This is a genomic window from Pseudomonas sp. CDFA 610 (genome assembly GCF_021147865.1).
GTDB classification, from domain to species: domain Bacteria; phylum Pseudomonadota; class Gammaproteobacteria; order Pseudomonadales; family Pseudomonadaceae; genus Aquipseudomonas; species Aquipseudomonas alliivorans.
Genome location: NZ_JAGTPM010000001.1, coordinates 398,685 through 453,769 on the forward strand (window position 1 = coordinate 398,685; position 55,085 = coordinate 453,769).

Sequence of the window (55,085 nt, forward strand, 5' to 3'; positions counted from 1 at the left end):
GCCAACACCCTTCTCAAAGGTCAATGAACCATGCCCAGATGCCGTCGTGTCCTGCGTCTGCTGATCGTGTCCGCGCTTGCCAGCCTGTTGCAGGCCTGCGATGTCGATCTCTACACCAACCTGGGCGAGCGGGAGGCCAATGCCATGCTCGCCGTGTTGCTGCGTGACGGCATTCCGGCTTCGCGCAAGGTTCAGGACAACGGCCAGCTCAAGGTCATGGTTGACGAGAAGCGCTTCGCACAGGCCATGGCGGTGCTGGATGACGCGGGTCTGCCGGGGCAAAGTTTTTCCAACATGGGCGAAGTGTTCAAAGGCAATGGCCTGGTGTCCTCGCCGGTGCAGGAGCGTGCGCAGATGGTCTATGCGCTGAGCGAGGAGCTGTCGCACACCGTGTCGCAGATCGACGGCATCCTGTCTGCGCGGGTGCATGTGGTGTTGCCCGACAATGATCTGCTCAAACGCGTGATATCGCCGTCATCGGCCTCGGTGCTGGTGCGTTTCGATCCGAAGACAGATATCAATGTGTTGATTCCGCAGATCAAGACCCTGGTCGCCAATGGTATTTCCGGACTGGGTTACGACGGCGTTTCGGTGACCGCGATCAAGGCTGTGTTGCCGGCCAACGCCGCTGCCGGGCCGCAACTCGGCAGCTTTCTCGGGTTATGGATGCTTGAAGACGACGTACCTCGGGCCCGGTGGTTGTTCGGCACGCTGTTGCTGATCGCCTTGGTGCCGGCTGCGATTCTGGGGCGTCAGCTCTGGAAGCGGCAAACGGCTGAAGGTGCCTACATCCTGAGTGACGCGCCATGAGTGCCGGGTTGACAGTGCAGTGGCAGGCGCTCACCGAACAGCCTATGGCCTTTGTCCGCGAACGCTGTATCAGCGAGTGCCTGGTGCACGATCTTGCGTCAGCCGAGCTTGCGCAGATGCGCGAATCACCACGCTTTGCTTCCCGTCTTGAGGGTCTGTTGAACCACCACTTTGGCCTGCAGCCCTTGGCGCAGTTGCCGTTGCCTGCCGAGCAGGACTTGCCGGTAATACTGCTGAGCGAGCGTGATTTTGCACACCTGCCGCGCCTGTGTGGCGCGGTCTGGCATGCGGCAACACTGACCCGGGAAATTCGCGGTCAGGTGGTCGCCGAATACCGCCAGCTGCTGGGCGAGGACACCTTTGCCTTTGCGCTGGTGCATCGGCATCTGGCCGGTGCGGCTGACCTGCTGCGGACGCCCGTCGACCTGGCACAGGCCATTGACCGAGACGGCGCGGCGTGCGTTGCCACCTGGCTGGCTGGCCAGCCTGCAAACCTGCGGGCCTGGCTGCAATTGCGCGTGGACTATCCAGAGCCGGATCAGCCCGGTGATCAACGACAGGTCAGTGTGGTGCAGACGGTGGCCGCTCATCTGCTGAAGCGTGCGCAAGGAAACGACCATGAATGAATTGCCGACCCGCCCTGGTACACGCATCGTGCGGGCTGCCGACGCGGACCGCTGGATCGACGGTTACGCATTTGTGGCCGCTGCGCATGAAGAAGCACACCGTGTACGCGAGGACAGCGCGCAATGGCTTGAGCAGGCCCGGGCGGAAGGCTTCGAATATGCCCGCCGACAGGGCGCGGAGGAGGCTGCTGCACTGCTGGCGCAGACCCATGCTCAGGTGGATCACTACCTTGCAGGTCTTGAGACCTCGCTGGCTGAACTGGCGCTGAATATCGCCCGTCAGGTGTTGGGCGAACTGGACGAGCGCGAGCGGCTCCTGCGCTGCACGGCTCAGGCCTTGTCTGCGTTTCGCCAGGATCAGGCCCTGACGCTGTACGTGCCCCATAATGAAGTCGAACGTCTGCGTCAGCACATTGCGCAAGGTTCGTTGTCGTTGCAGGCGCTGAATGTGGAAGGCGACGACCAGCTTGAAGCCGGTCAGGCGCGTCTGAGCAGTCCGGCGGGCTCGGTGGAACTCGGGCTCGACGCGCAACTGGACAACCTGCAACGTGCACTGTTGCCGCTGAGCGAGGGTGAGCGCCATGAGTGAAGCCCTGGCCGGATTGATCGGTGGCTTGAGCCAGCGCCTGCAGCGTGCGCAGCCTCGGCCGATGCAGGGCACCTTGCGCAGTATTCGCGGGGTGCTGCTGCGTGCCAGCGTGGCCGGCGTGAGAATCGGCGAGCTGTGCCTGTTGCATGATCCAGGCAACGGTCGAGAACTGTCCGCTGAAGTGATCGGCTTTGATGAGGACGACGCGATTCTTTCGCCCATCGGTTCGATGGAAGGCCTGTCGACCCGCACCCGGATCATCGCCACCGGACAGGCGGTGGGTGTGCAGGTGGGGGATGCCTTGCTCGGTCGGGTGATCAGCCCGATGGGCGAATTTCTCGACGGGCCGGCGCTGACTGCCACGCTTGGCCTGCAACGCTATCCGCTGCACGCCGAGCCACCGGCCCCGTTCAGCCGCCAGCGTATCGTCGAGCCGCTGTCGCTGGGTATACGAGCCATCGACAGCCTGCTGACCGTTGCCAGCGGGCAACGCATGGGCGTCTTTGGTGAGCCTGGTGTGGGCAAGTCATCGTTGCTGGCCAGCATCGTTCGTAACAGTGACGCCGATGTGATCGTCATCGGACTGATCGGCGAGCGTGGGCGTGAAGTGCGCGAACTGCTCGAGGGGCAACTGGACGAGGCGGCGCGTGCCCGAACCGTTGCCGTCGTCGCCACGTCGGACAGGCCTGCCGCTGAGCGTGTCAGGGCGGCCTACGTGGCGACCGCTCAGGCTGAATACCATCGCGATCAGGGACGTAACGTCCTGTTGCTGATGGACAGCCTGACCCGTTTTGCCCGTGCCCAGCGCGAAATCGGCCTGGCGGTGGGCGAGCCTCCGACACGGCGCGGCTATCCACCGTCGTTTTTCTCGGCGCTGCCACGGCTGCTGGAGCGCGCGGGTCCAGGCCCGACCGGCAGCATCACCGCCCTGTACACCGTGCTCACCGAAGGTGACGCGTCGATGGACCCGGTCGCCGAGGAAACCCGCTCGATTCTCGACGGCCACATCGTGCTCAGCGCTGAACTGGCCCAGCGTGATCACTTTCCGGCCATTGACGTGCTGCACAGTCGCAGCCGTCTGATGGAGCAGGTGGCTTCGGCAGCGCACAGGCAGTTGGCGTCGCGGATGCGCGAACTGATCGCTCGCCGTCAGGCGATAGAACTGCTGATTCAGGTCGGTGAATACGCCGCGGGCAGTGATCCGCTGGCGGATGAAGCCATTGCCCGACACGGCGCCATCGAAGCATTCCTGCGCCAGCCCGCCGCTGAACACGACACCCTCGCGCAAACCCTGGCGCACATGCGCAAGGTACTGGCATGAACGCACTCAACCCCTGGAGTCCGAACGGGCCGCGTCACGGAGAAATGCAATGAAGACGGCTGATCTGCATAACCTGCAAGCCCTGCGCCTGCTGCGTGAGCAGCGCGCCTCTGCTCATCTGGCCACTCAGCGCGAGCGTTGCCGTGAAACCCGCCATCACCTTGATCAGGCCAGAGAAACCTTGCGCCTGCACCGTGAGATGCGCGCACAGGAAGCAGAGCAGGCTTACGGTCTATTCAGCGAAGGTGTTTCAGTGAGTGCCTGGCAGGCAGCTCAAGCGCACCTCAAGCAACTGGATGAAGAGCGCGAGGCGCTGCAGGCCGACGTCAATGCCGCTGCGCTGAACGTTGAAACCGAGGAGCAGGCCCGTGAGCGACTGCGTGTTGAGCACAGGCAGCGCCAACAACAGAGCCGGGCATGGCAAAGCCTGCTTGAACAGCGCCTGAGCCTCGAGACGCGTCTGGGTGAGCAGCGCGACGAAGCCGAGCAGCTGGCGTCAACGAGTGATAACGCCCTGAGCGTCGACGCAGGCAGTGCAGCAGGCGCTGGAGGCGAGCGGTGACGGCTTACGAAACCTCGTTCACTGGCGATGCGCTGTCGGATCTGCCGTCGTTCGACCCCGATGTACTCAGTCTGCACAACCGCCTGCATCGCCGGATGGCCGACTGGCATGGCGTGCTGCGCGGTAAGCCGTTGCGTGTGCGTTGGGCCGGCGAGACGGGCGTCGATCAACCGTGCGTGTCGGTTGCCCTGATGATCGGCCAGGCGACGGTCGAGCTGAGTGTGCCGGAACCGTTATTCGAGCTGTCCGGGATCACCTGGCAACCCGGCTCGGCCATTGATCGCCAGAACGAGGCGCTGTTGCTGGAGCAGGCCTGGCTGGAATGGATCGAACCTCTGGAAGCCGTTCTGGGTGAGCCCTTGCAGGTGATTCCCTGGACCGCGGACTCGACGGCACGTTGCCTCGGTGTCTCGCTGGCGGTGCACATCGCGGACTTCCCGGCAGTGCGTATGGAACTGGGAATGAACAGCGCCGCGGCTGATCACGTCGCCGCTCTGCTGAAGCGCCATGCAGCGCCGGATCAGGATGCGCTGCATGGGCTGAGGCTGGTGATGAGTGCCGAGGCAGGGCGAGCGCCACTTCGCGTGGACGAGTTGCGCAGCCTCACGCCAGGCGATGTGGTGATACTCGATACCTTGCCTGACGAACAGATCCGGCTGTGTATCGGCCAGCACTTCCAGGCTTGTGCACGACGCTCGGGTCATTCGCTTGAGTGGTGCGGGCTATGGCGCGGCGCCGACGCTGACCCCGGCACCGTAATCACTTTCAACAGGAATGATGCAATGAATGAACCTACCGCAACGCCGGATCTGGATGTCTCGCTTGACGCGCTGCCGCTGACGCTTGTCTGCCAGGTGGGCAGTGTCGAACTGACGCTTGAGCAACTGCGCGAAATGGCGCCCGGAACGCTGCTGCCGCTTGCCTCGTCGACTCGGGACGAGGTGGACCTGATGGTCAACGGACGACGCGTAGGGCGTGGCGAGCTGGTGCGCATCGGTGATGGCCTGGGCGTGCGCCTGCTGGGTTTCAATTCGCCATGAACGGCTATCAGCCGAACCTCATCGAGATCATCCTGGTCGTTGCGACCATCGGCCTGATTCCGCTTGCCGTGGTGACACTGACCGGCTTCATGAAGATATCCGTGGTGCTGTTTCTGATTCGCAACGCTCTGGGCGTGCAGCAGACGCCGCCGAATCTGGTGCTGTACGGCATCGCCCTGATCCTTTCGGTCTATGTGACCACGCCCTTGATCGGCGACATGTACCGACAGGTTCAGGGACGCGATCTGAGCCTGCAGAACGTTCAACAACTCGAAGAGCTTGGCAGCGCACTGCGACCACCCTTGCAGGCGCATTTATCGAAATACGCCAACGAGAACGAACGCGGCTTTTTCGTTCAGGCAACCGAAACCATCTGGTCACCCGAAGCGCGCGCCGATCTGCGCGACGATGATCTGGTCGTGCTGATCCCCGCGTTCGTCAGCTCCGAGCTGACCCGTGCGTTCGAGATCGGTTTTCTGTTGTACATCCCGTTTCTGGTGGTCGACCTGCTGGTCTCCAATGTGCTGATGGCGATGGGCATGTCGATGGTCTCGCCGACGCTCATTTCGATACCCCTGAAGATCTTCCTGTTCGTGGCGCTCAGCGGCTGGTCGCGGCTGATGCACGGGTTGATCCTGAGTTACGGAGGCTGATGCCATGGGTCAGGATGTGTTTCTTTCGTTGATGAATCAGGCATTGATGACCGTGCTGCTGCTTTCGGCGCCTGCGCTGGCGGTTGCGATCGTCGTAGGTTTGAGTGTGGGACTGCTGCAGGCACTGACCCAGATCCAGGACCAGACCCTGCCTCAGGTGGTCAAGCTCGTCGGGGTGTTGCTGGTCATTGTGTTTGTCGGTCCCTTGCTGGCCGGGCAGGTGGCGGAACTGGGCAATCAGGTGCTGGACAACTTCGCGCTGTGGACGCGCTGACGCGCCATGGATGCCGAACTGACCAATGCGTTCATCGAGATCGCCTACCCGGTGATCAGCTCTGCATCGCTGGCGGCCTCACGGGCGATGGGGGTGGTGATCATCACACCGGCGTTCAACCGCCTGGGGCTGACCGGGATGATTCGTGGTTGCGTCGCGGTGGCGATATCCGTACCGATGATTTTGCCAGTATTCACTGCATTCACGTCGATGCCCGAACACAGCGGGTTCTTTCTGGCCGGGCTGATGGTTAAGGAATTGCTGATCGGGCTGCTGATCGGGCTGCTGTTCGGCATCCCGTTCTGGGCTGCGGAAGTGGCAGGTGAATTGATCGACCTGCAGCGCGGCTCGACCATGGAGCAACTGGTGGATCCGCTGGGGCAGGGCGAGGCCAGTGTCATGGCCACGCTGTTCACGGTGATGTTGATTGCGCTGTTCTTCATGTCAGGCGGTTTCATCCTGATGGTCGGTGGCTATTACCACAGCTACCAGTTGTGGCCGGTGACCGAATTCACCCCGCTGTTCAGCAGCGTCGCGCTCATGTCGATTCTGGCAATCCTGGATCAGGTGATGCGCATCGGCGTGCTGATGGTCGCACCGCTGCTGGTGGCGATGCTGATTACGGATCTGATGCTGGCGTACCTGTCGAGAATGGCGCCGAGCCTGCATATTTTCGACTTGTCCCTGCCGGTCAAGAACCTGTTTTTTGCGGTGTTGATGGTGGTGTACATCAGCTTCCTGATTCCGGTCATGATCGACCAGCTGGCGCAGTTTCGAGGCACGGTCGAGGTGCTCAAGGGGCTGGCGAGCGAGGCGCCCTGATGGCAGATACCAGCGAAGAGAAAAGCCAGCCAGCCACGGACAAGAAATTGCGTGACGCACGCAAGAAAGGTCAGGTCGCCAAGAGTCAGGATCTGGTGTCCGGCGTCGTCATTCTGCTGTGTACGCTGTGCATTGCCATGCTGTTACCCAAGGCACGTGCTCAGGTCGAGGCGTTGATCGACCTCACGGCGAACATCTATATCGAACCGTTTGCCGACGTCTGGCCACGGCTGCTGGATCATGCCGAGCAAATCGTTCTGGGCATCACCTTGCCGGTGGTCGCCGTTACCGTCGCGGCGGTCATTCTGACCAATATCGTGACCATGCGCGGCGTAGTGTTTTCGGTCGAACCGGTCAAGCCGGACATCAAACGCATCCATCCCGGCGAGGGCTTCAAACGGATTTTCGCCATGCGCAACCTGATCGAATTTCTCAAGGGACTGGTCAAGGTGGTGCTACTGGCGCTGGCGTTCTATATCGTCGGACGACAGGCGTTACAGGCATTGATGGAGTCTTCACGATGTGGTGCCGGCTGCATCGAATCGACCTTTTATCTGGTGCTCAAACCGCTGGTCTTCACCGTGCTGGCGGCCTTTCTGCTGGTCGGTGCGGTGGACGTCATGATGCAGCGCTGGTTGTTTGGACGAGACATGAAAATGAGCCGCAGTGAACAGAAGCGCGAACGCAAGGATGTCGACGGTGATCCGTTGATCAAGCGTGAGCGTCAACGCCAGCGGCGTGAGATGCAGGCGCTTGCAACGAAGCTGGGACTGGGGCGCGCGTCGCTGATGATCGGCATTGGCGGCCACTGGGTGGTCGGTGTGCGTTATGTGCGCGGCGAAACGCCGGTGCCTGTGGTCGTCTGCCGGGGGGCGCCTGACGAATCCGCGGTGTTGCTGACGCAGGCTGCACCGCTGGGCATCGCCGTCTGGGCGGATGCCGGGCTTGCCGAGCAGATCGCCAGGCGCAGCGTGGCCGGTGATCCGGTCCCGGAAAACACCTTTCAGGCGGTGGCCGACGCGCTGGTGGCGCACCGGTTGATCTGACCGGTGTGTCTCCTCAATGCATGGCAGGGCGATATCGGGTGGCGGGCGTGCCGTTGACGACCTTCAGTCGATTGAGGTCGGCATTGATGCGCCATGCCCAGAAATGCGTACCGTCCTGCCGCGATATTTCCAGCGCCTGGGCCAGCACCGTGCGGACGTCTTCCAGCGCATGGGCATGGGGTTGGTCGAGCATCAGTTGCGCCTTGATGCGCATCATCTCGGGGAGATACCAGCGATCATTGCGTTTCACGGCACTGGCCACCAGATCATCGAGCGTTTCCAGTGCCAGCGGTTGCAGCCCTAAAGCGGCGAGGCCCAGCACGTATTCGGTATTGAGCATCGAGTGCAGCGGCGTTTCCACATGGCGACTCAGTTGTTGAAGTGCTTCGCCCAACTGTGGCGTACCTGTTGTCGCATCGCCTTCGCGAATGGTCAGAATGCTTTCGTAGCAGCAGGTCAGCTGACGCCAGACGTGCAGCGGCTGCCGTTCGCTGCTCTGTCTGAGCTGCTCGAGAAACTGCCGTGTCTTGTGCAGGGTGCCAGCGATAAGGGTGGCCGGAATGGCGCTGAACGCCAGCGTGTACCAGATCGTGGCGGGGTGCCCCAGCGCCAGAGCCTGCCTGATGTTGGTGTCCAGCGCGACCATGGCCTGACCGATATTGCCCACCATCAACTGCACCTGCGCCCTGAGCGACTGGGCAGCGATTCGCTGGTCGAAATGCATGTCCACGGCGTAGGACGATGGTGAAAGGGGCGCCCCCAGGGCTTCGTGAGCAGCCTGGCCGGCGGTTTTCATATCGCCCATGTAGAACGCGCTGGTGGCCCGCATGCGTTTGCCCAGCACCTGGCAGTCGGTAATCCGGTGATCCTTGCCCAGCGCCAGAAACTGCAACGCGACCTGTCGGGCCTGTACGTGACGATTGCTGCAAGTGTGGTCGTTCCATTGTCCCCACAGGGCACGCAGCCGGTATTCCGTGTCGTTGAGTGCGTCGGCATCCTCGCTGACCTGTTGCCAGATCTCGCGCATTTTCTGTCCGGCGCCATAGGTGAGCATGAGGATGCTGCCCGATACCGTCAGCAGCCGCATGCGCTGTTGCCGGTCCATCTGCGCCATTTCCACATGGCGAGGCAGGCCATGGTTGACCCAGTCCTGGTATTCGCGCACCAGTGAGAGCCTCATCCACAACGGAGCGCTGCGTAGCGTGAGTTCGACGCCCGTCTGCCGGTCACCCTCCGGGGAGAAGGCCCAGGCGAGGGCGGCGCGTACGGTATCGATCTCAACGGCGTAACGTCGTGTCCAGGCGTCATGGGACAGTCGATCAAGGTCATGCCTGGCTTCGTCCAGCAGGCTCAGGGCCCAGTTGGCATGAGCGCGCGACAGGCGATCCAGGTCATCGAGCTGCACCAGTTTTTCATGCGCGTAGAGTCGGGTCGTCTCCAGCAGCCGAAAGCGTTTGCCCTGGCTGTGATCGAATCGTCCAAGCAGCGACTTGTCCAGCAGACTTTCCAGCATTGGCAGGGTCATGCGCACATCGGGCAAGCCGATATTGACTGTTGCCATAACCCCGTCCAGTGCGAACGAGCCATTGAAAATGGACAATTGTCGCAGCAGTGCCTGCTCATGCTCCGTGAGCATGCTGTAGGTCCAGTCCAATGCTGCGCTTAGAGAGCGCTGTCGGGGCAGGGCGGTGCGGCGTCCGGTCATCTGCAGGCGGAAGCTGCCATCGAGCAGGCCGACCAGTTCATGAATGCCAAACGTCCTGACGCGGGCGGCGGCCAGTTCGATTGCCAACGGATTGCCATCCAGCTTGCGACAGATCGCCGCTACGCTTTGCGTGTCGCGATCATGGAAGACGAAGCCCGGGTCCTGTTCCCTGACCCGGGTAATGAACAGCTCCACACCGGAATACGTGAGTGCCTCGGCTGCGGTCAATGCCTGATGTTCGCCAGGCACCTGCAGGGACGCCAGTTCGTGGACATATTCACCATGCGCCCGCAGCGGCTCGCGACTGGTAACCACTACGCAGCATCGCGTTGTGTTGGACAGCAAGGCTTCGACTGCTGTCGCGGTCTCCTCCAGCACATGCTCGCAGTTATCGAGCACCAGCAACTGCGGGCGCTCTGCCAGCGCCGCAGGGATGTTCTGAAGAAGATGTTCGGTATCTGCGTCAAGGCCCAGCGCGCTGGCGATCATGCCCTGCACCGACCGGGCACCACTGACGGGCGTCAGGTCAAGGACGGTGCGGCTCAGTGACGACTGTGTGGCGAGGTTGTCGGCCAGAGCCAGTGCGACAGTGGTTTTGCCGACCCCGCCGGGGCCGGTGAGCGTCAGCAGTCGCTGAGTCATGAGTTGATCGGCCAGACGACGAATCAGATCGTCTCGGCCACAGACATGGCGGCTGGAGTCTGTGATCGCTGCCACGGGTTCAGGAGGTGGCGCCAGGGTCTGCGGGGCGGTCTGAACGGTCACGTGAGCGGTGAACCGATAACCGCGACCTGGCACGGTTACGATGCAACTGAAGTCTTCATCGTTTTCCAGCGCTCTGCGCAAGGCAACGATCTGAGCGCGAAGGTTGCATTCTTCAACCACTGCCTTTGGCCAGGCCATCGCCAGCAGTTCGGCTTTCTCCAGCAGCTCGCCTGGACGTGAAGCAAGCGCCACCAGCAACGACATGGCGCGACTGCCCAACGGCACCGGTTGTGAGTGTTTGAACAGCAACTGTTGGCGTGGAAGCAGCAGGAAGGCTCCGAAGCGAATGGCTTCCTCGGGCCTGTAGCCATTTTCTGTTTCGATGTCGATCTGTGTAGCCGTACCGCTTGCTTCAAAATCCATGGTTAGACCTGTATCAGAAGTAACAGCAGCGCTTGCGCATCGTGACGGTGTCGATCTGTGCACCGGTCCTGAGAGCAGGTTATGTATTTCCTACCGTTGTGTCGTCATGAACGGCCGAGCTTATAGCATTTGAATCAATTACTTATTACACCAAGGGGTATGGAGCGGCCAAACAGGGGATCGATACGGACATGCGTGACGGGTTTCCTGTCAGGGAAACCATGCAAGAGTGGACAGGGCGCTGCTCGGTAAAATCCCACTCTGTGTTCTGAAAACTGTGCAGCAAGAAATGCGCCGACCTGCAGGCGACCTTCCGGCAATCATTTTTCGTACTGTCATTCGGCTGGGTGGGGCGGCACCTGTCAAAGAACACTCAGGTTGCGCAACAGGGTCTCGCCGTGAGCGTCGCAGGTGGATATAAAGCAAAACACCCTGCAAAAGCATCGCTCTTGCAGGGTGTCGAGGGTGACATATACAGCTCTGCCCGATCAGCTCTGGCAGAGCTTTGCTTCAGGCTTGAATGCCTTACAGCGCCATGTCACTGGCAGGGTTGCTTTCACGCTTCTCTGCAGGCGCGGCAGCAGGTGCAGCAGCTGTTGCCTTGTTCACAGGTGGCGGTGGAGTCAGTTGCAGGGTTTCGGCGGTGTAGGCCCATTCCTGTGCAACGCGATCCGGGTTCTCGTTCAGCTTGGTGCCGTAGCTTGGAACGATCTGGTGCAGTTTTTCCTGCCAGGCCGGTGTCGCTACCTTGTCCTTGAACACTTTCTCAAGCACGCCGAGCATGATCGGAGCAGCGGTCGAAGCGCCTGGCGAAGCACCCAGCAGACCGGCGATGGAGCCGTCCTTGGAAGCAACGATTTCGGTACCCAGTTTCAGGACGCCGCCTTTTTCTTCGTCACGCTTGATGATCTGAACGCGCTGACCGGCCTGCATCAGGCGCCAGTCTTCTTTCTTGGCGTTCGGGAAGTACTGCTGCAGAGCTGCAAAACGGTCGTCATCGGACATCATGACCTGACCCGCCAGGTATTCGATCAGTGGGTACTGAGCGATGCCGACGCGGGTCATTGGCCATACGTTATGCGTGGTGGTGCTGGTCAGCAGGTCCAGGTAGGAGCCGTTTTTCAGGAACTTCGTGGAGAAGGTCGCGAACGGGCCAAACAGGATGACGCGCTTGCCGTCCAGAACACGGGTGTCCAGGTGCGGAACCGACATGGGTGGCGCGCCAGTGGACGCGATACCGTAAGCCTTGCCCATGTGTTGCATGGCCAGGGTAGGGTTCTCGGTTACCAGCCACGAACCGCCGACCGGGAAGCCGCCGTATTCCTTGGCTTCAGGAATGCCCGACTCTTGCAGCAGGTGCAGTGCAGCACCGCCCGCGCCGATGAACAGGAACTTGGCATCGGTCTCGGTTTCGGTACCGTCTTTCAGGTTCTTGTACTTGACGCGCCAGCTGCCGTCGTCGTTGCGGGTGATGTCCTGGACTTCACTCGACAGCTTCAGATCGAAGTTGGGTTTGGTCTGCAGGTTGGCGACGAACTGGCGGGTGATCTCGCCGAAGTTCACGTCGGTGCCAATCGGGCTCCAGGTCACGGCCAGCTTCTGCGCCGGGTCACGACCTTCCATCATCAATGGAACCCACTTCTTGATCTGCTCGTGGTCTTCGGAGTACTGCATGCCGCTGAACAGCGGGCTCGATTGCAGTGCTGCGTAACGCTTGCGCAGGAACTTGATGTTGTCGTCGCCCCACACGAAGCTCATGTGCGGCGTGGAGTTGATGAACGAACGCGGGTTCTTCAGAACGCCGGTCTTGACCTGCCAGGACCAGAATTGACGCGAGATCTGAAACGCTTCGTTGATCTCGATGGCCTTGGAAATGTCGACGTTGCCGTTCTTGTCTTCCGGGGTGTAGTTCAGCTCGGCGAGGGCAGAGTGACCGGTACCGGCGTTGTTCCAGCCGTTGGAGCTTTCTTCGGCAACGCCATCGAGACGCTCGACCATTTCCATCGACCAGCTCGGCTCGAGCTCGTTGAGCCAGACTGCCAGGGTGGCGCTCATGATGCCGCCGCCGACCATCAATACATCTACTTTCTTGGCTTCGGCGGAGTGCGCGGGCATCATCCCGAGCGACATCGCCAGACCCAGAAGGGCCGTGTTCACTTTCTTCAACATGCTGTAATCCATTTGATAAATGCCATCCGCCGGCTGCTCCTGGGAGATCCGGATTCTGCGTATACCGCAACGCATGCGACAAACGCCCGCACCTTCAGGGGCTAGAGGTGGACATACAAGGCCAATACAATACTGCTCAAGACCTCACTTTATGTCCTACTGCGCTGGCTTCTTATCGTCATTGGATTCAGCGTCATGAAGCGACATGTGCTAACGGTGCCACGCAAGATCGGAAACAAATCCCGTCTTCCTGCGCAATGCGCACCTGATCAGCCTGTTCACGGAGTCTTGGACGCCGCATGGGGGTCATGGGGACACGCTCTGAGGCGTTTTTTTGTGCTCGTTCAAAACGGCACACCATGATGCCATATCGGCAAGACGCGGCATTTTCGCATATTGTGAGGTGTCTACGCGAGGTGTTATCTGCACACCGACATGCTTACGTCCGACCAAACGAAACAAGGCGTGTCGAGATTTTATCGTCACGCCTGCCGTTACCTTGAGACTTTGACGGCATTCTGGCCGAAATGCGGCATGGTCGGCCGACCTCGCTCCGCTCCCGACTCGCCACATTCAGGCTCAGCCAGAGTCTTCCAGGTCAACGACGGACGATTGATGAGCATTCCTCATGACTTCAATTAACGCGCGACGGCTAATGCTCCCTGAAACCGGGTGCTAACGTCACTGCGAGTTCGAACCGTGTTTTCCGATCAAGGGTTTCCGAACGTCGTTCGCCCGGAAAACTGCCCGTAAACATCCTGCAACAGCCCCGCTATCCGAGCTTCGATCAAAACGTTGAACTTTCAGTGTGTCAGCCAGTTAAAGACATATGCCAACCATAATGCCAAAACGCTTCTGGTACCTGTCCGACCCGATTGCGCGCTTTGAAGGGAACTGAACCAGCCCTTGCTGCACCACGATGCCCAACACGATAACGCCCGCCACTTCACAGCAGTGACGGCTATGACAAGGTGATTCTGATGAGTGAAACCAAGACGCACAAAGGAACTGTTGCCGACGCGGTGCAGCCTTCGCGACGCAATTTTCTGAAGTTCGGGGCTTCCGGGATCGCTGCCGCGACATTGTCGACCTGGATACCCGCCGACGGGATGCTGCAAGCCGCACCCGTGCCTGCGCCGGTCGTGGTGGAAGACACCGATGCGCCTGGCGTCGGCGAGCACCGCATTCAATTGAACGTGAACGGCCAGACGCACGCGCTCAACGTACCGGCCAATGCCGTCCTCCTTGATGTGTTGCGTGACCGTCTGCAATTGACCGGCACCAAAAAGGGCTGCGATCACGGCCAGTGCGGGGCGTGCACACTGTTGGTCAACGGGGTGGCGATCAATTCCTGCCTGTCGATTGCCATTCAGCACGACGGCGACAGCATCACCACCATCGAAGGCCTCGCCGAAAACGGCAAGCTGCACCCGGTTCAGGAAGCCTTCTGGGAACACGATGCTTATCAGTGCGGGTATTGCACTTCGGGCCAGATCATGAGCGCCGTGGCGATTCTCAACGACCCGAACATTCCCTCCGATGACGCCAGCGTCCGCGAAGCCATGAGCGGCAACATCTGCCGCTGCGGCGCCTACAAGAACATTTTGTCGGCGGTACAGTCGGCGCGCTCGAAGATGCCCAAGGCGGGGGGAACTGTCTGATGAGAACCTTCGATTACGCAAGGGCCACCACGCCTGCACAGGCGGTCAGTACCGTGTCAGGGGAGGGTGAGCGTTTCTATCTGGCCGGCGGCACAACGCTGCTGGACCTGGTCAAGCTGGACATCATGCAACCCGGGCAACTGGTGGATATCAATCACCTGGCGCTCAAGCAGATCGAATCGCTGCCGGACGGCCGTCTGCGCATCGGTGCGCTGGTCAGCAATACCGCGCTGGCCAGCCATCCTCTGGTCCGGGAGCGTTATCCGGTCTTGTCGCAGGCCCTGTTGGCCGGTGCTTCCACGCAACTGCGTAACAAGGCCACTACCGCCGGCAACCTGATGCAGCGCGTGCGTTGCCCGTATTTTCGCGATGGGATTTCGGCCTGCAACAAGCGTGAGCCGGGCTCAGGCTGCGCGGCCATCGGCGGGATGAACCGCAGCGTGCATGCCGTGCTGGGTACCAGCGATCATTGTATCGCCACCCATCCTTCGGACATGTGCGTGGGCATGGCGGCAGTGGGCGCACAAGTCACCGTGCATGGGCCGGGCGGCAGTCGGGACATTCCTTTCACCGACTTCCATTTGCTGCCGGGCAACACGCCTGAACGCGAGCACGCCATAGCACCTCATGAACTGGTCACCCACGTTACCCTGGATGCGCCGCTGTCCGGCAGCCGTTCCGGCTACCTGAAGCTGCGTGACCGCACCTCGTATCAGTTCGCCCTGGCGTCCAGCGCGATCATCGTGGTCACGGAGGGCAAGCGTATTGCCGATGTGCGCATCGCACTGGGCGGCGTTGGCACCAAGCCGTGGCGCGCCGTCGAGGCAGAACGAGCATTGATCGGCCAGCGTGCCGATATGGACACCTTCGCCAAAGTGGCCGCCCTGGCCATGAAAGGCTCCAAAGCCTATGAGCACAACGCCTTCAAGATCCCGCTGGGTGAGCAGGTCATCGTCCGCAATCTTCGTGACCTAACGGCGTAGGAATTTTCCATGAGCGAACAGATCATCGGCATCCCGCAGCGTCGTATCGACGGCGGCAAGAAAGTCAGTGGCGAGGCGCGTTATGCGGCCGACCACCCCATGAAAGACATGCTGTATGCGTATGGCGTCTACAGCACCATCGGCAGTGGCCGGATACTGGCGGTGAACGATCAGGACGCGCGCAACATGCCCGGCGTTGTCGAGATCTTCCATCACGGCCATTTCCCCGAGTTGCACCGCACGCCTGAAAGCGCATTCAGTTTTGCAACACTGTTATCGGCGAGCAAGGCCGATGAGCATCGTTTGCCGTTCGAGGATGACCGGGTCTATTACCCCGGCCAGTTCGTGGCGCTGGTGGTCGCTGAGAGTTTCGAGCAGGCCAGGGCTGCGGCACATCGGATAAAGGTCGATTATCAAGAGAACAAGCCGGTCAAGAACCTGGAGGAAGCGCTGCGCAAAAATGGCGCCCGCGACGGCGGAGCCGGGCATACACGCGGCAATCCGGACGGGGCGTTCCTCGCCGCGAGCAGAAAGGTCGATCAGACCTACACCACGCCGGTCGAAGTGCATAACCCGATGGAAATGCACGCAAGCACCGCATGGTGGCAGGACGGCAAGCTGTACGTTTACGAAAGCACGCAGGGTGTCGTCAACCATCGCAATCTGTTGGCCAACGTATTCGACTTGCCGCCGGACCGCGTCGAGGTGCGTGCGCCGTTCATTGGTTCCGGGTTCGGTGGCAAGCTTTGGCCGTGGCCGCACTCCGTAGCAGCGTGTGCGGCGTCAAAGGTGACGAAGCGTCCGGTCCAGCTGGTATTGCCTCGTGCGCAAATGTTCACCACGGTCGGCCATCGCCCGGAAACCCGGCAACGCCTGCGTCTGGCCAGCGATGCGAACGGCAAGCTGGTCTCGATCCGCCACGAATCCTTCAACAGCACATCGACGCTCGACGATTACACCGAAAGCTGTGGGGGTGTGACCAAGAGTCTGTATGGCTGCGACAACGTGCTGGTCAGCCACCGTATTGCTGCGGTGAACCGCGGCACGCCGACCTCGATGCGTGCACCCGGTGCGGCTCCGGGCCTGTTCGCGTTGGAGTCGGCCATCGATGAATTGGCGCTGGCCAACGGTATGGACCCGCTGGCCTTCCGCAAGCTCAATCTGTCGGACATGGACCAGAGTCAAGGCTTGCCGTGGTCCAGCAACCACTTGCCAGAAGCCATCGACCAGGCCGCTGAACGTTTTGGCTGGCAGGCGCGCAAGGCCGAGGTTGGCTCGATGCGTGACGGCGATGAGGTCATCGGTTACGGCATGGGTGCCTGCAACTGGGAGGCGTTTCAGGTGCCGACGGACGCCCGCGTGATTCTGCGCTCCGACGGCACTGCCCTCGCACAGTGTGGCCTGCAGGATATCGGCACCGGCACGTACACCATCATTGCCCAGACCGTCAGCCAGCTCACCGGCATCCCGATGGAGCGTGTTGAAGTGGAACTGGGCAGCTCATCGTTTCCGGCTGGCCCGGTTTCCGGCGGGTCCTGGGTTACCGCCAGTGTGATGCCGGCGATAGCCGGTGCCACGCGCGAGGCGTTGCAGAAACTCCGTCAGTATTCGGTGGGCAAGAACGCGGCCTTTGCAGGTCAGCAGGCTGATTCGATCAAGTTCGAGAACGGTCAGTTGGTGTCCGGTGAGCAGCGCGTGAGTTTTGTCGACGTCCTCAAAGGCCAGCGTCTGTCACGTGCCGAAGGCGTTTTCCACAGTGGCATGCAGTCGTCCGACAAGTTCTCGTTTCGTTCGTTTGGCGTGCATTTTGTTGAAGTGCGTTGGGATCCGGGCATCTCCAGTCTGCGTGTTTCGCGAGTGGTCAGCGCCATCGACGTCGGCAAGGTGGTCAATCCGCTGGCGGCGCGTAATCAGGTCGAGGGCGCAATCGTCATGGGCATCGGCATGGCCATGTTCGAAGCGGCCGAATACGATCCGCGCACCGGTCTGCCGGTCAACAACAACTACGCCGAGTACGTGGTTCCCGTGCACGCAGACCAGCCCGAAATCGATGTGATTCTGCTCGATTATCCGGATCACAACATCGGTGAGTTCGGCGCGCGTGGAATCGGCGAGATCGGTGTAACCGGCCTGGCTGCCGCCGTGGCTAATGCCGTGTACCACGCCACGGGCAAACGGGTGCGCAATTTGCCCATCACCAAAGAAAAGCTGATGGCAGGGCTGTAGAGATGAAGCAACTTGACTTGCAGGTCATCCAGCAGGCGCGTGACTGGCTGGCGGCAGGCAAACCTGTGTGGCTCTGCACCGTGCTCTCGACCTTCGGTTCCGCTCCGCGCGGGCCGGGGGCGATGCTGGTGGCGTTGAGCAGTGGCGAGCATCGCGGATCGCTGTCCGGCGGCTGTGTGGAGGAAGACTTCCTGGAGCGGTTGACGGCGGGGCAGTTCGAGCCGGTCAACCAGATCGTGCGCTATGGGGAGGGCGGTCTGGCACCGACCCTGGCGCTGCCATGTGGCGGCGTGCTGGATGTGCTGGTCGAATGCATGACGCCCAGCCCTGAAACCGACCGGCATCTGGCCGCAGTGGAGCAGGCCCTCGCCGGACGCACGCTGATCGGCCGCGAGGTCATGCTGGGCGGTGTAGAGCGCAATACAGGTTTGGCTTCACTGGGCGAATCGCGGGTGCAGGTCGAGGGCGAGCGCATCAGCATTCGCATGGGGGCGGTCTATCGCGTGCTCCTGGCTGGCTTGTCGCCGGTGGCCGAGTTCTGCGCCAGTTTCGCGGTCGCCATGGGCTATGAAGTCATCGTCTGTGATCCTCGTACCGACGTGACGGCCGGTTTCTCGATGCCCGGGGTCGAAGTTCGCGATGTGTTGCCTGCGGTGTTCATTGCCGAAGGCGGTTGCCACGCCTCGACGGCCGTGCTGGCCCTGACTCATGACCCGAAGCTGGATGACCTGACCATGCTTGAAGCCGTGCGGACCGAGGCGTTTTACATCGGCGCCATGGGCTCGATGCGCACCAGCAGCAGGCGCAAGGAGCGGCTGGCGCGGATTGGCGGACTGGATGACGAGGCACTGGCGCGGATTCATGCTCCGATCGGCCTCAATCTGGGCAGCAAGACACCGGCTGAAATCGCCATTGCAGTCATGGCAGATATCCTGCGGGTGGCCAACGGGATCAGCCGTCAGCAGCTTTGACGAACGTCTGACAGGCGAGCGCCAATGCCGCACGCGTGTCTGCATCGCGCAGGATGCCGGGATCTTCACAGACCAGTACGTCGCAGCGCTCGGGATGGCTTTTGATGATCGATTTTGCACCTTGATCGCCTTCAAGGTTCAGCAATAACGGCCAGAACTCGCGCCCGATGATCACCGGGTGGCCGCGTTGTCCATCGTGGCCGGGCAGGGCGATGCGTCGTGGATCGGCCATGCTGGCCAGGCTTTGCAGCGTGGCGGGCTGTATCCAGGGCATGTCTGCCAACAGCACGGCGACTGCGTCGGCGCTGGATGGCATGAGCGCCGCGATGCCACTGGCCAGGCTGTGGCCCATCCCCAAATCCGCCTGCGGGCTGCGTACCACGTTTACTTCCTGCGCAACGCCCAGCAGTTCAGTGTCATCTTCCTCTCTCAATACCACCCACACCTCATTGAATACGTGCAGGGCATTCTCAATGCTTGCGCGCAGCAAGGTACGGCCGCAGGGCAGAGTGGCGAGACGTTTGTCACCGTCGAAACGACGGCTGCGACCTGCGGCAAGGAGCAGGGCGAACACTTGGGGAATTGGGCTGTCTATGCTGGTCAATCCGAAGCCTTTTGAAAAAGGTGAAGGGAACAGGGCCGGTTCGTCATCCACTCAGACACACGATGACCTACGCGTGAGACACGCACAATGCCTGATTCCGCTGCCTTTTTGCAGTGACAAGATTTACATTTTCGAGGGTTTCACGTGGACAATCATATTCGCCCGGTCGAGATGGAAAAGGCCTACCGTCTGCTCAATCACGGTCCTACCGTGCTGGTCTCATCCGCTTACGAAGGCGTTCACAACGTCATGGCTGCAGCCTGGGCCTGTGCGCTGGATTTCTCGCCGCCGAAGGTGACGCTGGTCATCGACAAGATGACCAAAACGCGCAGTCTGGTGGAAAACAGCGGTTACTTTGCCTTGCAAGTGCCTAATCGCGACCAGTTGGACCTGACCTTCGAAGTGGGTACTCAGAGCCTCATCTTCACCCCGAACAAGCTGGAAAAGGCCGGTGCCGAACTGTTCCGCATCGAAGGGCACGACACGCCGTTGGTCGCCGGGTGCTCCGCCTGGCTGATCTGCAAAGTCATTCCGGAACCGCATAATGAGCAGACCTACGACCTGTTCATCGCCGAAGTCGTCGGTGCCTGGGCGGATACCCGCGTGTTCCGTGACGGGCACTGGGCATTCGAAACCGCCGACCCGAAATGGCGCAGCCTGCACTACGTGGCAGGTGGGCATTTCTACACCATTGGCGACGCTGCGGTGGTAGAGACAGAGGCGGAGTGAGCGTTGAGGCTGTAACGGGGACGCTCCGTGTCCGTTACAGGCACTGATGTAGCTACGAGCGTCACGATCAGTGACGATCGCGCCACACGGTCTGAGCATTGGTGAATTCACGCACGCCAAAGTGCGAGAGCTCACGTCCGTAGCCGCTTTTCTTCACGCCGCCAAAGGTCACGCGCGGGTCTGAGGCGCTGTAGCCGTTGATGAATACGCCGCCGGTGTCCAGTTCGTCCGCCAGTTGCTCAGCCAGTTCCAGATTGCGGGTGTAAACGGTGGCGGTCAGGCCGAAGTCGCTGTCGTTGGCCAGTTCCAGCGCATGCCGGGCGTCGCGAGCGGTGATGACCGAGGCGACCGGGCCGAACAGCTCTTGCTTGAACGAGGTCATCTGGTCGGTCACATCGCCCAGCACAGTAGGCGCATAGAAGTTGCCCTGACCTGCGATTCGTTCACCGCCCAACAGCAACGTTGCACCTTCGGCCAGCGTGGCCTGAACCTGCGCATCCAGTTCGTCACGCAGGTCGAAGCGTGCCATCGGGCCGATATAGGTTTCGCTCGACAACGGATCGCCTATTGCAAGCTTGCGCGTTTCCTCAACGAATCGGCGGGTGAATTCCTCCACAACACCGTCTTCGATAATCAGCCGTTTGGCCGCTGCACACACCTGCCCGGTATTCTGGAAACGACCGATGACCGCAGCCTTCACGGCCTGATCCAGATCCGCGTCTTTGAGCACGATGAATGGGTCGGAGCCGCCGAGTTCGAGCACACTCTTCTTGAGCGCAGCCCCTGCCTGCGCACCAATGGCCTGACCGGCGCGCACGCTGCCGGTCAGGGTGACTGCGGCAATGCGTGGATCGGCAATGGCCCTGGAGACGCCATCCTGAGTTGCGTTGATCACTTCGAACACACCCTCGGGAAAACCGGCGCGCTTGAATGCGTCGAGCATCAGGTAAGCGCAGCCCATCACGTTAGGTGCATGCTTGAGCACATAGGTGTTGCCGGCCAGCAAGGTCGGCACCGCGCCGCGCAGCACCTGCCAGATCGGGAAGTTCCACGGCATGACCGCAAGGATCGGGCCGAGCGGGCGATACTCGATGCGGGCCTTGTCGTTTTCGACAAGGGTCGGCTCGGCCGCCAGCATCGCGGGGCCTTGCGCTGCGTACCAGTCGCACAACTGGGCACATTTCTCGACTTCGCCCAGCGCCTGTTTGATGGGCTTGCCCATCTCCTGGCTGATCATCTGTGCGATGGCATTCGCGTCTTCACGCAACGTCTTGCCCAGCGCAATGATCAACCGCGCACGCTCGTCGATGGTTGTGCGCTTCCAGACCGAAAAGCTTGCCGCAGCGCGGGCAAGACTGTTTTCAAGCTCCGCATCGGAGGCAAACGGATAATGACCGATCTCTTCGCCGGTGGCGGGATTGGTCGAAATTGCATGGGTCTTGCTGGAAATAGCAGTCATGGCGCCATCCTGTTCAGGTGGGAATGGAACCAGAATAAGCCCGTGACATACTTTGTGAAACTGAATAATACTGAGCGTATCTTTCACATTTGGAGAATGATGTGGATCTGGTTCAATTGGAGATATTCAAGGCGGTTGCCGAGCACGGCAGCATCAGTGCGGCTGCGCAGCATATCCATCGGGTGCCTTCCAACCTGACCACGCGCATCAAGCAACTCGAGCAGGACCTGGGCGTCGAGCTGTTCATCCGGGAAAAGCTCCGGCTGCGGCTGTCGCCTGCCGGCTGGAATTTTCTCGATTATGCGCGGCGGATTCTGGACCTGGTCCAGGAGGCGCGGTTGTCTGTGTCCGGCGAAGAGCCGCAAGGCCCGTTTGCTCTCGGCTCGCTGGAAAGTACCGCGGCTGTGCGGATTCCAGCGTTGCTGGCGGCCTATAACCAGCAGTACGCCAAGGTCGAACTGGACCTGAGTACCGGCCCATCCGGCACCATGATCGATGGCGTACTGGCTGGCCGACTGGTCGCGGCATTCGTTGACGGTCCGGTGCTGCACCCGTCACTGGAAGGCATGCCAGTCTTCGAAGAGGAAATGGTGGTGATCGCGCCGCTGCAGCATGCGCCGGTGACCCGAGGACGGGACGTGAACGGGGAGAGCATCTACGCCTTTCGTGCGAACTGTTCTTACCGGCATCATTTCGAACGTTGGTTCACCGAGGACGCTGCCGTGCCGGGCAAGATTCACGAGATGGAGTCTTATCACGGCATGCTGGCCTGCGTCAGCGCCGGCGCGGGTCTGGCGCTGATGCCGCGCAGCATGCTGGAAAGCATGCCCGGTTGCAGCACGGTCAGCATCTGGCCGCTGTCCGAGGCCTTTCGTTACCTGCAGACCTGGTTGATCTGGCGCCGCGGCACGGAGTCGCGCAGCCTGACGCGCTTCATCGAGCTGGTTCAGACGCAGGGTGAGTCGCTCAAGACCGCTTGAGCGACTCACCGGTTTACGCCTTCGAAAGCCTGTCGGCGATGGCGTGCCCCACGTCCTGCGTCGAGCATTTGCCGCCCAGATCCGGGGTGATATTTCCGCTGGCGATCACCTGCTCGATGGCGCCGACAATCTCGTTGTGCGCTGCGGTGAATCGCTCGTCGCCCTGACCCAGAAACTCCAGCATCAGTGCGCCCGACCAGATCATGGCAATCGGGTTGGCGATGTTCTTGCCGAAGATGTCCGGGGCCGAACCGTGGACCGGCTCGAACAGCGACGGAAAATGGCGTTCCGGGTTGAGGTTGGCCGACGGTGCGATGCCGATGGTGCCGGCACAGGCCGGACCGAGATCGCTGAGGATATCGCCGAACAGGTTGGACGCGACAACCACGTCGAAGCGTTCCGGTTGCAGCACGAAGCGTGCGCACAGGATATCGATGTGCTGTCGGTCCCAGCTGATCGCCGGGTAGCGGCTGGCCATGGCTTCAGTGCGCTTGTCCCAGTACGGCATGCTGATCGCCATGCCGTTGGATTTGGTCGCCGACGTCACGTGCTTGCGTTCACGTTTGCCGGCCAGTTCGAAGGCGTATTTGAGAATCCGGTCGACACCACGGCGGGTGAATACCGATTCCTGCAGGACGAATTCGTTTTCGGTGTTCTCGAACATGATGCCGCCCAGAGAGGAATATTCGCCCTCGGTGTTTTCCCGCACCACAATGAAATCGATGTCGCCCGGCTGTCGGTTGGCCAGCGGGCAAGGCACGCCGGGGAACAGGCGCACCGGACGGATGTTGGCGTACTGGTCGAACTCGCGGCGAAATTTGAGCAGCGAGCCCCACAGTGAAACGTGGTCTGGCACTTTGTCCGGCCAGCCCACGGCGCCGAAGAAAATCGAATCGAAGCCTTTGAGTTGTTCGAACCAGTCGTCCGGCATCATCTTGCCGTGTTCAAGGTAGTAGTCGCAGCTGGCCCATTCGAAGTATTCGAACTCAAGCTCGATGCCATGGCGAGCGGCAGCGGCCTGGACGACCCGTACGCCTTCGGGTAGCACTTCCTGGCCAATGCCGTCTCCGGCGATGGCCGCGATGCGCAGTTTCTTGTTGTTCATGGCAAGGCTCTCTCTGTGGATGGGTTGCTCGTGTGGCTTATGCTATAAGCACACGAAATAAAGATAATTAGCTGCTTAATGCATTCAAGGAACACGGTTCGTGAATAATTACCCCAGTCTTGATGACCTGAATGTGTTTATCCATGTGGCACGACGTTCCAGCTTTGTCGGCGCGGCGAACGAGCTGAGCATGTCTGCGGCTTACGTGAGCAAACGCATTCGTTTGCTGGAACAGGGCATGGGCGTGGCGCTGTTGCATCGCTCGACGCGTCAGGTGTCGATCACCGAAGACGGCGAGCGGGTCTATGAGTGGGCCAAGGGTATTCTGGAGTCGGTGCAGCAGATGGGCGACGAAGTCGCTGCGTTGCACGACGAGCCCAGTGGCCTGCTGCGCGTGGTCAGCAGCCAGGGCTTTGGTCGGCGATTCGTGGCACCCGCGCTGTCGGAGCTGGCTGCGCGCTACCCGAAGCTGGATATCCGTCTGGACATTCAGGACCGGTTGATCGACCTGATCGAGGAGGGCGTCGATCTGGACATCCGGGTCGGCAACGAAATCGCTCCGCACCTGCGTGCCCGGCATCTGACGAGCAACTGGCGGGTGTTGTGTGCCAGCCCGGTCTATCTTGCACAACGCGGCGCGCCGATGAGTCTGGCGGAATTGACCAACCATGACTGTCTGGTGATCAAGGAGCGAGATCGCCCCTTCGGCATCTGGCACTTGAACGGACCGCAGGGGGCGGAAACGGTAAAGGTCACCGGCAGTCTGTCGACCAATCATGGCGAGATTGCCCGGCAGTGGTGCCTTGATGGAAGAGGCGTGTTACTGCGCTCGCTTTGGGACGTGCGCGATGATCTGGCCGAGGGGCGGCTGGTTCGGGTATTGGCAGATTATCGTCAGGACGCGGATATCTGGGCGGTGTACACCTCGCCGCTCATGCGCTCGGCCAAGGTGAGGGTCACGGTGGAGTTTCTGCGTGAGTTTCTGGCGCAGGGCCAAGTCGGGGTGGGTAAGCAGTAGTTGGCCGCGTCGCCCTGCCGGCGACGGCAGCAGCTCAGTCGCTGATGAGGCGTCCGGGAAGCCGATTCGACGGCAAGCCGCCTCCCATAAAAGCGTACGTTTTCAGTCAATAACACGTACCCGGAGAGGCAGGCCTGTCCGCAAACAGGTCAATGTGCCCCGGCCGCCTTGTTCAGGTCGCTGTCGGTCCATTCGGTGTAGATGCACGCGTCCGCCGCCGCCCAGCGCACTTTCACGGCATCACCTGCCTGCATCGGCATGCCGGTGGCAGACAGCGCCTTGACCGTCATGGCCGTGCCGCCAGCCGTCACCACCGAGCAGGTCTGGCTTTCACCCAGAAACAGCACTTCGGTCACCGTGGCGTTCACCTCGTTCCAGCCCGGCTCAAGCGCAGTGGCTGCCGACTGCTGCAGGCTCAGGGCCTGAGCCTTTTCAGGCCGGATCATGGCCAGCACGTCCTGATCGGTCTTCAGGCCATTGGTGATGCGAATCGCCAGCGGACGGCCTTCGAACGTTGCCACGGCGTTGCCCTGGGCCTTGAGCCTGAGGAAGTTGGAGTTGCCCAGAAACGAGGCGACGAACGCGTTCGGCGGGTTCTGGTACAAGTCATAGCCGCTGCCCAGACCGACAATCTTGCCGTGACTGAAAATCGCGATGCGCTGAGACAGGCGCATGGCTTCTTCCTGATCGTGGGTCACGTAGACGATGGTAATACCCAGACGCCGATGCAACTGACGCAATTCATCCTGCAGGTCTTCACGCAGTTTCTTGTCCAGTGCGCCCAGCGGTTCGTCCATCAGCAGGATGCGTGGTTCGTAGACCAGCGCTCTGGCGATCGCAACGCGCTGTTGTTGACCACCGGACAGCTGAGACGGGCGGCGATGGGCAAAGGCTTCGAGTTGCACCAGCTTGAGCATGGCGTCGACACGCTTTTCCCGTTCGGCCGCAGGCAGCTTGCGGATGGCCAGCGGGAAGGCGATGTTATCGCGCACGGTCAGGTGCGGAAACAGCGAATAGCGTTGGAACACCATGCCGATGTCACGCTTGTGTGGCGGCACGTTCACCAACGACTTGCCTTCCACCAGTATCTCGCCGGAACTGGGCGTTTCAAAGCCGGCCAGCATCGACAGCGTCGTGCTCTTGCCAGAGCCGCTGGAGCCCAGGAAGGTCAGAAATTCACCGTTCTGGATATCCAGAGAAATATTGTCGACGGCAGCGAAATCGCCGTAATGCTTGTTGAGGTTGCACAGACTGACCAGGGTCTTCTGATCGTGTTGCGCGGTGTCTTTGATCACGGCACTCATGAGGTACTCCTGGCTTCGTTGCGGCGACGCAGGGTCGCGGCGATGAACATGACCAACACCGACAGGGCAATCAGCAGTGTCGAGGCGACGGCGATGACCGGGGTCAGGTCCTGACGCAACGTGGTCCACATTTTGACGGGAAGGGTTTGCAAGGTCGGGCTGGCCATCATCACGCTGAGGACCACTTCGTCCCACGACACCAGAAACGCGAACAGCGCACCGGCGATCATGCCGGGACGAATGCCGGGAAAGGTCACCCTGAAGATCGCTTGCAGGCGCGACGCGCCACAGATCACGGCCGCGTCCTCAATCGACTGATCGAACAGCTTCAGCGAGTTGATGATGGAAATAATGGTGAACGGCAGCGCGACGATCACATGGCTGACCACGAACGAGAATAGCGTGCCGGTGTAGCCGAGCTTGAGAAACAGTGCGTAGACCGCCACCGCGATGATGACCAGCGGCACGATCATCGGCAGGGTGAAGATGCCGTACAGCAGGTCGCGACCGGGAAACTTTCCGCGTACCAGCGCAAATGCTGTCGGCAGGCCCAGCGCTACGGCACTGATTGTGGTCAGGATGGCGACCTTGAAGCTCGACATCGCGGCATCCATCCACTCCGGGTTGGAAAAGAACTGCTGATACCACTTGAGCGTCCAGCCTGGCGGCGGAAAAACCAGCCATTGGGACGAGCCGAATGACAGCAGCACGATGAACAGAATCGGTAGCAACAGGAACAGCGCAATCAGGCCGGTGGTCAGGTACAGCCCCGATCTCAGGCGAAGGCTCATGGCATTGGGTGTCAGGAGCATGGCGGCTTACCTCCCGTTGCTGGCGCCGACCGGAGATTCCGGCTGGAGCTTGAGATAGAAATAGAACAGCACCAGGGTAATCACGATCAACAACGCAGCGGCGGCGCTCGCCAGCCCCCAATTGAGGAATGATTGCACCTGCTGGACGATGAACTCAGGCAGCATCATGTTCTGCGCGCCGCCCAGCAAGGCTGGGGTCACGTAGTAACCCAGCGACATCACGAACACCATCAGGCCACCGGAAAACAGGCCCGGACGGCACAGTGGCAGAAACACCCGGAAGAAATTGGTCCAGGGACTGGCGCCGCAGATGGAGCCGGCCTGCAACACCATCGGGTCGATGGCCTGCATGGTTGCCTGCAGCGGCAGGACGATGAAGGGAATCATGATGTAGCTCATGCCGATCACCACGCCGGTCAGGTTGTGCACCATCTCCAGCGGCTGATCGATAATGCCCATGGCCATGAGGGCCTTGTTAATGACGCCCGAGGCCTGCAACAGCACCAGCCAGGAGTAAGTCCGGGCCAGCAGGCTGGTCCACATCGACAGCAGCACGATGTTCAGGATCCAGCGTCCCCAACCGCGTGGCACGAGGGTGATCACCCAGGCCAGCGGAAAACCCAGCAACAGGCTGAACAGTGTCACCAGGCCTGCAACGGAGAAGGTGTTGATCAACACCCGTGAGTAAGCGGAGTTGGCAAACAGTTGCTCGTAGTTGCCCAGCCCCGGAACAGGTTCGAGCACGCCACGCAGCAGTAGACCGATCAAGGGTGCGAAGAAGAACAGCCCCAGAAACAAGAGCGCGGGAATCAGGTTGCGACTGCCACGCCAGCGTCGTGCCAGAGAAGGGGTTGGCTGCATGTTCGTCGCCTTGCCTGAAACCGCACCGGCGGTGCGCGAGGCACCTCCGGTCGGCTGGGATTGACCGGACGCAACAGCCGTCATTTTTACTTGACCAGCCATTCGTTCCACCGTGTCGCAATGTCCGGACCGTTCTTGGCCCAGTATGCGAAGTCGAGAGTGATTTGGTCTGCGCCATAAGCCGTTGGCAGGTTCTTGGCCAGAGTCGAATCAAGACGCGGCACGCTGTCCAGGTTCACCGGCGCGTAGGCGCTCAGGTTGGAGAAGTCGGCCTGACCTCTGGCGCTGGTGGCTTCGGCAATGAACTTCATCGCTGCGTCTTTGTTCTTGGCACCTTTTGGTACGACCAGAAAGTCGGCCATGACCAGGTTCTGCTTCCAGCTCACACCGACCGGGGCGCCGTCCTGTTGCAGCGCATAAACGCGGCCGTTCCACATCTGGCCCATCGAGGCTTCACCGGACGCCAGCAACTGCTGGGATTGTGCGCCGCCGCCCCACCAGACGATGTCTTTCTTGATGGTGTCGAGTTTCTTGAAGGCGCGATCCAGGTCCAGAGGATAGAGTTTGTCGGCGGCTACACCGTCAGCCAGCAGGGCGAGTTCAAGCACGCCGGGGCTTGGCCATTTGTACAGCGCCCGTTTGCCGGGGTAGGTCTTGGTGTCGAACATGGCGGTCCAGTCGACGGGCTTTTTGCTGCCCAGCTTGTCCTCGTTATAGCCCAGCACAAACGAGAAGAAGAACGAGCCGACGCCATGGTCGGAAGCGAAGCGGGGATCGATGCGGTCACGCTTGATGGTGTTGAAGTCCAGAGGCTCCAGCAGGCCCTCGGCGGCCGCACGCAAAGCGAAGTCGGCTTCGACGTCGACGACGTCCCACTGCACGTTGCCGCTTTCGACCATCGCCTTGAGTTTGCCGTAGTCAGTCGGTCCGTCCTGCACGACGGTGACGCCGCTGGCCTTGGCGAAGGGAACTGCCCACGCCTGCTTCTGGGCGTCCTGCGTCGAGCCACCCCAGCTGACGAAGTTGACACTGTCGGCGGCCATGGCGGCAACACTCGAGAGAGCCAGCACGCCGGCCATCAGTGCCGCCGTTGCACGTTTGTTCAACACCATTTTCACGCCCTCATTTGTTGTGTTTTGAGCGGGCATTTCTTGCCCGCGTAATCGGGAGCAGTAGGTCCAATGGGCCTTTGAAACCAGTCACTGTCAGACGCTTTTTATTGATGCTGTCCCTCTGTCGGAGGTGCCTGACAAATCGTTGCGGCTGTGGAATGTCATATTATGGTATTCCAAACTTTGTGCAAGTATTTTGCCTCTGTACGGCCATCGACCTGCTGTTTTATCCGTTTGAAACCTGGCGTTTCCAGGCTGTTCCGGCACTGGCGATCAACAAGTGTCCTGTTGCCCGGTCAAGTGTTCAGCCTGGAAACGGAATGCTTTCAACCACTTCCAGATCGTAACCAGTAAGGCCTGCGTACTTCAGTGGCGGGCCGAGATGACGCAGTTTGCCGACGCCCAGGTCCTGTAATATCTGCGCGCCGGTGCCGACTTCCGAATAGATGCGCGATTGTGAGCGGGTGTACTGGCGTGGCGGCTGGGTGAGATGCGGAATTCGTTCCAGCAAGGCCTGCGACGACTCATGGTTGGCCAGCACTACGACGATCCCGCGACCTTCTTCGGCGACCTTCTGTAACGCGGCCCAGAGCGTCCAGTTGGCAGGCCCGGTGTATTCGGCGCCGACCAGATCGCGCAATGGATCGACCACATGCACCCGCACCAGCGTGGCTTCGTCGCGGCGCACGTCACCCATCACCATGGCCATGTGCACGCCGCCTTCGATGCGGTCTTCATAAGTGAACAGGCGGAAGTTGCCATGCACGGTGGGCAGTTCACGTTCGCCGATTCTGACGACGGTGTGTTCGGTACTCAGGCGGTAATGGATCAGGTCGGCGATGGTGCCGATGCGGATACCGTGCTTCTCGGCGAAGCGCTCCAGTTCCGGACGACGTGCCATGGTGCCGTCATCGTTCATGACTTCGACAATGACTGAGGCGGGCGTGAAACCGGCAAGCCGAGCCAGATCGCAACCGGCTTCTGTGTGACCGGCACGGGTTAGCACACCACCCTCACGGGCACGCAGCGGGAAGATGTGGCCCGGTTGCACGAGGTCTTCCTGCGACGCTTGCGGGTTGACCGCTGCCTGAACGGTGCGGGCACGATCTGCCGCGCTGATACCGGTCGTAACGCCCGTGGCCGCCTCGATGGAAACGGTGAACGCGGTGGCGAAGACACTGCCGTTGCTGGGCACCATCTGTTCCAGGCCCAGACGCTGACAATGTTCATCTGTCAGCGTCAGGCAGATCAGCCCTCGCGCCTCACGCGCCATGAAACTGATGGCTTCAGGCGAGCAGCGATCTGCAGCCAGCAGCAGATCACCTTCATTTTCGCGGTCTTCGTCATCGACAAACAGGACCATCTTTCCCTGACGATAGTCTTCAATGATGTCTTCGATACGATCGAATGCCATGGTCGGATCCCGGTGTTATGGATGAATTATTGTGGTATACCATAAGACAGAATATTTCACAGATTCCCTATCATTGAAACAGTGAGATCACGATGAAGGCTTATTGGATTGCACAGGTCGATGTGACCGACCCTCAGCAGTACAGCGAATATACCCAGCGCGCGCCAGCCGCCTTCGCATTATTTGGTGGCAAATTCATGGCTCGCGGTGGCCGGTCGGAAGCGCTGGAGGGACGAGCGACGCCGCAACGCACCGTGGTCATTGAATTCGAGTCGTATGAACAGGCGATTGCCTGCTATCGATCACCTGAGTATCAGGAAGCCATGAGCCATCGAAAGGGCGCATCGAAAGCCGATATCGTGATTGTTGAAGGCATGGCGTAAGTCAGCGGGCCGTCTGAAGCGTTGCCATTTCTTGTGAGGACATTGTTTTTGCAGTGACCCATCGCTGTCGCATAGCCAACACATAACGGTGGGAGGGGGCTTGCCAGCGATTCGGTCTCTGGGGCGACCTGTCAGCGACTGAGCGGACGCCATCGCCGGCAAGCCGCCTCCCACGGGATAGTGTTAGCCGGGAAACCCTTTGCAGCCTGCGATCAGTTGACGCCGATGTGTCAGACCAAACTGTTCGTGGCGGCTCACATCCCAGGCGTCACGCTCACCGAATGAAATGCACCTTCCCGATGTCGTCATTACCGATGTAGATGCCATACACCCCCGCCTGGCGCTCTTCGATATAACGCTCCAGGATCTGGCGGATGGCGGGGTAGTAGATGCTGTCCCACGGAATCTCTTCAGGGGCGAAGAATTTGTAATCCAGCGTTTCGGGGCCGAACTGGCCGGTGATTTCCAGCGCGATGGCGCGGAAGATGATGTAGACCTCACTGATCTGCGGCACGCTGAAGATCGAGTAGGGCGAGATGATTTCGCCGCGTACGCCGCTTTCCTCCCACACCTCTCGCAATGCCGCCTGTTCGGTGGTTTCGCCACTCTCCATGAAGCCAGCAGGCAAAGTCCAGGTGCCGGGACGTGGCGGGATTGCACGCTGGCACAACAGGTATTTGCCTTCCTGCTCGATGATGCAGCCAGCAATGATCTTCGGATTGACGTAATGGATGTACTGGCAATTGCCGCACATCAGCCGCGCATGGGTGTCGCCCGAAGGGATGCGCTGATCGAGATCAGCGCTGCCACATTGGGGACAGAAGCGCGGCAGCCCCATTTCATCGACCTATGCGAGGTTCTTTCAGGGCCACCGGCGCCACGATCTCACGGACCTTGGCGTCGTCGTCCTGTTTGGATTTGAGGTACTCGAGCGCGACACGGGCGGCATTGCGAACATGATCGACCGACGCCTGATGCGCGGCCAGCGGGTCGCCGCTCTTGATGGCTTCAACGATCAGTTCCATTTCCTTGTTGCTGGCGCCGCGACGGTTTTCCTGGGATACCGAGGTGGCACGCAGGTAACTGATACGGGCCTGCAACTGACGAAGCTGGGTGGCGGCTACATGATTGCCCGAACCTTCCAGCAACACGTCGTAGAAGCCTTGTACCGAATCGATGACCTGTTGCAGTTCGCCTTCCTTGAGCGATTGACGATTCACTTCCAGGGCTTTTTCCAGCGCCTTGATGTCCTTGGGCCTGGCACGCAGGGTGAACAGTTGAACGATCAGCCCCTCCAGCACACACCGCAGCTCGTAGATGTCGCAGGCATCCTCCAGTGTGATGATGGCGACTCGAGGTCCCTTGGCATCGGCAAATTCCACCAGACCCTCGGACTCCAGATGACGCAGCGCCTCGCGCACCGAAGTACGGCTCACACCCAGACGATCACACAAGTCACGTTCGACCAGACGGTCTCCCGGAAGCAGCTGGAAGTTCATGATCGCGCTGCGCAATTTGTCCAGCACGATCTCCCGCAGAGTCACGGGGTTGCGGTTGACCTTGAAGTTGTCGTCGAGTGGCAGGCGTTTCATCGGGTGTGCTCGGAGTGGGGCTGTCAGATAAAAAAACACGACCTTTGGACGCTGGCCGCGTTCATGTCGGCAGCCCGCGTTTCGTGCGGACTACTGCATGGCCCGGAGCTGTAGACCGGGTCGCGGCCGAGTTTATCACGCCGTTGCCTGCCTCCACCAAAACCGGCCGGAAGCGTCAGACCAGAGCGGGCAGGGCGCCCATCTTGCCGCGATGGTAGACCATCGGTGTAACAGGCGTTGCCGGCAGAATCAGGTTCTTGACTGCGCCGACGATGATCGCGTGGTCCCCGCCATCGTATTCACGCCACAGCTCGCACTCGATGATCGCAGTGGCGTTATTGAGCAGCGGGTTGCCCAGATCGCTCAGGTGCCACTCGATGCCCTTGGTCTTTTCCTTGCCTTTGCTGGCGAAGGCATAGGCCTCCGCCTGTTGGTCTGCCGAGAGCAGATGAATCGCGAATTTCTTGCCGTCGCGCAGCACCGGGTAAGTGTCCGACGCGTAGTTGGGACAGAACAGCACCAGTGCCGGGTCGATGGATAACGCACTGAATGCACTGGCAGTAATGCCGACCAGATTGCCTTCCGGGTCCAGCGCAGTGACGATGGTGACGCCTGAGGGGAACGACGCCATCACTTCTTTATAAATACCGGGTTCGATCATCGCAGCGGCCTCGTTAACGCATTACAAATGGATCAGGCATGGGCGCCTGCGAAAGGTTGATCCACACCGTTTTCAGTTCGGTGTAGGCCAGCACAGAGTCTATCCCGCTCTCGCGGCCATAGCCGCTGTTTTTGAAACCACCGATAGGGGCCATTGCCGAAACGGCACGGTATGTGTTGACCCAGATGATACCGGAGCGGATATCGCGCGCCAGACGGTGGGCGCGCCCCAGGTCGCGGGTCCAGATGCCCGCAGCCAGGCCAAACTGCGAGTCGTTGGCAATCACCAGCGCCTCGGCCTCGTCCTTGAAACGGATCACGGAAGCCACCGGACCGAACACTTCTTCCTGCATGATCTTCATCGAATTGCGGTCGCATTCGAACAGCGTGGGTTCATAAAACCAGCCGTCGCTGGCCAGTTCCGGCCGCTTGCCGCCCAGACGCAAGCGTGCGCCTTCGGCCAGTGCATCAGCGACCAGCCCTTCGACCACCGCCAATTGTTGAGCCGTGGCCATCGGTCCCATTTCGGTCGTTTCGTCCTGCGGATTACCGATGCGAATACGGCTGGCGCGTTCGACCAGCCGTTCGACGAATTCGTCGTATATCTCGTCCTGCACCAGCAGCCTTGAGCCGGACACGCAGCTCTGGCCCGACGCTGCGTAGATGCCCGCGACAGCACCGTTGATGGCACTGTCCAGATCGGCGTCGGCAAAAATGATGTTGGGTGACTTGCCGCCCAGTTCCAGCGACAGTTTGGCGAAGTTCTCGGCGCTGCTTCTGACCACATGGCGAGCCGTGGCAGCGCCGCCGGTAAAGGCAATCTTGCGCACCAGCGGATGCCGGGTGAGGGCAGCGCCCGCGGTCGGACCGTAGCCGGTGATGACGTTGACGACACCCGGCGGAATGCCTGCTTCAAGCGCCAGACGGGCCAGCTCCAATACCGTAGCGGAGGCGTGTTCGGAAGGCTTGAGCACGATGGTGTTGCCCGCCGCCAGCGCCGGAGCGAGCTTGATGGCGGTCAGGTACAGCGGGCTATTCCACGGAATGATGCCAGCCACTACGCCCATCGGTTCATGCACGGTGTAGGCGAACAGGTCTGGTTTGTCGAGGGGCAGGGTGCCGCCTTCGAGCTTGTCGGCCAGCCCGGCGGTGTAGTGAAAGAACTCGGGCAGGTAGCTGACCTGACCACGGGTTTCACGGATCAGCTTGCCGTTGTCGCGGCTTTCCAGCTGCGCCAGTTGCTCCTTGTTCTCGGCAATCAGATCGCCCAGCCTGCGCAGCAATTTGCCTCGCGCCGTGGCGGTCAGTCCGCGCCATGCCGGGCTTTCGAAGGCTTTCTGGGCGGACTGCACGGCACGCTCCACGTCCGCTTCGTCAGCGTCGGGCAATTGCGCCCATGGCTGGGCCAATGCCGGGTTGAGGCTGTCGAAGGTCTTGCCTGAAAGTGCGTCGACCCAGAGGCCGTCGATGCACATCTGAAAACGGGTGAGGCTCATGCAACGATCCCCTTTATCGAGTTGTGAACACGCGCCGACTTGTCGAGAAAATCCAGCAGTACCTGATTGACCAGGCGCGGCGACTCCACCGGCATCATGTGGCGCTGATCAGGCAGTATCGCCACCTCCGCACCCTTGATGCGCATGGCCAGTTCCCGGGCCATTTCAGGCGTGGAGCCTGGGTCCAGTTCGCCGGTGGCGATCAGTGTCGGTGCGCGAATATCGCCCAGATCGTCGGCGCGGTACATATCCTGTGTGGCAAACAGCTTGTACGTGGTGAGGTAACCCTGCGGATCGTTACTTGCCAGATTCTGGCGGATGGCGGCGATCTGTGCCGGATTGGCTGCCTGATACTCACGACTGAACCAGCGTGAAAGTGCTTCGGCCGCGTTGGCGTCCGGGCCGTGCTCGGCGGCCTGACTTGTGCGAGCGATGACGCCTGCACGCTGTTGCGGACTGCGATTGAACACGCTGTTGAGGATCACCATGGCCGACAGATGCTGTGGAAAATGCAGCGCGAAGGCCCGTGCAACCAGGCCGCCCATCGAGAACCCGATGACCGACGCCTGCGGCAGGCCCAGATGCTCCAGCAGTTCGCGCAGCTGCTCGGCATAACCTGGCAGACCGGTGTCCGGATCAGGCCGCGGGCTGGCACCATGGCCCAGCATGTCATAAGCAATGACTTGGTAATGCGGGGCCAGCCCGACGATCTGGCCGCCCCACATTTCCTTGTTCAGGCCCACCCCGTGAATCAACACCACGGGGTGGCCTTGGCCGGTGGCCAGATAACTGGTACCCGCCGGGGTGCATTCAGCGGTGAGCTGATTCATGGATCGCTCCTGCGCAGACATGGATGAAGGGGATCACTGCGCTTTTTCAGCGGCCAGTTCTTCCAGGTCGATGTAGCGGTTGCCGATGCGCGGATGCAGACGACCGCCGTTGGCGGCACCCAGCACCACGACAATTTCGTCGGCGCGAGGCGAGTCTTCGATGTGCATTTCCAGGGTGATGTAATGCGAGCGCAGGCCTTCGTCATCCTTGTGCATCATCGGAATCTGAATGGAAGTACCCGGTCCGCCACGCTTGTTGGTAAAGCTCAGGTAGCTTTTGGCCTTGACCGCTTCGCGGTAGTGGTTGCCGAAGCGCAGTGTGTGAATCACCGCCGACGCATGCTCGATTTCGCCGTCAGCGCCTACTACTGCAGCTTTGCCATAGGCTTCGATCTTGTCGGCGCCGCCAATGGCGTCGGTCAGACGCTTGACCATCAATTCGCCCAGATCCGAGCAATTGGCGCGAATTTCAGGCTTCAGGTCTTCGACAAAACCATTGCCCAGCCATGGGTTCTTCATCACCACCGCTAACCCGACCATGGTCACCGGCTTGTCAGTGGCCTTGCCGCCTTCGATAAAGGTTTCTTCGGTGTAATTGACGATCTTGCGGATTTCAAAGCTCATGAAGGACTCCCGGAACGAGCACTATTGTATTTCGTATGATGGTATACCATAAGATTGCTCGTGCAAGCTTTTCTTGATGCGTGGTGGTGATGCAGATGTCGGCGAGACCGAGCCACCCTCATGACCGTTCGTCCGGTGCCAAGGCCATCGCTTTGAACACGCGCCCTCATGTCGTGACAGATATTCGGTGAGCTATTAACCGCTCAGCCAATTTTTTCACTTCAGGAGAGCCAAGAATGAAAGCCATCGTCTACAACGGGCCGCGCGATGTCAGTGTCAAGAACGTGCCGGACGCGAAGATCGAGAAGCCGACCGATGCTCTTGTCAGAGTGACGACCACCAATATCTGCGGCTCCGATCTGCACATGTACGAGGGCCGCACTTCGTTCGAGACCGGGCGTATCTTCGGTCACGAGAACATGGGTGAAGTGATCGCCGTCGGCGCAGGTGTCGACCGCATCAAGGTCGGCGACCGGGTCTGCCTGCCGTTCAACATTGGCTGCGGTTTCTGCGAAAACTGTGAAAAAGGCCTCACCGGTTTCTGTCTGACGGTCAATCCAGGCAGCGCGGGCGGGGCTTATGGCTTTGCCGACATGGGCGACTACGCAGGTGGGCAGGCTGAACTGCTGCGTGTCCCGTATGCCGACTTCAATTGCCTGTTGTTGCCGGAAGACGCTGTCGAGAAGGAAGACGATTACGTCATGCTGTCCGACATCTTTCCTACTGGCTGGCACGCCACTGAACTGGCCGGACTACTGCCAGGCGAGAGCGTCGCGATCTACGGCGCAGGTCCGGTCGGCCTGATGGCTGCGCACTCGGCGATGATCAAAGGTGCGTCGCAGGTGTTCGTGGTGGACAACCATCCGGACCGACTCGCCCTGGCGGCGAAGATGGGCGCCACGCCGATCAACTCGGCCGAACAGGAAGCGGTCGAGCAGATTCTCAACCTGACCCATGGCAAAGGCACCGACCGCGGCTGTGAATGCGTCGGCTATCAATGCTGTGACCGCCATGGTCATGAGGCCAATCACTTGACCATGAATAACCTGGTGGCTTCGACCAAGCCTACCGGCGGAATCGGTGTCGTTGGCGTATTCGTCCCGCAGGATCCGGGCGCCAAAAATGAGCTGGCGAAGGAAGGCAAGATGGCCTTCGATTTCGGTGCCTTCTGGTTCAAGGGCCAGCAGATCCGCACTGGTCAGGCCAACGTCAAGGCGTACAACCGTCGCCTCGCCGAGCTCATCCACCATGGACGCGCCACGCCGTCGCAGATCATTTCTCACCGTCTGAAACTGGAAGAAGGCCCTGAGGCCTACAAGCACTTCGACGCCCGTGATAACGGCTGGACCAAAGTGGTGCTCAAGCCCGCTGCCTGATTGCAGCGTCAGACCAGATGCCCACGTCGTTGCGGCGGTGTGGGCTTCATATTCAAGGAGACCCCTATGGAAGACTTCAAGAACTATCCAAAACCACCGTTTCCCAAGCAGGCTCAGAAAGTACCGGGTGAGCAGGGCAAGATGGAACCCTATCCCGATTGTGGCGAGAAGAGCTACACCGGGCATGGTCGTCTGAAGGACAAGATTGCGTTGATTACCGGGGCCGACAGCGGCATCGGTCGTGCTGTAGCCATAGCCTTTGCACGTGAAGGTGCCCAGGTTGCGATTTCCTATCTTGACGAGCATGAAGATGCCAGGGAAACCGCGCGCTGGGTCGAAGAGGCTGGCCGGAAATGCCTCTTGCTGCCGGGCGATCTGGCGAAGAAGGAGCAGTGTGAATACATCGTGAGCAAGACCGTTGAAGAGTTCGGTCGTATCGATGTGCTGGTCAACAATGCTGCGTTTCAGATGAGCCATGAAACCCTGGAAGAAATCAGCGACGAAGAATGGCTGATGACCTTCGATGTGAACATCACCGCGATGTTTCGCATCTGCAAGGCCGCAGTGCCGCACATGGGGCGAGGCGGGTCGATCATCAACACCAGTTCGGTGAACTCGGACATGCCCAAGGCGACATTGCTGCCTTATGCCACGACCAAAGGCGCGATTGCCAACTTCACCGCAGGCCTTGCACAAATGCTGGGTGAGAAGGGCATTCGCGTTAACAGCGTAGCGCCGGGGCCGATCTGGACGCCGTTGATCGTCTCGACCATGCCGGAAGAAGAAGCTTCGAACTTCGGCAGCCAGACACCGTTGGGCCGCCCCGGCCAGCCGGTGGAAGTGTCGCCGATCTATGTCCTGCTGGCTTCGGACGAAGCGAGCTACATCTCAGGCACACGCTATGGCGTGACCGGTGGCAAGCCGATTCTCTAAGGTCTTGCAATTGCCCGCGAGAGCAGCGTCGTAATGGACGTTGCCTGAATCGCGGGTTTTTTATGTGCTTTTTTCAGCATTTCACATTTTCTTGCCATTGGCTCAGGCAGGCTGGAAATGGACACGATGGTCGGTGACCTCGCGAAGTCGCTTGACCATTAGGGGTATACGCCCCTAAATTCGTTTCAGTATTTTTCGAGCGCGCACCTCGCGCTCCTCGCAACGACCCATGGAGAGTTGCCATGTATCCTGATGTACAGCTTTATATAGACGGCCAGTGGCGCGCCAGCCGCGACGGCCGCACGATTTCAGTGATCAACCCTGCCACCGGCGATTCGCTCGGCACCGTCGCTCATGCAGGCATCACAGACCTGGACGAGGCACTGGCTGCTGCCGAGAAAGGCTTCACCACTTGGCGCAACACCTCGGCTTACGACCGTTACAAGATCATGCAGAAGGCCGCGAATCTGGTTCGCGAGCGTGCCGATGGTATCGCCCGGATCATGACGCAGGAGCAGGGCAAGCCGCTGGCTGAAGCGCGCATGGAGACCCTGTCCGCCGCTGACATGATCGACTGGCTGGCCGAAGAGGGCCGCCGCAGCTATGGCCGCATCGTGCCGTCGCGTGGTGTGAACATCGAACAGAAGGTCGTCAAGGAGCCAGTCGGCCCGGTTGCCGCGTTCACGCCCTGGAACTTCCCGATCAATCAGGTGGTGCGCAAACTGTCGTCTGCGCTGGCTGCCGGTTGCTCGATCATCGTCAAAGCGCCAGAAGAAACGCCGGGTTCGCCTGCCGAACTGATCCGCGCATTCGCGGACGCTGGCGTACCCGCCGGTGTGATCGGCCTTGTGTATGGCGACCCTGCAGAAATCTCCAGCTACCTGATTCCGCATCCTGTGATCCGCAAGGTCACCTTCACCGGCTCGACACCTGTCGGCAAACAACTTGCGGCGATGGCCGGTAAGCACATGAAGCGTGCCACCATGGAGCTGGGCGGCCACGCGCCTGCATTGGTCTTTGACGACGCTGATATCGATCTTGCTGCGCGGGTCCTGGCGACCGCCAAGTTCCGTAATGCCGGTCAGGTCTGTGTCTCACCGACGCGCATTCTGGTGCAGCGCAAGGTGCTGGCAGCATTCACCGAGAAGTTTGTCGGTCTGACGCGGGAGATCAAGGTTGGCAATGGCCTTGAGAGCGGCACCACGATGGGGCCGGTTGCCAACGACCGCCGTATCCCTGCGCTGGTGGATCTTGTCGAAGACGCTGTGAAGAGCGGTGCGACCCTGGCAGCCGGTGGCAAGGCGGTGGAAGGGCCGGGCTATTTCTTCGAGCCGACCGTTCTAAGCGGGCTGACCCCGGCCATGCGCATCATGAACGAAGAGCCGTTTGGTCCTGTTGCACTGCTGGTGCCGTTCGATACGGTGGAAGAGGCGATTGCCGAATCCAACCGGGTGCCGTTCGGCCTGGCGTCCTATGCGTTCACCACGTCGATGAAAACTGCCCAGGCGCTGAGCACTTATATCGAAGCCGGCATGTTGTCGATCAATCATCAGGGCATTGGTTTGCCGGAAGTCCCGTTTGGCGGGATCAAGGATTCCGGCTATGGCTCAGAAGGCGGTACCGAGGCCATCGAAGCGTACCTGAATACCAAGCTGGTCACCCAGTACAGCTGAGGCTTTGTCCGGGAAAAATGAAAACGGCCGCGATGTCTGCACATCGTGGCCGTTTTTTTTAATCCGGTTCGATCAGTCCCGAGCCTGAATACCGGTCTGTTTCATGACCAGGTTCTTTTCTTTCTTGTACTGCAGCGCCACTTCAGGCGCAGGACCACTCTGGCCGGTTTCCATCCACTTTCGCAGGCGACTGGCATCGGCAAAGTGCGTGTACTTGCCGAACGCATCCAGAATGACCACCGACACTGGACGGTTGGCCATGGTCGTCAACAGCACCAGACAGTGCCCGGCCTGATTGGTGAACCCGGTCTTGGTCAGCTTGATGTCCCAGTTTTCCTTGCGAACCAAGTGGTCAGTATTGTTGAACACCAGGCTGTAGGCTGGCTTGCGGAACGTCACGGTCTTGGTTTCGGTGGTGCTCAGTTCGCTCAGCATCGGGTATTTGCGCGCGGCCATGACCAGCTTGGTCAGGTCGCGGGCCGTCGACACGTTATATACCGACAGGCCGGTGGGTTCGACATAGGCGGTGTGCTTCATGCCCAGCGCCTTGGCTTTGGCGTTCATCGCCAGGATGAAGGCTGGATAGCCACCCGGATAGCTGTGCGCCAGGCTCGCAGCTGCGCGGTTTTCCGAGGACATCAGGGTAATCAGCAACATGTCCCGACGGTTCATTTCGCTGCCCAGCTTGACGCGGGAGAACACGCCCTTCATTTCCGGTGTCTGGGAAATATTGACCGGGATGACTTCGTCCATCGACTGCTTGGCGTCCAGCACCACCATCGCCGTCATCAATTTGGTGACGGAAGCAATTGGCACGATCACGTCAGGGTTACTGGAATACAGGACTTTGTCGGTTTGCAGGTCGATCACCATGGCGCTGCCGGAAGCCAGGTGCAGATTGGAGGGATCGCGATTGAGAGCGGCGGTTTCGTTTGCCAGGATGGAAGTGGAAAATACCGAACCCGTAAGTACACATAATAGGCCCAGAACAGACAGACGGATTTTCAAGAACAAGGCTCACTCGATAAGGTGCGTAAAAGGAAGGAACACGCAATAACCCGGCATTTTATGAGCAGGCTTTCACTTATGTCGATGGGCGTTGTAAGGCGTTTCGTCAATAAAATCGGAAAACAGCGCTTCGTTAAGTTGCGGTTAAGTAGGAAAAGTGTTCAAAACGGCCTGCGCCTTGAATATTCGTGGTGCTGCAAGCCTGCACCGATTAGCATTCCCAGCCATCGAAGATCATGGATTCAAGGAGTCGCGTAATGCTCAAAGGGTTTATCGGCAAGGATTACGTTGTTCTGGTAATCGCCGCATCGCTGGTTGCCGTGCTGCTGTTGCTGGCAGGCTTTTTTACCCGCCCTTCGGACTGGGCAGGCTGGATGCAGGCCATTGCCCTTATCGTCGGCATGATGGTCGCGATTGCCGTGCCTGCCATCCAGCGCAGGCAGGAAGCCCTTGTGGCCCATAAACAAGTGCGTGATCGCGAGACAGGCTATGCCCGGCGCATACAGTACCTGTGCGGCGAATTGAGCGAATTGCACGGGCGCATCAACCTGAACCTTGCGCATCTTCGCGCCAGTGATCGCCACAGCCTGAAGTTCACGCTGCAGGATTATCTGCATCGCCTGTTCGAATCGCACAAACAGGACCTGAACGACGATCGCGTGGTTCTGGCCTACGAACTGCGTCAGGTGGCCAATGACCTGATCGACGAACTGGACAGCGGTCGCAATGATCGCGTGGTGTTCATGGCACTGGAAAAGCGTCTGCAGAAGCTGACCCATCGGTGCCAGGTCAATGCGGCGATGGCCGAGCGGACGTGATCGAGTCCGGCTCCGGAGTTCGAGCATGCGGCATCACGCAGAGCCCGCTGGGCACAACAATGTCGTGTTGCAGATATCCCAAATAAAAAAAACCGCATCAATCGATGCGGTCAAGCAAGAGTGCGGAGCAACGCACGAAGTACGGTGAGCAACCGGGCAGGGCGTCAGCTATGCAGGACGCGGCTTTTCAGTTCCTCGGAAAAAGCCTGAGCGACAGGCAGGGATGCAAAGGGGCCGCTGACAGGTTCACCATCCTGAATGAGGTACCAGCACGCCAACAGACCGCGCTCTCTGAGCGGAGCCGGAACTGCGCTGCCTACTACCGACATGATTTGAACGTTGTTCATAGCGACCTCCATCTGTTCATGTGGCTTACTGTACGTTCTGATCGCGGCAGGCAGAAATCGACGCTCTCAATAGTCGTCATTGACAGGAACGAGGGTTGAACACGTTGCAGTGCGGAGCAGGGGTGTGCGCAAGACATGAAAAACCCGCCAATGAAGGCGGGTTTATTGTGCCGTTACCAGCGGCCGTGTGGGCCGTAGCCTTGGTAATAACCTGGAGGCGGGCCGTCATAACGACGGTAGTAGCGTGGCGGCGGAGCCGGATAGCGCTCTACAACTTCATAGGCCGGCTGGTAATAGACCACGGGCGGCGGAGGTGGCGGCGCGTAGTAGACCTGCTGCACGGGCGGCTGATAATAGACCGGCTGACGCTCGACATAGACCGTTCTGTCACGGCTGGAAGATACCGCTGCTCCCACCACGGCCGCGCCGACCAGCGCACCTACCACGGCTGGGCCACCCCAGCCACGATGATCGGCGTTCGCCTGGCCTGCCAGAGCCAACGCACCTATAAACAAGGCAATCTTGGGGATTTGACGAATCATGAGTGTTCCTCGCTTTCAACCCGTTGTCGCGGGCCTGCATTAAGCTCAAGCACTGCCACGGGATAACTCTAAGACATCGAATTTGTAAAAAACTGCGAAATCGTTGAGTAAATTTTATGTAAGGTGTTTTCAATCCAGAATGCCGGGCAACTTCATTCGGGTCAGCCAGGCGCAGTGTACGCCTGGCACACAGCTTTAATCCAATACCGTTCGGGAGAAAAACATGGCCATTACTGCCAACCGGGACACGTTATTGTGCATGTCCATGGCGGCGCGCCCGGGAAACTTCGGCGTGCGTTTCCATAACCATCTTTATGAACAGTTGGGGCTCAACTATTACTACAAGGCCTTCGCGCCCAATGACATCGCGGCAGCGGTAGCGGGAATCCGTGCGCTGGGCATTCGTGGCAGCGCCGTTTCCATGCCATTCAAGGAAGACTGCATTGCGCTTGTGGACGAGCTGGATGCGTCGGCCGCGGCGATCCAGTCGATCAACACCATCGTCAATACCGACGGACATCTGAAAGCGTTCAATACCGATTACATCGCCGTCGCCCAATTGATGCAAAGCCATGCGGTACCCCATACGCCGTTCGCCTTGCGCGGCAGTGGCGGTATGGCGAAGGCGGTTGCCTGTGCGCTGCGTGATGCGGGCTTTACCGACGGTTTGATTGTGGCGCGCAACGAACAGGCGGGGAAACGCCTGGCCGACACCTGTGGTTTTCGCTGGCAGTCCGAATTGGGCGATGAACGTCCTGCACTGCTGGTCAACGTCACGCCACTGGGCATGATGGGGCCGCAGTCTGATGAGCTGGCGTTCGATGAGGCGGCGATCAGTGCTGCGCAGACCGTTTTCGATGTCGTGGCCACGCCTGCGGATACCCCGCTGATTCAGGCCGCCCGACGTCTCGGTAAGAAGGTCATCAGCGGAGACGAGGTGGCCGCGATTCAGGCGTTGGAGCAGTTCGTTCTGTACACCGGCACTCGCCCGACCGATGAGCAGTACCAAAAGGCGGCGGCTTTCGCCCGAGGCTGAGCCGCCGACCTGTCAGTGCTGTTCGAGTTTTGCCAGACGCTCTTCAAGAGCAGCGACGCGGGCTTCGAGTTCTTCGATACGCTCGTTCGACGCGACGGTGGCGGTGCTGCGGTCCGGCGCGCTCAGGCGCTGAGCGAGCAGTGCCTGCAGGTCTTCAGGATTGCCCAGCGCGTGCATGTAACGGTCCTCGCGCTGGCCTGCCTGACGCGGTATCAGGGTCGCCAGACCTCTGGCGATCAGACGTTCGAGTTGATGAACAACCTGCTCGGCGTCTTCGAAATCGTGCATGCGATTGCTGCGTGTGAGCAGCTCATTGACGGTCTGCGGGCCTCGCAGCAACAGCAGGCCGGTCAGGATGACTTGCGCGGGCACCAGCTCCAGACCCTTGTCGACCCTGTGTTCCCAACGGTCAGCGCGGCTGCCCATCACCAGACGCGTCAAGCCTTGGCCTTCCAGTGCTCGCAGGCTCTGGCCGACCTGCCCTTGAGTCAGGTTCATCACCGGGTCGCGGCTGGTCTTCTGGTTGCAGGCCAGCACCAATGCATTGAGGGTCAGTGGGTAGGTCTCGGGATTGGTCGCCTGCTTTTCGATCAGGCAGCCCAGAATGCGTACTTCGGTACTGCTGAGCTGCAAGGTCCCGGCAGCGTCGGGCGTTTCGGTCGAGGAGGGTTCGGTGGACATGGACGCTTCCCTGAGTAATGACGGTGGACCAGACTATGAGCTGTTGCAGCTTTTTGCCAGCGCATCCGCACGTGCGCCGAAAAGACTGACGGCCTTTCGTGTCAGGCAGGTCTATAATTGCGGCTTTCTCAATCAGGATATGTCATGTCTATTTCCCTGTATGCCGCTTCGATTCCTGTCTTCCAGCAAATGCTCAATGCGTTGAGCGACGTTCTGACCAAGGCTGAAGCCCACGCGACCGAGAAGAAAATCCAGCCGCCAGCGCTGCTTCAGGCACGTCTGTTCCCGGACATGCTGCCGTTTACCCGTCAGGTGCAGATTGCGGTGGACTTCGCCAAGGGGGCCTCGGCGCGTCTGGCGGGTGTCGAGATTCCACAATATGAAGACACTGAAACCAGCTTTGCCGAATTGCAGGCCCTGCTGGCCAAGACGCTCGAATTCATCGGCAGCATCAAACCCGAGCAGGTCGATGGCAACGAAGGCATTGAAATCGTGCTGCGTCCCGGCACCGAGAAAGAGCGTCGCCTGAATGGCCAGGCTTACCTGTTGAGCTACGCCTTGCCGCAGTTCTTCTTCCACGTCACTACCGCTTACGACCTGCTGCGCCACAATGGCGTCGAGATCGGCAAGCGTGACTTCATGGGCAAGTTCTAGGTTTTGTACGAAAAGTCGGCGAGCGAAGGTCAGGCAAGGCAAAAACAGGCGAGGAAGCGGAGTCTACGTGTTGTAAATGAGCATTCCGATCGGACTCGCGCACGAGCCTGTTTTTAACGCAGCATCACCGAGCGCAGCCACTTTTCGTACAGAGCCTAAGGCTGCCGATGTAAGCCGGAGCTTCGTGGTTGTCGTTGCACGCTCATGCCGTGTGTAACGACGCCACAATCGCTTCAAATTCGTTTCTGCTTTTCGTGATCTCAAATGAAGGCCCATCCAGTGGATGGGCCTTCGCTGCGTCACTGAACATTGCCGGCGCCAATCCGGGAATCGGCATCGGTGCGATCATTGGCGGGCGCGTAATTGATCATCTGGGGATGGGCAGGGTGGGCTTCGCTGCAGCCGGGATCATCGTTCTGGCAATCCTGCTGGCCTGCGCGTTGATGAAGAGCAAGCCGACACCTGTCGCGGCCTAAACGGTGTCAGTGAACAATTGGTTACGCGCACCCTCGGCAATGGCGACCACGCCGGGGTGTCTGACCTTGCGTTCTACGGTAATGGCGTAGAACGATTCGGTCACCGCATCGGTCTGGCCGATGATCTCCACGCCATACTGACTCTGTACCTCACCAGCGATCACGGTGGGCGCTACGAATACGCCACTGCCCGATTTTCCGAAAGCCTTCATCAACGCGCTGTCATCGAATTCACCCACGATCCGTGGCTGGATCTTCAAATCGGCGAACCAGCGCATCAGACGACCCCGCACCACGGTTTCCTGACCCGGTATCAGCAGTGGAGCGCCCTGCATGCAGTGCGGAAAACCGGTTCCGATGCGTTCGGCCACTTCACGGGTCGCAAAAAAACTCACGCCGCATTCCCCCAGCTTCTGACTATGCCCCTTGATGTCGAGGTGAGGCGGCATCGGGCTGTCGGATATCACCAGATCCAGGCGTTGAATCGCAAGATCGGCCAGCAGCCGTTCAAGCTTGTCCTCGCGACAGGTGATGCGTATCGATCCCTCGAGGTCCATGGTCGGCGCAAGCAGGTGGTAAACGATGGATTTGGGCACCACATCGGCCACGCCTATCCGAAACAGCAATTGTTGTTCGTCGGGGTTTGAGCTCAGCAGGGCCTCAAGCTCGTTGCTCAGTTGAAACATCTGCTCGGCATAGGGCAGAGCCATTCGGCCAGCCTCGGTCATCTCCAGTTGCCGGCCCACGCGCTGGAAAAGATCCACGCCCAGGGTCGATTCCAGCAGGCTGATCTGGCCGCTGACGGTTTGCGGCGTTAGGTTCAGTTGCTCGCATGCACGAACAATGCTGCCGGTCTTGGCCACGACCCAGAAGTAGTGAAGCTGCCGGTAATTGAGCATGTCTATTCCCGATTCGTTAAAACCGAAGTATATCGTTTGTAAAATCGAATTTTCCGGATGTTTCCGCTTCTCTAGAATGCTGTTCCAACGCCGGACCCAACCTACTGTCCGGCCTTGGCTCTCGAGGGACACATGAAAAAATCATTTTACGCTGTACTTTTGGCTGGTTCGCTGTTGGTAATGGCAGGGTGCGATCAGATTGAGTCGTCCTCCAAGCAGATATTGAGCACGGCGGCCGATTCAGCCAAAAAAGCAATCGACGACACTCACCAGGCCGCGACCAAGGCGGTTGACGAGGCCAAACGGGAACTTTCGGTGCTGGAACCGGCACCAAGCTCCGCTGAACCCGAAAGCAAGTCCGGTAAAGAAATCTAACATTCGTTCAACTATTGGCTCAGGCAGGGCAGTGATCTATGGAATACCTATTGGAACTTGCGACCAGTCCGGCTGCGTGGATTGCGCTGGCGACGCTGGTCGTGATGGAAGTCGTACTGGGTATCGATAACCTGATCTTCATTTCGATCATCACCAACAAGCTGCCAGAGCATCAGCGCGAGAAGGCGAGGAAGCTGGGTATCGGCATGGCGCTGGTCATGCGCCTGGGCCTTTTGAGCACCGTGGCGTATATCGTGCAGTTGACCGAGCCCGTGTTTGAAATGTTTGGTCAGGCCTTCTCCTGGAAGGACATGATCCTGATCGCTGGTGGCCTGTTCCTGGTCTGGAAAGCGACCACGGAAATCCATCACAGCATGGACGTGAAGACCGAGGAAGAGAAAACCCTGAGCGCCACCGTGGCGTTGACCATGGGCAGCGCGATCGTTCAGATCCTGATGCTGGACCTGGTGTTCTCCATCGACAGCATCATCACCGCTGTGGGCATGACTGAGCATTTGCCGATCATGATCATCGCTGTAGTGAGTGCCGTGGTCGTGATGCTGGTTGCCGCCAACCCGCTGGCGAAATTCATCAACGACAACCCGACCGTGGTGATGCTGGCGCTGGGCTTCCTGATCATGATCGGTATGACGCTGATCGCCGAAGGCTTCGGTGCCCATGTTCCGAAGGGCTATATCTACGCCGCTATGACGTTCTCGGCAGCGATTGAAGGCCTGAACATGATGGTCCGCAGGGCCAAGCGCAAAAAGGCTGCACGGCTGGCTTCCAACGCCTGATCATACGTCGCATGAAAAAAACGGTCGGCCCGATTACTCGGGTCGACCGTTTTGCATTTCAGGGCCTTGCCGGAACCGCGCACAGCCTCAGTGAGCCGTGGCGGGGCTGGCCTTCGGTGCTCTGTCCAGCTTCAGGCGCTTGGGCGAGGGCGGGGTGACAGTGTGTGGGTGGTGACGACGGGACACGCGCATCACACCCCACAACATGGCAGTAGCCACCGCAAGCCACGAGGCGACCAGCATCACGATTGTCAATTCCAGGCTCATAAGTGCCTCCACGTTTCCTGCTTTTGTGTTGCATTCCCGATAACTGACAGTCTAGTACCGGGCATGTTGCGATTAATTGACCAATGGCGTTTTGGTATGACCGTTTCGCTCTATCACGGTCGCTTCGCTATACGCAAAGGCTATACCCGGCCTCTTGCGGGCTCTATGATCAGCGTTCAGATCGAGTGGTGATTGCTCGATGTCAGTTGAAGTGAGTGAACATGTTGTCCTTATCCATGCTTTCAAGCGCTATCCGCTTCAGAGGGCCATTGCTGCTGGCAGCGCTGGTGCTTTGCCTGTCGGGTTGCTCCTCAATGGTCACGCCGCAGATAAAGAGCCTGCCTGATCGGGTCGAGCTCAACTCCGTGCCGTTCTTCCGTGGCAACGCTTATCAGAGCGGTCCTGGCGCGCTGGCCAGTATGCTTGCCAATCAGCAGGTGCAGACCACTCCCGGTTTGCTGGACAAGCCCTTGCAACTGCCGGGCGCCGAAGATCGTCTGGAACAGAACATGCCCAGGGTCGCTCGCGAGTACGGCTTCATGGTGTACCCGCTCGATCACGATCTGCAGGCATTGCTGACTCAGGTGTCGGCTGGCTATCCGGTGATGCTGCGGTTCTCTCAGGGCTCTGCATTCTGGAAGGCGCCACGCTATGCCGTTCTGGTGGGCTACAATCGCGTGAAGGAAACCGTCCTGCTGAGCGCCGGCATGGACCGGCGCTATACCATGAGCTTCAGCAGTTTCGACTCTGCCTGGAAGAACGCAGGCAGTTGGGCGGTCTTGATCCAGTCGCCACGCCAATTACCTGCGCAAGTTGATGCGCAGCGCTGGCTGAAGGCCGCCGCCGATCTGGCGCAGGCCGGACAGGAGCAGGCGGCAGGTGAGGCGACCCGAACGCTGAATCGCGCCGTTAAATGAAATAGACAGCCAGAATGAAAAACGGCGCCCTTTGAGGCGCCGTTTTTCATGAGCCTCAGAAACCCAGTCGATCACGCAGGCTGTAATACCAGGCACCCAGCGCCGTCATGGGCGTGCGCAGCAACTGTCCGCCAGGGAACGGATAGTGCGGCAGGTCGGCGAACGCGTCAAAACGCTCGGCCTGACCGCGCAATGCTTCGGCCAGTACCTTGCCCGCCAGGTGGGTGTACGTGACCCCGTGGCCGCTGCAACCTTGCGAGTAATAGATGTTGTCGCCCAGCCGCCCGACCTGAGGCAGGCGAGACAGGGTCAGCAGGAAATTACCGGTCCACGCGTAGTCGATTTTCACGTCCTTGAGTTGCGGGAACGCCTTGAGCATCTTGGGGCGGATAATGGCTTCGATGTTGGCCGGGTCCCTTGCGCCATACACCACGCCGCCGCCGAAGATCAGACGTTTGTCGGCGCTCAGACGGTAGTAATCCAGCAGATAATTGCAGTCTTCGACGCAATAGTCCTGCGGCAGCAGGGATCTGGCCAGTTCTTCGTTCAGCGGTTCGGTGGTGATGACCTGAGTGCCACAGGGCATGGATTTGGCCGCCAGTTCCGGCACCAGATTACCCAGATAGGCATTACCCGCGACAATGATGAACCTGGCGCGGACCTTGCCCTGAGCGGTATGCACCACAGGGCTCGCGCCGCGCTCGATGCGAATCGCGGCTGACTGCTCATAAATGGTTCCGCCCAGCGTTTCCACTGCAGCCGCTTCGCCCAGTGCCAGGTTCAACGGGTGAATGTGGCCTCCGCTCATGTCCAGCAAGCCGCCGATATACTGCTCGCAGTTCACCACTTCATTGATGCGGCGCTGATCCATCAACTCCAATTGTGAATGGCCATAGCGTTCCCACAGCCGTTTCTGCGCTTCAAGATGAGCCATCTGCTTGCCTGTCAGAGCGGCAAACACACCGCCGTCTTTCAGGTCGCACTGTATGCCGTAGCGTGAGACGCGATCACGAATGATCGCCGCGCCTTCGAAGGCCATCTGCCCCAGCAGTTGTGCCTGTCGCGGGCCGACGGTCCGTTCAATCACGTCGATATCGCGGCTGTAGCTGTTGACGATCTGTCCGCCGTTACGGCCCGATGCGCCGAATCCTACCTTCGCCGCCTCGAGTACAGTCACTTTGAAGCCGTTCTCCAGAAGAAACAGCGCGCTGGAAAGCCCGGTATAGCCAGCCCCGATAATGCACACATCGGTTTCGACCTCGCCTTGCAGGGCGGGGCGTTCCGGCACTGGATTGGCCGAAGCGGCGTAGTAGGACTGCGGATAAGGCGTGTTGGCCATCCTGAAGCTCCGTTTAATATTCTTGACGATTGCGCCGATCCTACCCGAGATGACTACGCTCTGCCAGCCTCCGGGAAAAAGACTTTCCCCTCCCTTCGCTGTAAAAGCGTCGTTAATTCAGAGGGTTAGCGATAAAAACAGATTGACATGAAGATTAAAGCCGGTAGGATGCACACCCACAGCAGGCACGTAGCTCAGTTGGTTAGAGCACCACCTTGACATGGTGGGGGTCGTTGGTTCGAGTCCAATCGCGCCTACCAGACAAAATCCGCTCTGCTGGGCGGTCCAGAAAGGCTCACCGAAAGGTGAGCCTTTTTTGTTTCCGTTTTTTGGCACTTAGGCCGGGATCAAACGCGTCAGTACTTTATTCAAGCAATGGCAGCGGTTTCCATCGAACTGCTGCCCCAGGCGTACCTGTCGAAGCCTTGAGCTGATGGCAGTAAAGCGGTGCCAGTAGATGGTGCGCGTATGCCTTGCGATCAGATGCGTGTTTTCGGACAAAATAAACACGCAGACGGCCCGGCCAAATAATCCGCATATTCAGTCAGTTAGTGCAAAAAAAGCCATTGACACTCATCTGAATATCCGTAGAATGCCGACCCACAGCAGGCACGTAGCTCAGTTGGTTAGAGCACCACCTTGACATGGTGGGGGTCGTTGGTTCGAGTCCAATCGCGCCTACCAAACAAAATCCGCTCTGCTGGGCGGTCGAGAGGGGGAATCCGAAAGGGTTCCCCTTTTCTGTTTCTTGAGAAAACGTTCACAATCTATAGGCATCGTTCACACACCGCAATGGGAATGTCTGTTCTCGTTCAAACCGTCGTTCACACGAACGTTCACACCTCATTCACAGTGGCATTCACACGAGTAAATGTGAACGACCATAGCTAACCTCCTGATCTGTATAGCCTGATCACCTTCTTGTTAAGGTGGTGCTCATTGTTCGTGGCCTCACAATGGCAAGCTTCTAACCAACTGAGCTACGTGCCTGCTGTGGGCTGGACGCTACCCAACCCCTCTGTGGAATTTTCTTGACGCTCAAGGCAAGGGCCAATTTCTGTGTGCGTGGGGCCATCAAGGCGAGAGGGGTAGGCAGGGGGTTAGGGGTTGTCCTTTCTTATGCATTGCGTCAAGGAAATTTCTAGGAGAAATGCTGGCAGTCTGATATCTAGGTCAAAGATCCCAGCAGGTAGGAAGCTATGTACACAGGTTTTTGGATTCGTGATCAGCACATATTCGGTCCGCAAGGCTACACAGGCCATTGGATTACAGATGGGCATATATTTGGACCAAATGGTTATACGCATTGCTGGATCAGTGAAGGGTACGTATACAGCGGGTCGGGTTACACGAGCTACTGGATAGACGACGACCATATCTTTGGCCAGGGCTCTACACTCCCGTGGCTATCGTGAAGAGTCCTAACGGAAAAATTAGCCTAAGCGGTCTCGCAGCTGGGCTGCTGATGCTATCGATAATCGGCTACATCGCAATGTCGGAAGGGGCCAAAGAAGGCGCTCTGATGGCTGAATGCGTTGAGGGAAAGCTTCAGTCCTTGAATCAGTACGTGTCGGATAGAGATGTTGCGTATAGAATTGCTGTGAGTACTTGCAGTAGATATAATCGGGACGGAGTCGTGAAGATTCCGCTCGATGAGAAATAGGCAAACGGGCCTAGCAGACGCTAAACGGTATGTCCCAGTGAGTGGGATGCTTTGAGGTCAGTAGTGCCATAGCGAACCTTCAATGGTGTAGTGGTGGCGGGAACGCTGAGAGGACAGTGGGAGGCGGTTTGTAGACCTCCCCAGCTAGGCATGGCTGATATGCCAGCATATCCCTTCTGGCTTCGTTAGGGGGGGCGGGCACTGGTAGCTGAACTATCAGGCACAGTTGACACACTGAGGTGTGCTCCCTGTGGTGCAGAGCGTAACGCTCCCTAGCGACAGCTTTGTCCAATGTAATGTGGTCGTAGGTGTGAGAGGTCAATACACTCCACCTCTTTTAATAAATAATTCTCTCAGTTTGATGACGCTAAGCTCAGTCTTCGAAAGTCTGCTTCCCATTCCTCGGCTACTTTAGCTTCCTTAGCTAGATGGCCTTCAATGTCTTGTTTCTTTGGACGGCCTACTGGTCTAGTTACACCAGCAATCTTAAGAAGTTCCTTAACAGCAGGGATGCTTCCTTCGTTAAGCGCATACTTCAATGACTCAAGGGACTTGTCGAACCAGTAAAGTCGATGTTCTTCTTTCCATCCTTGGTTTTCTGCATGGCTATCTAGCAGGGCGAGACTAACTCCAAGTGTCTTGGCTAGCTCAATGTGTGAGTAAGCTTCTACGTATTGCTGTTTGTGTTCGTCTTGAATGTTCATGTTGTTCTCTTTAAATGTGTAAGAATAGTAGTGGGCTTTCAGCAGGAGTCACTGCGTGACAGCAGAAGCAAGAGCACGCCACGTAGTGGCATACGCAATAAAGAAAGATCAAGAGTAATACATACTGGTAGGTAGTTCGCTTTTGATTCTCTCTTTTATGCGTGCTCTTGTCAGCTATGCTGACGTTGCTTTTGCTTTTAAGAAAGATCCATCGATAGATGGTAGTCTAAGGGTAGTGTCTTACTTAATGTCCTAAGAAAGGAGTGATACCCGTCAGCTTGCTGACGTTAAGGTGTTCTTAGAAATTTCCCAATTTTTCTTAAGGAGTCTTTAAGGGGTTTTGGGAAAAAGTAATGCTGACGTTGGGAATTATGCTGCTTGCTTAAGCCCTGCTGTCCAATTGAGGATGGATTTGTATGGTACGCCCAAGGTTTCAGCAATATCTTTTCGGCTCACACTTTTCTCAATGAACAGAGAGATGGCTTCAGCTTGTAGCATGGCTTTAGCCTTCTTCAAGTCTGACTTCTCCTTCTCCCAGGGAGGCATAACCAATTCAGTATTGATGACGGCCAGTCTTCCAAGTAAGCCTTGAAGGTAATTCGCCATGTCCATGTTTTGTACGAATAGTAGCACTGGTTCCATATTGTCTCTGTCTCTCAGAGAAGTGCGAGCAATGGCCTGTAGGGTGCTCTCATAAAAGCGTTCAAACTCAATGGCCTTTCTAATCTCTTGTACTGGTACGCCCAGCATATCACTCAAGCTATGAAAGCTTAGGGCATCATCAGGACTTACATTGCCGTGCTGAAGGCAGATAGCAATACGTCTGTCTTGATAGCCATTGATGCCCCTGCTATCGATTGGTAGCGTGGTTACATTGCTCTTGAAGTTATACTTAACCCATTCATGCATGAAGGCTAAGCTTTCTTCATTCCCGATCATTGCGGTTACGCAGCGTAGCCAGTCAGCCAACTGTACGCCATCATCCCAGGCATCAGCAATCTTGCCATTACGCTGCATCATGCTCTGAGTCTTGGAGTATTTACCTGTAAGGAAAGGATGTAGCTCAACACGCTTGCCATAACCATCAAACTCTGGTGTGAATATAGATGGTTCAAACTGCCAGCCTTGGTAGGTGGCATGAATGCCCAGTAGCGTGTCCCTGACGTTGTTGGCGAGAATGTGAACACTGTTGGCATAAGAGAACGCTGGTAAGAAGTCCCTATAGCTCACAATGCGTACTAGGCGCTTACCCTTGGCAGATAGAGCCTCTACCTCTACGCTACATTTGGGCTCTGTCAAAGCCTTCAATACGTCAATGGCTGTATTGCTTAGGGCGCTGCTATCTTTTGATTTAATCATGCCTTCAATCAGAGAGGTGTACTCAGGTTTGAGTGATGCCTTCTTGCTGGGACTGATATCTAGATAGTTCGCAATGCTTCCAAGGTAGCTGCCACTATCGAACAGGTGGGCCTTGCAATCAGAGACGCTAGGCACCTCATCCACTACTAGCTCCCAACCATCAAGGAGCTTAGGGTTTACTCGACGTAACGCTTCATGAGTAATCATGATCAAGGGGGCACTGTTCAACGCCAGCACATGCTCAAGGTGCAAGGTCACATGATCTACAGTCTCAGAGGTAATGACCAATGGAGAAATGCCAGCCTTGACGTTTATGTCTAAGGCTAGCTCCTTGATAAGCTTGTTCGTGGGCATTGCATAAACAATGTTGTTGTCTATGATTAGCTGAGGCAGTGATTGAATAAACTTGGTGGACTTGCCGCTGCCCGGAAGGGCTTCAGCAATGAACAGTGTTTTTTCTTTCATAGATTCCTTATCGTCGTTTTCTATATTGCTCAATGTGCTTTAGGTCCAAGCGAGAGACATAGCCTGCTGTCTGTAAGGAGATTCGATGTTTCAGGGAAAGGGCGTAGATGGCTTTAGTATTGCCTTTAGACGCTATCAGTTCTTTAGCTACACCTCGCCTAATACTGACGGGGATGAGGTATTTTGTTCGGTACTCTACGTCAGGGATGTTGATGTAGTCGTCATCTGAATTCATATATACATTTCATGCTGTACATGCCATAACTGCTAAGGCTAGTCTGGCAATAGTAAGGAAGGTTAGGCAGATGGCATACACAATGAATGCTGTAACCACCCAGCTAATGATTGTTTTCATTTGGTAGGTTTGCTTACTTCCATATCATCAATGATCTTGTGTAGAGCAAACGCTGAAGTGAACGTACCTTCCAATGGTGAGTTCTTAGGGAGACCCACGCACACATAACTTCCACGTTGATGCATCTGATAGCTAACCCCCTTATAAATCTTCACTTCACCTACAAGACTGTTGTTGCTAACCTCTGCATGTTCAATCATAGCCTTTAGCTGGGCCTTACGATGTTCTTGATACTGACGCTCGCCTTCTGACATGTAGTAGTTCATTCCTGAACTCCTAGGCGCTTATAGACGCTAGCCTTAATCGCTTTCATAGCATCAGTTTGGTTCTTACCTGTTGCTGCTGGCCCGCTAATGATGCTTCGTGTTACGCCGGTGAAGTTCCCTTGTGAGTCATACTGGTTATTACTAGGTTTGCTAGTGGTTCGATCAAGGCGTGCTTGCTGCACAGCCACTTGCATATCCAGACTTTCACGAATCAGCGGATCTTCTTTGTAGAGACGCTCAAGGGTGGCTTGTCTAACCTGTTTCATAATAGCTACAGCATCCTTGGAGCTGTCAAGTGCTCGGAGAGGGCGTGCCTCCTGTTCCAGTACCCATCCTGAACTACGTGCTAGCTCCTTGATTTCCTCAAGGGAGCGGCCTGTCTCTTGTGATAGTGATACAAGGTCTTCGTGTTTGTATGTACGCATATGTGTGTTCCTTATTGGAGAGGATTAGTTAGAGAGTGATAATGCGATATTGATATCGAGCTGAATGGGCTTTGCCAGTCTTTCTACGCTCAACCATTGCTGTTGCTACCAGATGTTTTAGAACGCTTTCTACAGAGCGTC

56 protein-coding genes, 2 tRNA genes and 1 pseudogene (2 of these 59 cut by a window edge) are annotated in these 55,085 nt (G+C 58.7%); 31 read left to right on the plus strand and 28 right to left on the minus strand.

Translation table 11 applies throughout. The features are described 5' to 3' along the window. The 11 genes in view from KDX39_RS01825 to KDX39_RS01875 are tightly spaced (at most 49 nt apart) and all read left to right on the plus strand, a layout consistent with a single transcriptional unit that may run on beyond the window. Nucleotides 1–27, plus strand: partial view of a hypothetical protein gene (locus tag KDX39_RS01825; protein ID WP_231659148.1) — the end only. Its footprint begins 405 nt before the window's first position; the window shows 27 of its 432 coding nt (coding positions 406–432); its start codon lies off the left edge, out of view; it ends in the stop codon at nucleotides 25–27. A gap of 3 nt (nucleotides 28–30) precedes the next feature. Beyond that, nucleotides 31–810: a type III secretion system inner membrane ring lipoprotein SctJ gene (sctJ, locus tag KDX39_RS01830; RefSeq protein WP_231659151.1), complete on the plus strand. Its 780-nt coding sequence runs from the start codon at nucleotides 31–33 to the stop codon at nucleotides 808–810. Continuing rightward, entirely contained in the window at nucleotides 807–1,436 is a 630-nt protein-coding gene (locus tag KDX39_RS01835) for a type III secretion protein (protein ID WP_231659152.1), read from the plus strand. The genes sctJ and KDX39_RS01835 overlap by 4 nt, the downstream gene beginning before the upstream one ends. Beyond that, complete coding sequence (locus tag KDX39_RS01840) at nucleotides 1,429–2,025, plus strand: FliH/SctL family protein (protein WP_231659153.1); 597 nt, start codon at nucleotides 1,429–1,431, stop codon at nucleotides 2,023–2,025. Before KDX39_RS01835 ends, KDX39_RS01840 begins: the two co-directional genes overlap by 8 nt. Then, nucleotides 2,018–3,346: a FliI/YscN family ATPase gene (locus tag KDX39_RS01845; RefSeq protein ID WP_231659154.1), complete on the plus strand. Its 1,329-nt coding sequence runs from the start codon at nucleotides 2,018–2,020 to the stop codon at nucleotides 3,344–3,346. The genes KDX39_RS01840 and KDX39_RS01845 overlap by 8 nt, the downstream gene beginning before the upstream one ends. 49 nt (nucleotides 3,347–3,395) lie before the next feature. Further along, the gene (locus KDX39_RS01850; protein ID WP_231659156.1) at nucleotides 3,396–3,908 is read left to right on the plus strand and encodes a hypothetical protein; all 513 of its coding nucleotides are present in this window, start codon (nucleotides 3,396–3,398) and stop codon (nucleotides 3,906–3,908) included. Then, complete coding sequence (gene sctQ, locus KDX39_RS01855) at nucleotides 3,905–4,948, plus strand: type III secretion system cytoplasmic ring protein SctQ (RefSeq protein WP_231659157.1); 1,044 nt, start codon at nucleotides 3,905–3,907, stop codon at nucleotides 4,946–4,948. Before KDX39_RS01850 ends, sctQ begins: the two co-directional genes overlap by 4 nt. Further along, a complete protein-coding gene (gene sctR, locus KDX39_RS01860) occupies nucleotides 4,945–5,601 on the plus strand; it encodes a type III secretion system export apparatus subunit SctR (protein ID WP_004886393.1) in 657 nt (218 codons plus the stop codon). Before sctQ ends, sctR begins: the two co-directional genes overlap by 4 nt. Before the next feature lie 4 nt (nucleotides 5,602–5,605). Next, nucleotides 5,606–5,875 (plus strand): EscS/YscS/HrcS family type III secretion system export apparatus protein, encoded by a 270-nt coding sequence (locus tag KDX39_RS01865; protein WP_099230275.1) that lies wholly within the window; start codon nucleotides 5,606–5,608, stop codon nucleotides 5,873–5,875. A 6-nt stretch (nucleotides 5,876–5,881) separates the two neighbouring features. Next, nucleotides 5,882–6,697 carry a type III secretion system export apparatus subunit SctT gene (gene sctT / locus KDX39_RS01870; protein ID WP_099230277.1) on the plus strand — a complete coding sequence of 272 codons (816 nt, stop codon included), beginning with the start codon at nucleotides 5,882–5,884 and terminating at the stop codon, nucleotides 6,695–6,697. Then, the gene (locus tag KDX39_RS01875; RefSeq protein ID WP_231659160.1) at nucleotides 6,697–7,743 is read left to right on the plus strand and encodes an EscU/YscU/HrcU family type III secretion system export apparatus switch protein; all 1,047 of its coding nucleotides are present in this window, start codon (nucleotides 6,697–6,699) and stop codon (nucleotides 7,741–7,743) included. Before sctT ends, KDX39_RS01875 begins: the two co-directional genes overlap by 1 nt. 13 nt (nucleotides 7,744–7,756) lie before the next feature. Here KDX39_RS01875 and KDX39_RS01880 read toward each other — a convergent pair whose 3' ends face one another. Next, nucleotides 7,757–10,576: an ATP-binding protein gene (locus tag KDX39_RS01880; protein WP_231659161.1), complete on the minus strand. Its 2,820-nt coding sequence runs from the start codon at nucleotides 10,574–10,576 to the stop codon at nucleotides 7,757–7,759. A gap of 525 nt (nucleotides 10,577–11,101) precedes the next feature. Further along, nucleotides 11,102–12,745: a malate dehydrogenase (quinone) gene (gene mqo, locus KDX39_RS01885; RefSeq protein ID WP_180274433.1), complete on the minus strand. Its 1,644-nt coding sequence runs from the start codon at nucleotides 12,743–12,745 to the stop codon at nucleotides 11,102–11,104. Between the two features lie 980 nt (nucleotides 12,746–13,725). Here mqo and KDX39_RS01890 point away from each other — a divergent pair. Genes KDX39_RS01890 through KDX39_RS01905 form a run of 4 tightly spaced genes read left to right on the plus strand, consistent with a single transcriptional unit; the run spans nucleotide 13,726 to nucleotide 18,586 of the window. Beyond that, nucleotides 13,726–14,406, plus strand: coding sequence for a (2Fe-2S)-binding protein (locus KDX39_RS01890; protein ID WP_231659162.1), 681 nt, complete (start codon nucleotides 13,726–13,728; stop codon nucleotides 14,404–14,406). Further along, on the plus strand, nucleotides 14,406–15,389 hold the full coding sequence (locus KDX39_RS01895; protein WP_231659163.1) for an FAD binding domain-containing protein: 984 nt from the start codon (nucleotides 14,406–14,408) through the stop codon (nucleotides 15,387–15,389). The genes KDX39_RS01890 and KDX39_RS01895 overlap by 1 nt, the downstream gene beginning before the upstream one ends. 9 nt (nucleotides 15,390–15,398) lie before the next feature. Continuing rightward, entirely contained in the window at nucleotides 15,399–17,615 is a 2,217-nt protein-coding gene (locus tag KDX39_RS01900) for a xanthine dehydrogenase family protein molybdopterin-binding subunit (protein ID WP_231659164.1), read from the plus strand. 2 nt (nucleotides 17,616–17,617) lie between these two features. Next, a complete protein-coding gene (locus tag KDX39_RS01905) occupies nucleotides 17,618–18,586 on the plus strand; it encodes an XdhC family protein (protein WP_231659165.1) in 969 nt (322 codons plus the stop codon). Here KDX39_RS01905 and KDX39_RS01910 read toward each other — a convergent pair. Further along, on the minus strand, nucleotides 18,567–19,190 hold the full coding sequence (locus tag KDX39_RS01910; RefSeq protein ID WP_210041287.1) for a nucleotidyltransferase family protein: 624 nt from the start codon (nucleotides 19,188–19,190) through the stop codon (nucleotides 18,567–18,569). The two genes, KDX39_RS01905 and KDX39_RS01910, sit on opposite strands and share 20 nt — an antisense overlap. Nucleotides 19,191–19,334: 144 nt before the next feature. On the opposite strand from KDX39_RS01910, the gene KDX39_RS01915 reads away from it, so the two are divergent. Further along, nucleotides 19,335–19,919, plus strand: a complete 585-nt coding sequence (locus KDX39_RS01915) for a flavin reductase family protein (protein ID WP_210041289.1) — start codon at nucleotides 19,335–19,337, stop codon at nucleotides 19,917–19,919. 67 nt (nucleotides 19,920–19,986) lie between these two features. Here the strand turns inward: KDX39_RS01915 and KDX39_RS01920 are convergent, their stop codons facing one another. Next, nucleotides 19,987–21,378 carry an aldehyde dehydrogenase family protein gene (locus tag KDX39_RS01920; RefSeq protein ID WP_231659166.1) on the minus strand — a complete coding sequence of 464 codons (1,392 nt, stop codon included), beginning with the start codon at nucleotides 21,376–21,378 and terminating at the stop codon, nucleotides 19,987–19,989. A 101-nt stretch (nucleotides 21,379–21,479) separates the two neighbouring features. Here KDX39_RS01920 and ptrR point away from each other — a divergent pair, with 101 nt between their 5' ends. Further along, nucleotides 21,480–22,358: a putrescine utilization regulator PtrR gene (gene ptrR / locus KDX39_RS01925; protein WP_184322896.1), complete on the plus strand. Its 879-nt coding sequence runs from the start codon at nucleotides 21,480–21,482 to the stop codon at nucleotides 22,356–22,358. A gap of 13 nt (nucleotides 22,359–22,371) precedes the next feature. On the opposite strand, the gene KDX39_RS01930 is transcribed toward ptrR, so the two are convergent. Continuing rightward, nucleotides 22,372–23,463: a tartrate dehydrogenase gene (locus KDX39_RS01930; protein WP_231659167.1), complete on the minus strand. Its 1,092-nt coding sequence runs from the start codon at nucleotides 23,461–23,463 to the stop codon at nucleotides 22,372–22,374. Between the two features lie 100 nt (nucleotides 23,464–23,563). Between KDX39_RS01930 and KDX39_RS01935 the strand changes: the two genes are divergently transcribed. After that, nucleotides 23,564–24,481: a LysR substrate-binding domain-containing protein gene (locus KDX39_RS01935; RefSeq protein WP_231659168.1), complete on the plus strand. Its 918-nt coding sequence runs from the start codon at nucleotides 23,564–23,566 to the stop codon at nucleotides 24,479–24,481. 149 nt (nucleotides 24,482–24,630) lie between these two features. Here the strand turns inward: KDX39_RS01935 and KDX39_RS01940 are convergent, their stop codons facing one another. The 5 genes from KDX39_RS01940 to ribBA form a co-directional block, all read right to left on the minus strand. Beyond that, nucleotides 24,631–25,785, minus strand: a complete 1,155-nt coding sequence (locus KDX39_RS01940; protein WP_231659169.1) for an ABC transporter ATP-binding protein — start codon at nucleotides 25,783–25,785, stop codon at nucleotides 24,631–24,633. Continuing rightward, nucleotides 25,782–26,597: an ABC transporter permease gene (locus tag KDX39_RS01945; RefSeq protein ID WP_231659170.1), complete on the minus strand. Its 816-nt coding sequence runs from the start codon at nucleotides 26,595–26,597 to the stop codon at nucleotides 25,782–25,784. Before KDX39_RS01945 ends, KDX39_RS01940 begins: the two co-directional genes overlap by 4 nt. Before the next feature lie 6 nt (nucleotides 26,598–26,603). Then, nucleotides 26,604–27,560 (minus strand): ABC transporter permease, encoded by a 957-nt coding sequence (locus KDX39_RS01950; RefSeq protein ID WP_231659171.1) that lies wholly within the window; start codon nucleotides 27,558–27,560, stop codon nucleotides 26,604–26,606. Then, nucleotides 27,545–28,570 (minus strand): ABC transporter substrate-binding protein, encoded by a 1,026-nt coding sequence (locus tag KDX39_RS01955; RefSeq protein WP_210041297.1) that lies wholly within the window; start codon nucleotides 28,568–28,570, stop codon nucleotides 27,545–27,547. Before KDX39_RS01955 ends, KDX39_RS01950 begins: the two co-directional genes overlap by 16 nt. A gap of 304 nt (nucleotides 28,571–28,874) precedes the next feature. Next, nucleotides 28,875–29,984, minus strand: a complete 1,110-nt coding sequence (gene ribBA / locus KDX39_RS01960) for a bifunctional 3,4-dihydroxy-2-butanone-4-phosphate synthase/GTP cyclohydrolase II (RefSeq protein WP_231659172.1) — start codon at nucleotides 29,982–29,984, stop codon at nucleotides 28,875–28,877. Between the two features lie 92 nt (nucleotides 29,985–30,076). Here ribBA and KDX39_RS01965 point away from each other — a divergent pair, with 92 nt between their 5' ends. Further along, nucleotides 30,077–30,367, plus strand: a complete 291-nt coding sequence (locus KDX39_RS01965; protein WP_231659173.1) for a DUF1330 domain-containing protein — start codon at nucleotides 30,077–30,079, stop codon at nucleotides 30,365–30,367. Between the two features lie 274 nt (nucleotides 30,368–30,641). Here the strand turns inward: KDX39_RS01965 and KDX39_RS01970 are convergent, their stop codons facing one another. The 6 genes from KDX39_RS01970 to KDX39_RS01995 all read right to left on the minus strand — a co-directional run bounded on the left by KDX39_RS01970 (nucleotide 30,642) and on the right by KDX39_RS01995 (nucleotide 35,569). Beyond that, nucleotides 30,642–31,205, minus strand: a complete 564-nt coding sequence (locus KDX39_RS01970) for an NUDIX hydrolase (RefSeq protein ID WP_231659174.1) — start codon at nucleotides 31,203–31,205, stop codon at nucleotides 30,642–30,644. A gap of 1 nt (nucleotide 31,206) precedes the next feature. After that, the gene (locus KDX39_RS01975; protein ID WP_099230321.1) at nucleotides 31,207–31,959 is read right to left on the minus strand and encodes a GntR family transcriptional regulator; all 753 of its coding nucleotides are present in this window, start codon (nucleotides 31,957–31,959) and stop codon (nucleotides 31,207–31,209) included. Nucleotides 31,960–32,134: 175 nt separating this feature from the next. Continuing rightward, nucleotides 32,135–32,620, minus strand: a complete 486-nt coding sequence (locus KDX39_RS01980; RefSeq protein ID WP_004884818.1) for a flavin reductase family protein — start codon at nucleotides 32,618–32,620, stop codon at nucleotides 32,135–32,137. Nucleotides 32,621–32,633: 13 nt separating this feature from the next. Further along, complete coding sequence (locus tag KDX39_RS01985) at nucleotides 32,634–34,115, minus strand: aldehyde dehydrogenase (protein ID WP_231659175.1); 1,482 nt, start codon at nucleotides 34,113–34,115, stop codon at nucleotides 32,634–32,636. Continuing rightward, complete coding sequence (locus KDX39_RS01990) at nucleotides 34,112–34,945, minus strand: alpha/beta fold hydrolase (RefSeq protein WP_004884821.1); 834 nt, start codon at nucleotides 34,943–34,945, stop codon at nucleotides 34,112–34,114. Before KDX39_RS01990 ends, KDX39_RS01985 begins: the two co-directional genes overlap by 4 nt. Before the next feature lie 33 nt (nucleotides 34,946–34,978). Beyond that, nucleotides 34,979–35,569, minus strand: coding sequence for an amino acid synthesis family protein (locus KDX39_RS01995; RefSeq protein ID WP_184322885.1), 591 nt, complete (start codon nucleotides 35,567–35,569; stop codon nucleotides 34,979–34,981). Between the two features lie 236 nt (nucleotides 35,570–35,805). Between KDX39_RS01995 and KDX39_RS02000 the strand changes: the two genes are divergently transcribed. The 3 genes from KDX39_RS02000 to KDX39_RS02010 all read left to right on the plus strand — a co-directional run bounded on the left by KDX39_RS02000 (nucleotide 35,806) and on the right by KDX39_RS02010 (nucleotide 39,551). Next, nucleotides 35,806–36,945, plus strand: coding sequence for a glutathione-independent formaldehyde dehydrogenase (locus KDX39_RS02000; protein WP_231659176.1), 1,140 nt, complete (start codon nucleotides 35,806–35,808; stop codon nucleotides 36,943–36,945). Nucleotides 36,946–37,011: 66 nt separating this feature from the next. Beyond that, a complete protein-coding gene (locus tag KDX39_RS02005; protein ID WP_231659177.1) occupies nucleotides 37,012–37,878 on the plus strand; it encodes an SDR family oxidoreductase in 867 nt (288 codons plus the stop codon). A 242-nt stretch (nucleotides 37,879–38,120) separates the two neighbouring features. After that, nucleotides 38,121–39,551: an NAD-dependent succinate-semialdehyde dehydrogenase gene (locus tag KDX39_RS02010; RefSeq protein WP_231659178.1), complete on the plus strand. Its 1,431-nt coding sequence runs from the start codon at nucleotides 38,121–38,123 to the stop codon at nucleotides 39,549–39,551. Nucleotides 39,552–39,623: 72 nt separating this feature from the next. Here the strand turns inward: KDX39_RS02010 and pbpG are convergent, their stop codons facing one another. Next, complete coding sequence (gene pbpG, locus KDX39_RS02015) at nucleotides 39,624–40,565, minus strand: D-alanyl-D-alanine endopeptidase (protein ID WP_099230335.1); 942 nt, start codon at nucleotides 40,563–40,565, stop codon at nucleotides 39,624–39,626. 251 nt (nucleotides 40,566–40,816) lie between these two features. Here pbpG and KDX39_RS02020 point away from each other — a divergent pair, with 251 nt between their 5' ends. Further along, nucleotides 40,817–41,377: a hypothetical protein gene (locus KDX39_RS02020; RefSeq protein ID WP_231659179.1), complete on the plus strand. Its 561-nt coding sequence runs from the start codon at nucleotides 40,817–40,819 to the stop codon at nucleotides 41,375–41,377. A gap of 164 nt (nucleotides 41,378–41,541) precedes the next feature. On the opposite strand, the gene KDX39_RS02025 is transcribed toward KDX39_RS02020, so the two are convergent. Next, a complete protein-coding gene (locus KDX39_RS02025) occupies nucleotides 41,542–41,724 on the minus strand; it encodes a hypothetical protein (RefSeq protein ID WP_004884834.1) in 183 nt (60 codons plus the stop codon). Nucleotides 41,725–41,897: 173 nt separating this feature from the next. Next, the gene (locus KDX39_RS02030) at nucleotides 41,898–42,266 is read right to left on the minus strand and encodes a hypothetical protein (protein WP_004884836.1); all 369 of its coding nucleotides are present in this window, start codon (nucleotides 42,264–42,266) and stop codon (nucleotides 41,898–41,900) included. A gap of 223 nt (nucleotides 42,267–42,489) precedes the next feature. On the opposite strand from KDX39_RS02030, the gene KDX39_RS02035 reads away from it, so the two are divergent. Continuing rightward, nucleotides 42,490–43,302, plus strand: a complete 813-nt coding sequence (locus tag KDX39_RS02035) for a shikimate 5-dehydrogenase (RefSeq protein ID WP_231659180.1) — start codon at nucleotides 42,490–42,492, stop codon at nucleotides 43,300–43,302. Nucleotides 43,303–43,314: 12 nt separating this feature from the next. Here the strand turns inward: KDX39_RS02035 and KDX39_RS02040 are convergent, their stop codons facing one another. Next, the gene (locus KDX39_RS02040) at nucleotides 43,315–43,983 is read right to left on the minus strand and encodes a YceH family protein (protein ID WP_231659181.1); all 669 of its coding nucleotides are present in this window, start codon (nucleotides 43,981–43,983) and stop codon (nucleotides 43,315–43,317) included. A 144-nt stretch (nucleotides 43,984–44,127) separates the two neighbouring features. Here KDX39_RS02040 and KDX39_RS02045 point away from each other — a divergent pair, with 144 nt between their 5' ends. After that, complete coding sequence (locus KDX39_RS02045; protein ID WP_099230343.1) at nucleotides 44,128–44,637, plus strand: DUF1993 domain-containing protein; 510 nt, start codon at nucleotides 44,128–44,130, stop codon at nucleotides 44,635–44,637. Nucleotides 44,638–44,924: 287 nt separating this feature from the next. Then, nucleotides 44,925–45,113, plus strand: a pseudogene (locus KDX39_RS02050) (MFS transporter); the annotation flags it as partial. On the opposite strand, the gene nhaR reads toward KDX39_RS02050, so the two are convergent. Then, the gene (nhaR, locus tag KDX39_RS02055) at nucleotides 45,110–46,012 is read right to left on the minus strand and encodes a transcriptional activator NhaR (RefSeq protein WP_231659182.1); all 903 of its coding nucleotides are present in this window, start codon (nucleotides 46,010–46,012) and stop codon (nucleotides 45,110–45,112) included. The pseudogene KDX39_RS02050 and the gene nhaR sit on opposite strands and share 4 nt — an antisense overlap. Before the next feature lie 132 nt (nucleotides 46,013–46,144). Between nhaR and KDX39_RS02060 the strand changes: the two genes are divergently transcribed. Both KDX39_RS02060 and KDX39_RS02065 read left to right on the plus strand, forming a co-directional pair. Further along, nucleotides 46,145–46,387 (plus strand): hypothetical protein, encoded by a 243-nt coding sequence (locus tag KDX39_RS02060; protein WP_099230347.1) that lies wholly within the window; start codon nucleotides 46,145–46,147, stop codon nucleotides 46,385–46,387. A 38-nt stretch (nucleotides 46,388–46,425) separates the two neighbouring features. Continuing rightward, a complete protein-coding gene (locus KDX39_RS02065) occupies nucleotides 46,426–47,184 on the plus strand; it encodes a TerC family protein (protein WP_231659183.1) in 759 nt (252 codons plus the stop codon). An 87-nt stretch (nucleotides 47,185–47,271) separates the two neighbouring features. Here KDX39_RS02065 and KDX39_RS02070 read toward each other — a convergent pair whose 3' ends face one another. Further along, nucleotides 47,272–47,451, minus strand: a complete 180-nt coding sequence (locus KDX39_RS02070; protein WP_231659184.1) for a hypothetical protein — start codon at nucleotides 47,449–47,451, stop codon at nucleotides 47,272–47,274. 221 nt (nucleotides 47,452–47,672) lie between these two features. Between KDX39_RS02070 and KDX39_RS02075 the strand changes: the two genes are divergently transcribed. Beyond that, nucleotides 47,673–48,368 (plus strand): peptidase C39 family protein, encoded by a 696-nt coding sequence (locus KDX39_RS02075; RefSeq protein ID WP_231659185.1) that lies wholly within the window; start codon nucleotides 47,673–47,675, stop codon nucleotides 48,366–48,368. 55 nt (nucleotides 48,369–48,423) lie between these two features. On the opposite strand, the gene KDX39_RS02080 is transcribed toward KDX39_RS02075, so the two are convergent. Continuing rightward, a complete protein-coding gene (locus tag KDX39_RS02080) occupies nucleotides 48,424–49,707 on the minus strand; it encodes an NAD(P)/FAD-dependent oxidoreductase (protein WP_231659186.1) in 1,284 nt (427 codons plus the stop codon). A 183-nt stretch (nucleotides 49,708–49,890) separates the two neighbouring features. On the opposite strand from KDX39_RS02080, the gene KDX39_RS02085 reads away from it, so the two are divergent. Together KDX39_RS02085 and KDX39_RS02090 are read left to right on the plus strand one after the other, a co-directional pair. Further along, a tRNA-Val gene (locus KDX39_RS02085) sits at nucleotides 49,891–49,967 on the plus strand. 347 nt (nucleotides 49,968–50,314) lie between these two features. Then, nucleotides 50,315–50,391, plus strand: a tRNA-Val gene (locus KDX39_RS02090). Nucleotides 50,392–51,723: 1,332 nt separating this feature from the next. On the opposite strand, the gene KDX39_RS02095 is transcribed toward KDX39_RS02090, so the two are convergent. The 5 genes from KDX39_RS02095 to KDX39_RS02115 form a co-directional block, all read right to left on the minus strand. Beyond that, on the minus strand, nucleotides 51,724–52,074 hold the full coding sequence (locus KDX39_RS02095) for a hypothetical protein (protein ID WP_231659187.1): 351 nt from the start codon (nucleotides 52,072–52,074) through the stop codon (nucleotides 51,724–51,726). Nucleotides 52,075–52,443: 369 nt separating this feature from the next. Beyond that, the gene (locus tag KDX39_RS02100; protein WP_231659188.1) at nucleotides 52,444–53,898 is read right to left on the minus strand and encodes a DEAD/DEAH box helicase family protein; all 1,455 of its coding nucleotides are present in this window, start codon (nucleotides 53,896–53,898) and stop codon (nucleotides 52,444–52,446) included. A 351-nt stretch (nucleotides 53,899–54,249) separates the two neighbouring features. Next, nucleotides 54,250–54,519 (minus strand): hypothetical protein, encoded by a 270-nt coding sequence (locus KDX39_RS02105; RefSeq protein WP_231659189.1) that lies wholly within the window; start codon nucleotides 54,517–54,519, stop codon nucleotides 54,250–54,252. Then, nucleotides 54,516–54,944: a hypothetical protein gene (locus KDX39_RS02110; RefSeq protein ID WP_210041318.1), complete on the minus strand. Its 429-nt coding sequence runs from the start codon at nucleotides 54,942–54,944 to the stop codon at nucleotides 54,516–54,518. Before KDX39_RS02110 ends, KDX39_RS02105 begins: the two co-directional genes overlap by 4 nt. A 28-nt stretch (nucleotides 54,945–54,972) precedes the next feature. Further along, nucleotides 54,973–55,085, minus strand: the 3' end of a protein-coding gene (locus KDX39_RS02115) for a hypothetical protein (RefSeq protein WP_231659190.1). 157 nt of this gene lie beyond the right edge of the window; 113 of the gene's 270 nt are visible here — the last part of the coding sequence; the start codon falls outside the window, past its right edge — the gene reads right to left on this strand; its stop codon occupies nucleotides 54,973–54,975.

Excerpts from the sequence above, each read along its gene's own strand:
- sctJ (WP_231659151.1), top strand. The coding sequence starts at position 31 with ATGCCCAGATGCCGTCGTGTCCTGCGTCTGCTGATCGTGTCCGCGCTT.
- KDX39_RS01835 (WP_231659152.1), top strand. The coding sequence starts at position 807 with ATGAGTGCCGGGTTGACAGTGCAGTGGCAGGCGCTCACCGAACAGCCT.
- KDX39_RS01840 (WP_231659153.1), top strand. The coding sequence starts at position 1,429 with ATGAATGAATTGCCGACCCGCCCTGGTACACGCATCGTGCGGGCTGCC.
- KDX39_RS01845 (WP_231659154.1), top strand. The coding sequence starts at position 2,018 with ATGAGTGAAGCCCTGGCCGGATTGATCGGTGGCTTGAGCCAGCGCCTG.
- KDX39_RS01850 (WP_231659156.1), top strand. The coding sequence starts at position 3,396 with ATGAAGACGGCTGATCTGCATAACCTGCAAGCCCTGCGCCTGCTGCGT.
- sctR (WP_004886393.1), top strand. The coding sequence starts at position 4,945 with ATGAACGGCTATCAGCCGAACCTCATCGAGATCATCCTGGTCGTTGCG.
- KDX39_RS01865 (WP_099230275.1), top strand. The coding sequence starts at position 5,606 with ATGGGTCAGGATGTGTTTCTTTCGTTGATGAATCAGGCATTGATGACC.
- sctT (WP_099230277.1), top strand. The coding sequence starts at position 5,882 with ATGGATGCCGAACTGACCAATGCGTTCATCGAGATCGCCTACCCGGTG.
- KDX39_RS01875 (WP_231659160.1), top strand. The coding sequence starts at position 6,697 with ATGGCAGATACCAGCGAAGAGAAAAGCCAGCCAGCCACGGACAAGAAA.
- KDX39_RS01880 (WP_231659161.1), bottom strand. The coding sequence starts at position 10,576 with ATGGATTTTGAAGCAAGCGGTACGGCTACACAGATCGACATCGAAACA.
- mqo (WP_180274433.1), bottom strand. The coding sequence starts at position 12,745 with ATGTTGAAGAAAGTGAACACGGCCCTTCTGGGTCTGGCGATGTCGCTC.
- KDX39_RS01890 (WP_231659162.1), top strand. The coding sequence starts at position 13,726 with ATGAGTGAAACCAAGACGCACAAAGGAACTGTTGCCGACGCGGTGCAG.
- KDX39_RS01895 (WP_231659163.1), top strand. The coding sequence starts at position 14,406 with ATGAGAACCTTCGATTACGCAAGGGCCACCACGCCTGCACAGGCGGTC.
- KDX39_RS01900 (WP_231659164.1), top strand. The coding sequence starts at position 15,399 with ATGAGCGAACAGATCATCGGCATCCCGCAGCGTCGTATCGACGGCGGC.
- KDX39_RS01905 (WP_231659165.1), top strand. The coding sequence starts at position 17,618 with ATGAAGCAACTTGACTTGCAGGTCATCCAGCAGGCGCGTGACTGGCTG.
- KDX39_RS01920 (WP_231659166.1), bottom strand. The coding sequence starts at position 21,378 with ATGACTGCTATTTCCAGCAAGACCCATGCAATTTCGACCAATCCCGCC.
- KDX39_RS01930 (WP_231659167.1), bottom strand. The coding sequence starts at position 23,463 with ATGAACAACAAGAAACTGCGCATCGCGGCCATCGCCGGAGACGGCATT.
- KDX39_RS01940 (WP_231659169.1), bottom strand. The coding sequence starts at position 25,785 with ATGAGTGCCGTGATCAAAGACACCGCGCAACACGATCAGAAGACCCTG.
- KDX39_RS01945 (WP_231659170.1), bottom strand. The coding sequence starts at position 26,597 with ATGCTCCTGACACCCAATGCCATGAGCCTTCGCCTGAGATCGGGGCTG.
- KDX39_RS01950 (WP_231659171.1), bottom strand. The coding sequence starts at position 27,560 with ATGGCTGGTCAAGTAAAAATGACGGCTGTTGCGTCCGGTCAATCCCAG.
- KDX39_RS01955 (WP_210041297.1), bottom strand. The coding sequence starts at position 28,570 with ATGGTGTTGAACAAACGTGCAACGGCGGCACTGATGGCCGGCGTGCTG.
- ribBA (WP_231659172.1), bottom strand. The coding sequence starts at position 29,984 with ATGGCATTCGATCGTATCGAAGACATCATTGAAGACTATCGTCAGGGA.
- KDX39_RS01965 (WP_231659173.1), top strand. The coding sequence starts at position 30,077 with ATGAAGGCTTATTGGATTGCACAGGTCGATGTGACCGACCCTCAGCAG.
- KDX39_RS01970 (WP_231659174.1), bottom strand. The coding sequence starts at position 31,205 with ATGGGGCTGCCGCGCTTCTGTCCCCAATGTGGCAGCGCTGATCTCGAT.
- KDX39_RS01975 (WP_099230321.1), bottom strand. The coding sequence starts at position 31,959 with ATGAAACGCCTGCCACTCGACGACAACTTCAAGGTCAACCGCAACCCC.
- KDX39_RS01980 (WP_004884818.1), bottom strand. The coding sequence starts at position 32,620 with ATGATCGAACCCGGTATTTATAAAGAAGTGATGGCGTCGTTCCCCTCA.
- KDX39_RS01985 (WP_231659175.1), bottom strand. The coding sequence starts at position 34,115 with ATGAGCCTCACCCGTTTTCAGATGTGCATCGACGGCCTCTGGGTCGAC.
- KDX39_RS01990 (WP_004884821.1), bottom strand. The coding sequence starts at position 34,945 with ATGAATCAGCTCACCGCTGAATGCACCCCGGCGGGTACCAGTTATCTG.
- KDX39_RS01995 (WP_184322885.1), bottom strand. The coding sequence starts at position 35,569 with ATGAGCTTTGAAATCCGCAAGATCGTCAATTACACCGAAGAAACCTTT.
- KDX39_RS02000 (WP_231659176.1), top strand. The coding sequence starts at position 35,806 with ATGAAAGCCATCGTCTACAACGGGCCGCGCGATGTCAGTGTCAAGAAC.
- KDX39_RS02005 (WP_231659177.1), top strand. The coding sequence starts at position 37,012 with ATGGAAGACTTCAAGAACTATCCAAAACCACCGTTTCCCAAGCAGGCT.
- KDX39_RS02010 (WP_231659178.1), top strand. The coding sequence starts at position 38,121 with ATGTATCCTGATGTACAGCTTTATATAGACGGCCAGTGGCGCGCCAGC.
- KDX39_RS02020 (WP_231659179.1), top strand. The coding sequence starts at position 40,817 with ATGCTCAAAGGGTTTATCGGCAAGGATTACGTTGTTCTGGTAATCGCC.
- KDX39_RS02025 (WP_004884834.1), bottom strand. The coding sequence starts at position 41,724 with ATGAACAACGTTCAAATCATGTCGGTAGTAGGCAGCGCAGTTCCGGCT.
- KDX39_RS02030 (WP_004884836.1), bottom strand. The coding sequence starts at position 42,266 with ATGATTCGTCAAATCCCCAAGATTGCCTTGTTTATAGGTGCGTTGGCT.
- KDX39_RS02035 (WP_231659180.1), top strand. The coding sequence starts at position 42,490 with ATGGCCATTACTGCCAACCGGGACACGTTATTGTGCATGTCCATGGCG.
- KDX39_RS02040 (WP_231659181.1), bottom strand. The coding sequence starts at position 43,983 with ATGTCCACCGAACCCTCCTCGACCGAAACGCCCGACGCTGCCGGGACC.
- KDX39_RS02045 (WP_099230343.1), top strand. The coding sequence starts at position 44,128 with ATGTCTATTTCCCTGTATGCCGCTTCGATTCCTGTCTTCCAGCAAATG.
- nhaR (WP_231659182.1), bottom strand. The coding sequence starts at position 46,012 with ATGCTCAATTACCGGCAGCTTCACTACTTCTGGGTCGTGGCCAAGACC.
- KDX39_RS02060 (WP_099230347.1), top strand. The coding sequence starts at position 46,145 with ATGAAAAAATCATTTTACGCTGTACTTTTGGCTGGTTCGCTGTTGGTA.
- KDX39_RS02065 (WP_231659183.1), top strand. The coding sequence starts at position 46,426 with ATGGAATACCTATTGGAACTTGCGACCAGTCCGGCTGCGTGGATTGCG.
- KDX39_RS02070 (WP_231659184.1), bottom strand. The coding sequence starts at position 47,451 with ATGAGCCTGGAATTGACAATCGTGATGCTGGTCGCCTCGTGGCTTGCG.
- KDX39_RS02075 (WP_231659185.1), top strand. The coding sequence starts at position 47,673 with ATGTTGTCCTTATCCATGCTTTCAAGCGCTATCCGCTTCAGAGGGCCA.
- KDX39_RS02080 (WP_231659186.1), bottom strand. The coding sequence starts at position 49,707 with ATGGCCAACACGCCTTATCCGCAGTCCTACTACGCCGCTTCGGCCAAT.
- KDX39_RS02095 (WP_231659187.1), bottom strand. The coding sequence starts at position 52,074 with ATGAACATTCAAGACGAACACAAACAGCAATACGTAGAAGCTTACTCA.
- KDX39_RS02100 (WP_231659188.1), bottom strand. The coding sequence starts at position 53,898 with ATGAAAGAAAAAACACTGTTCATTGCTGAAGCCCTTCCGGGCAGCGGC.
- KDX39_RS02105 (WP_231659189.1), bottom strand. The coding sequence starts at position 54,519 with ATGAACTACTACATGTCAGAAGGCGAGCGTCAGTATCAAGAACATCGT.
- KDX39_RS02110 (WP_210041318.1), bottom strand. The coding sequence starts at position 54,944 with ATGCGTACATACAAACACGAAGACCTTGTATCACTATCACAAGAGACA.